This window comes from Clostridium sp. RTP31139st1_H3_RTP31139_211217 (assembly GCF_040227035.1).
GTDB lineage: Bacteria > Bacillota > Clostridia > Clostridiales > Clostridiaceae > Clostridium > Clostridium saudiense.
In genome coordinates this window covers 1-55,546 of the sequence record NZ_JBCOAB010000004.1, presented here as the reverse complement: position 1 = coordinate 55,546, position 55,546 = coordinate 1, and the positions used below count along the sequence as shown (strand labels likewise).

74 protein-coding genes, 1 other RNA gene and 2 pseudogenes (1 of these 77 cut by a window edge) are annotated in these 55,546 nt (G+C 27.9%); 58 read left to right on the top strand and 19 right to left on the bottom strand.

Translation table 11 applies throughout. From position 1 onward, the window contains the following. Window positions 1-378 carry the 5' portion of an NUDIX hydrolase gene (locus ABUA17_RS03180; RefSeq protein WP_042396131.1) on the bottom strand. 249 nt of this gene lie to the left of the window's left edge, so 378 of the gene's 627 nt are visible here — the first part of the coding sequence; its start codon is at window positions 376-378; the stop codon falls past the left edge of the window. Between the two features lie 117 nt (window positions 379-495). Here ABUA17_RS03180 and ABUA17_RS03175 point away from each other — a divergent pair, with 117 nt between their 5' ends. From ABUA17_RS03175 to ssrS, 4 genes are all read left to right on the top strand, one after another. Then, the gene (locus ABUA17_RS03175; protein WP_042396126.1) at window positions 496-1,008 is read left to right on the top strand and encodes a SprT-like domain-containing protein; all 513 of its coding nucleotides are present in this window, start codon (window positions 496-498) and stop codon (window positions 1,006-1,008) included. Between the two features lie 54 nt (window positions 1,009-1,062). Continuing rightward, entirely contained in the window at window positions 1,063-1,335 is a 273-nt protein-coding gene (locus ABUA17_RS03170) for a DUF1292 domain-containing protein (RefSeq protein WP_042396297.1), read from the top strand. Between the two features lie 20 nt (window positions 1,336-1,355). Next, a complete protein-coding gene (locus tag ABUA17_RS03165) occupies window positions 1,356-1,757 on the top strand; it encodes a hypothetical protein (protein ID WP_042396122.1) in 402 nt (133 codons plus the stop codon). Window positions 1,758-1,818: 61 nt separating this feature from the next. Next, window positions 1,819-1,998, top strand: a non-coding RNA gene (gene ssrS / locus ABUA17_RS03160) — 6S RNA. A 44-nt stretch (window positions 1,999-2,042) separates the two neighbouring features. On the opposite strand, the gene ABUA17_RS03155 is transcribed toward ssrS, so the two are convergent. After that, the gene (locus tag ABUA17_RS03155; RefSeq protein ID WP_042396119.1) at window positions 2,043-2,252 is read right to left on the bottom strand and encodes a hypothetical protein; all 210 of its coding nucleotides are present in this window, start codon (window positions 2,250-2,252) and stop codon (window positions 2,043-2,045) included. A gap of 300 nt (window positions 2,253-2,552) precedes the next feature. Between ABUA17_RS03155 and ABUA17_RS03150 the strand changes: the two genes are divergently transcribed. The 3 genes from ABUA17_RS03150 to ABUA17_RS03140 are packed head-to-tail and all read left to right on the top strand — an operon-like array spanning window position 2,553 to window position 5,078. After that, complete coding sequence (locus tag ABUA17_RS03150; RefSeq protein WP_042396116.1) at window positions 2,553-2,747, top strand: DUF896 domain-containing protein; 195 nt, start codon at window positions 2,553-2,555, stop codon at window positions 2,745-2,747. Between the two features lie 13 nt (window positions 2,748-2,760). After that, window positions 2,761-3,675, top strand: a complete 915-nt coding sequence (hprK, locus tag ABUA17_RS03145) for an HPr(Ser) kinase/phosphatase (RefSeq protein ID WP_042396113.1) — start codon at window positions 2,761-2,763, stop codon at window positions 3,673-3,675. 14 nt (window positions 3,676-3,689) lie between these two features. Continuing rightward, window positions 3,690-5,078 (top strand): aminopeptidase, encoded by a 1,389-nt coding sequence (locus tag ABUA17_RS03140; RefSeq protein ID WP_195951146.1) that lies wholly within the window; start codon window positions 3,690-3,692, stop codon window positions 5,076-5,078. A gap of 285 nt (window positions 5,079-5,363) precedes the next feature. Here the strand turns inward: ABUA17_RS03140 and ABUA17_RS03135 are convergent, their stop codons facing one another. Next, a complete protein-coding gene (locus ABUA17_RS03135; RefSeq protein WP_055276990.1) occupies window positions 5,364-6,197 on the bottom strand; it encodes a PHP domain-containing protein in 834 nt (277 codons plus the stop codon). A 197-nt stretch (window positions 6,198-6,394) separates the two neighbouring features. On the opposite strand from ABUA17_RS03135, the gene ABUA17_RS03130 reads away from it, so the two are divergent. The 7 genes from ABUA17_RS03130 to folK all read left to right on the top strand — a co-directional run bounded on the left by ABUA17_RS03130 (window position 6,395) and on the right by folK (window position 11,874). Then, on the top strand, window positions 6,395-7,003 hold the full coding sequence (locus tag ABUA17_RS03130) for an anthranilate synthase component II (RefSeq protein WP_042396105.1): 609 nt from the start codon (window positions 6,395-6,397) through the stop codon (window positions 7,001-7,003). A 10-nt stretch (window positions 7,004-7,013) separates the two neighbouring features. Beyond that, entirely contained in the window at window positions 7,014-8,354 is a 1,341-nt protein-coding gene (gene pabB / locus ABUA17_RS03125; RefSeq protein ID WP_042396101.1) for an aminodeoxychorismate synthase component I, read from the top strand. 13 nt (window positions 8,355-8,367) lie between these two features. Next, window positions 8,368-9,120 (top strand): aminotransferase class IV, encoded by a 753-nt coding sequence (locus ABUA17_RS03120; protein WP_154820708.1) that lies wholly within the window; start codon window positions 8,368-8,370, stop codon window positions 9,118-9,120. After that, complete coding sequence (gene folE / locus ABUA17_RS03115; RefSeq protein ID WP_042396095.1) at window positions 9,117-9,668, top strand: GTP cyclohydrolase I FolE; 552 nt, start codon at window positions 9,117-9,119, stop codon at window positions 9,666-9,668. The genes ABUA17_RS03120 and folE overlap by 4 nt, the downstream gene beginning before the upstream one ends. Window positions 9,669-9,759: 91 nt before the next feature. Further along, window positions 9,760-10,233, top strand: coding sequence for an HD domain-containing protein (locus ABUA17_RS03110; protein WP_195951145.1), 474 nt, complete (start codon window positions 9,760-9,762; stop codon window positions 10,231-10,233). A gap of 16 nt (window positions 10,234-10,249) precedes the next feature. Continuing rightward, window positions 10,250-11,059: a dihydropteroate synthase gene (gene folP / locus ABUA17_RS03105; RefSeq protein ID WP_154820707.1), complete on the top strand. Its 810-nt coding sequence runs from the start codon at window positions 10,250-10,252 to the stop codon at window positions 11,057-11,059. An 8-nt stretch (window positions 11,060-11,067) separates the two neighbouring features. Beyond that, the gene (folK, locus tag ABUA17_RS03100) at window positions 11,068-11,874 is read left to right on the top strand and encodes a 2-amino-4-hydroxy-6-hydroxymethyldihydropteridine diphosphokinase (protein WP_042396085.1); all 807 of its coding nucleotides are present in this window, start codon (window positions 11,068-11,070) and stop codon (window positions 11,872-11,874) included. Between the two features lie 78 nt (window positions 11,875-11,952). On the opposite strand, the gene ABUA17_RS03095 is transcribed toward folK, so the two are convergent. Continuing rightward, window positions 11,953-12,447: a DUF4883 family protein gene (locus tag ABUA17_RS03095; protein WP_042396082.1), complete on the bottom strand. Its 495-nt coding sequence runs from the start codon at window positions 12,445-12,447 to the stop codon at window positions 11,953-11,955. Between the two features lie 166 nt (window positions 12,448-12,613). Between ABUA17_RS03095 and ABUA17_RS03090 the strand changes: the two genes are divergently transcribed. The 5 genes from ABUA17_RS03090 (at window position 12,614) to ABUA17_RS03070 (ending at window position 17,326) form a co-directional block, all read left to right on the top strand. Next, on the top strand, window positions 12,614-13,633 hold the full coding sequence (locus ABUA17_RS03090; RefSeq protein WP_042396079.1) for a pyruvate kinase: 1,020 nt from the start codon (window positions 12,614-12,616) through the stop codon (window positions 13,631-13,633). A 77-nt stretch (window positions 13,634-13,710) separates the two neighbouring features. Further along, window positions 13,711-15,147 carry an amino acid permease gene (locus tag ABUA17_RS03085; protein WP_042396078.1) on the top strand — a complete coding sequence of 479 codons (1,437 nt, stop codon included), beginning with the start codon at window positions 13,711-13,713 and terminating at the stop codon, window positions 15,145-15,147. A 165-nt stretch (window positions 15,148-15,312) separates the two neighbouring features. Further along, window positions 15,313-15,588, top strand: a complete 276-nt coding sequence (locus ABUA17_RS03080) for a hypothetical protein (protein WP_042396075.1) — start codon at window positions 15,313-15,315, stop codon at window positions 15,586-15,588. A gap of 227 nt (window positions 15,589-15,815) precedes the next feature. Beyond that, entirely contained in the window at window positions 15,816-17,012 is a 1,197-nt protein-coding gene (locus tag ABUA17_RS03075; RefSeq protein ID WP_055277000.1) for an NADP-dependent isocitrate dehydrogenase, read from the top strand. Between the two features lie 137 nt (window positions 17,013-17,149). Then, on the top strand, window positions 17,150-17,326 hold the full coding sequence (locus ABUA17_RS03070) for a small, acid-soluble spore protein, alpha/beta type (protein ID WP_070098824.1): 177 nt from the start codon (window positions 17,150-17,152) through the stop codon (window positions 17,324-17,326). A 113-nt stretch (window positions 17,327-17,439) separates the two neighbouring features. On the opposite strand, the gene ABUA17_RS03065 is transcribed toward ABUA17_RS03070, so the two are convergent. Continuing rightward, complete coding sequence (locus ABUA17_RS03065) at window positions 17,440-18,669, bottom strand: aminopeptidase (protein ID WP_195951144.1); 1,230 nt, start codon at window positions 18,667-18,669, stop codon at window positions 17,440-17,442. A 505-nt stretch (window positions 18,670-19,174) separates the two neighbouring features. Here ABUA17_RS03065 and glsA point away from each other — a divergent pair. The 6 genes from glsA to ABUA17_RS03035 all read left to right on the top strand — a co-directional run bounded on the left by glsA (window position 19,175) and on the right by ABUA17_RS03035 (window position 24,930). Further along, the gene (gene glsA, locus ABUA17_RS03060) at window positions 19,175-20,095 is read left to right on the top strand and encodes a glutaminase A (protein WP_042396069.1); all 921 of its coding nucleotides are present in this window, start codon (window positions 19,175-19,177) and stop codon (window positions 20,093-20,095) included. Window positions 20,096-20,159: 64 nt separating this feature from the next. Further along, window positions 20,160-22,772, top strand: coding sequence for a DNA polymerase I (gene polA / locus ABUA17_RS03055; protein ID WP_042396068.1), 2,613 nt, complete (start codon window positions 20,160-20,162; stop codon window positions 22,770-22,772). A 9-nt stretch (window positions 22,773-22,781) separates the two neighbouring features. Next, the gene (gene coaE, locus ABUA17_RS03050; RefSeq protein WP_195951142.1) at window positions 22,782-23,378 is read left to right on the top strand and encodes a dephospho-CoA kinase; all 597 of its coding nucleotides are present in this window, start codon (window positions 22,782-22,784) and stop codon (window positions 23,376-23,378) included. A gap of 24 nt (window positions 23,379-23,402) precedes the next feature. Continuing rightward, complete coding sequence (locus ABUA17_RS03045) at window positions 23,403-23,945, top strand: lytic transglycosylase domain-containing protein (protein WP_042396063.1); 543 nt, start codon at window positions 23,403-23,405, stop codon at window positions 23,943-23,945. A 217-nt stretch (window positions 23,946-24,162) separates the two neighbouring features. Next, entirely contained in the window at window positions 24,163-24,297 is a 135-nt protein-coding gene (locus ABUA17_RS03040; protein WP_394805629.1) for a hypothetical protein, read from the top strand. Between the two features lie 30 nt (window positions 24,298-24,327). After that, complete coding sequence (locus ABUA17_RS03035) at window positions 24,328-24,930, top strand: flavin reductase family protein (protein ID WP_042396061.1); 603 nt, start codon at window positions 24,328-24,330, stop codon at window positions 24,928-24,930. A 75-nt stretch (window positions 24,931-25,005) separates the two neighbouring features. Here the strand turns inward: ABUA17_RS03035 and ABUA17_RS03030 are convergent, their stop codons facing one another. From ABUA17_RS03030 to ABUA17_RS03020, 3 genes are all read right to left on the bottom strand, one after another. Next, window positions 25,006-25,236: a hypothetical protein gene (locus ABUA17_RS03030; protein ID WP_195951141.1), complete on the bottom strand. Its 231-nt coding sequence runs from the start codon at window positions 25,234-25,236 to the stop codon at window positions 25,006-25,008. Window positions 25,237-25,322: 86 nt separating this feature from the next. Next, a complete protein-coding gene (locus ABUA17_RS03025) occupies window positions 25,323-25,553 on the bottom strand; it encodes a recombinase zinc beta ribbon domain-containing protein (RefSeq protein ID WP_082423865.1) in 231 nt (76 codons plus the stop codon). A 161-nt stretch (window positions 25,554-25,714) separates the two neighbouring features. Beyond that, window positions 25,715-25,957 (bottom strand): recombinase family protein, encoded by a 243-nt coding sequence (locus tag ABUA17_RS03020; protein ID WP_349817909.1) that lies wholly within the window; start codon window positions 25,955-25,957, stop codon window positions 25,715-25,717. A gap of 686 nt (window positions 25,958-26,643) precedes the next feature. On the opposite strand from ABUA17_RS03020, the gene ABUA17_RS03015 reads away from it, so the two are divergent. The 13 genes and pseudogenes from ABUA17_RS03015 to ABUA17_RS02955 all read left to right on the top strand — a co-directional run bounded on the left by ABUA17_RS03015 (window position 26,644) and on the right by ABUA17_RS02955 (window position 33,628). Further along, the gene (locus ABUA17_RS03015; RefSeq protein ID WP_055277013.1) at window positions 26,644-26,859 is read left to right on the top strand and encodes a hypothetical protein; all 216 of its coding nucleotides are present in this window, start codon (window positions 26,644-26,646) and stop codon (window positions 26,857-26,859) included. Between the two features lie 5 nt (window positions 26,860-26,864). Then, a complete protein-coding gene (locus ABUA17_RS03010) occupies window positions 26,865-27,164 on the top strand; it encodes a spore coat protein (RefSeq protein ID WP_042396055.1) in 300 nt (99 codons plus the stop codon). A 209-nt stretch (window positions 27,165-27,373) separates the two neighbouring features. Continuing rightward, a complete protein-coding gene (locus ABUA17_RS03005; protein WP_278336329.1) occupies window positions 27,374-27,505 on the top strand; it encodes a hypothetical protein in 132 nt (43 codons plus the stop codon). A 69-nt stretch (window positions 27,506-27,574) separates the two neighbouring features. Continuing rightward, on the top strand, window positions 27,575-27,796 hold the full coding sequence (locus ABUA17_RS03000) for a hypothetical protein (protein ID WP_042396052.1): 222 nt from the start codon (window positions 27,575-27,577) through the stop codon (window positions 27,794-27,796). 545 nt (window positions 27,797-28,341) lie between these two features. Then, entirely contained in the window at window positions 28,342-28,497 is a 156-nt protein-coding gene (locus ABUA17_RS02995) for a spore coat associated protein CotJA (protein WP_078061294.1), read from the top strand. A gap of 20 nt (window positions 28,498-28,517) precedes the next feature. After that, window positions 28,518-28,766 (top strand): spore coat protein CotJB, encoded by a 249-nt coding sequence (locus ABUA17_RS02990; protein WP_042396051.1) that lies wholly within the window; start codon window positions 28,518-28,520, stop codon window positions 28,764-28,766. A 14-nt stretch (window positions 28,767-28,780) separates the two neighbouring features. Beyond that, window positions 28,781-29,335, top strand: a pseudogene (locus tag ABUA17_RS02985) (manganese catalase family protein); the annotation flags it as partial. A gap of 295 nt (window positions 29,336-29,630) precedes the next feature. After that, window positions 29,631-30,302 (top strand): manganese catalase family protein, encoded by a 672-nt coding sequence (locus ABUA17_RS02980; protein WP_042396048.1) that lies wholly within the window; start codon window positions 29,631-29,633, stop codon window positions 30,300-30,302. Between the two features lie 134 nt (window positions 30,303-30,436). Further along, the gene (locus ABUA17_RS02975; protein ID WP_042396045.1) at window positions 30,437-30,622 is read left to right on the top strand and encodes a hypothetical protein; all 186 of its coding nucleotides are present in this window, start codon (window positions 30,437-30,439) and stop codon (window positions 30,620-30,622) included. A 12-nt stretch (window positions 30,623-30,634) separates the two neighbouring features. Then, a complete protein-coding gene (locus tag ABUA17_RS02970) occupies window positions 30,635-30,883 on the top strand; it encodes a spore coat protein (RefSeq protein ID WP_042396043.1) in 249 nt (82 codons plus the stop codon). A 273-nt stretch (window positions 30,884-31,156) separates the two neighbouring features. Next, window positions 31,157-31,895: pseudogene (locus ABUA17_RS02965) on the top strand (DNA adenine methylase). A gap of 162 nt (window positions 31,896-32,057) precedes the next feature. Beyond that, a complete protein-coding gene (locus ABUA17_RS02960; protein WP_055277017.1) occupies window positions 32,058-32,753 on the top strand; it encodes a flavin reductase family protein in 696 nt (231 codons plus the stop codon). 17 nt (window positions 32,754-32,770) lie between these two features. After that, on the top strand, window positions 32,771-33,628 hold the full coding sequence (locus ABUA17_RS02955) for a 50S ribosomal protein L11 methyltransferase (RefSeq protein WP_042396038.1): 858 nt from the start codon (window positions 32,771-32,773) through the stop codon (window positions 33,626-33,628). Window positions 33,629-33,777: 149 nt separating this feature from the next. Here ABUA17_RS02955 and ABUA17_RS02950 read toward each other — a convergent pair whose 3' ends face one another. The 3 genes from ABUA17_RS02950 to ABUA17_RS02940 are packed head-to-tail and all read right to left on the bottom strand — an operon-like array spanning window position 33,778 to window position 37,202. Beyond that, window positions 33,778-35,061, bottom strand: a complete 1,284-nt coding sequence (locus ABUA17_RS02950) for a D-alanyl-D-alanine carboxypeptidase family protein (RefSeq protein ID WP_042396036.1) — start codon at window positions 35,059-35,061, stop codon at window positions 33,778-33,780. 34 nt (window positions 35,062-35,095) lie between these two features. Then, entirely contained in the window at window positions 35,096-35,827 is a 732-nt protein-coding gene (locus ABUA17_RS02945; protein WP_042396033.1) for a type 1 glutamine amidotransferase, read from the bottom strand. A 16-nt stretch (window positions 35,828-35,843) separates the two neighbouring features. Further along, the gene (locus ABUA17_RS02940) at window positions 35,844-37,202 is read right to left on the bottom strand and encodes a Mur ligase family protein (RefSeq protein WP_195951139.1); all 1,359 of its coding nucleotides are present in this window, start codon (window positions 37,200-37,202) and stop codon (window positions 35,844-35,846) included. A gap of 418 nt (window positions 37,203-37,620) precedes the next feature. Here ABUA17_RS02940 and ABUA17_RS02935 point away from each other — a divergent pair, with 418 nt between their 5' ends. From ABUA17_RS02935 to ABUA17_RS02925, 3 genes are all read left to right on the top strand, one after another. Next, complete coding sequence (locus tag ABUA17_RS02935; RefSeq protein WP_042396026.1) at window positions 37,621-38,571, top strand: alpha/beta hydrolase; 951 nt, start codon at window positions 37,621-37,623, stop codon at window positions 38,569-38,571. Between the two features lie 68 nt (window positions 38,572-38,639). Further along, window positions 38,640-39,203, top strand: a complete 564-nt coding sequence (locus ABUA17_RS02930; RefSeq protein WP_052330612.1) for a TspO/MBR family protein — start codon at window positions 38,640-38,642, stop codon at window positions 39,201-39,203. 85 nt (window positions 39,204-39,288) lie between these two features. Further along, the gene (locus ABUA17_RS02925; protein WP_195951137.1) at window positions 39,289-41,472 is read left to right on the top strand and encodes a type IA DNA topoisomerase; all 2,184 of its coding nucleotides are present in this window, start codon (window positions 39,289-39,291) and stop codon (window positions 41,470-41,472) included. Between the two features lie 62 nt (window positions 41,473-41,534). Here ABUA17_RS02925 and ABUA17_RS02920 read toward each other — a convergent pair whose 3' ends face one another. Continuing rightward, window positions 41,535-42,239 (bottom strand): LrgB family protein, encoded by a 705-nt coding sequence (locus ABUA17_RS02920; RefSeq protein ID WP_042396020.1) that lies wholly within the window; start codon window positions 42,237-42,239, stop codon window positions 41,535-41,537. A 4-nt stretch (window positions 42,240-42,243) separates the two neighbouring features. Next, the gene (locus ABUA17_RS02915) at window positions 42,244-42,642 is read right to left on the bottom strand and encodes a CidA/LrgA family protein (protein ID WP_042396017.1); all 399 of its coding nucleotides are present in this window, start codon (window positions 42,640-42,642) and stop codon (window positions 42,244-42,246) included. A 229-nt stretch (window positions 42,643-42,871) separates the two neighbouring features. Here ABUA17_RS02915 and ABUA17_RS02910 point away from each other — a divergent pair, with 229 nt between their 5' ends. Further along, the gene (locus tag ABUA17_RS02910) at window positions 42,872-43,156 is read left to right on the top strand and encodes an ABC transporter substrate-binding protein (RefSeq protein WP_042396014.1); all 285 of its coding nucleotides are present in this window, start codon (window positions 42,872-42,874) and stop codon (window positions 43,154-43,156) included. A 39-nt stretch (window positions 43,157-43,195) separates the two neighbouring features. On the opposite strand, the gene ABUA17_RS02905 is transcribed toward ABUA17_RS02910, so the two are convergent. The 6 genes from ABUA17_RS02905 to ABUA17_RS02880 form a co-directional block, all read right to left on the bottom strand. Then, window positions 43,196-44,758 carry a recombinase family protein gene (locus ABUA17_RS02905; protein ID WP_349817908.1) on the bottom strand — a complete coding sequence of 521 codons (1,563 nt, stop codon included), beginning with the start codon at window positions 44,756-44,758 and terminating at the stop codon, window positions 43,196-43,198. A 27-nt stretch (window positions 44,759-44,785) separates the two neighbouring features. Next, on the bottom strand, window positions 44,786-45,244 hold the full coding sequence (locus tag ABUA17_RS02900) for a hypothetical protein (protein ID WP_195951135.1): 459 nt from the start codon (window positions 45,242-45,244) through the stop codon (window positions 44,786-44,788). 69 nt (window positions 45,245-45,313) lie between these two features. Next, entirely contained in the window at window positions 45,314-46,252 is a 939-nt protein-coding gene (locus ABUA17_RS02895; protein WP_349817907.1) for an exonuclease domain-containing protein, read from the bottom strand. A gap of 21 nt (window positions 46,253-46,273) precedes the next feature. After that, window positions 46,274-46,684 carry a hypothetical protein gene (locus ABUA17_RS02890; protein ID WP_195951133.1) on the bottom strand — a complete coding sequence of 137 codons (411 nt, stop codon included), beginning with the start codon at window positions 46,682-46,684 and terminating at the stop codon, window positions 46,274-46,276. Window positions 46,685-46,777: 93 nt separating this feature from the next. Then, entirely contained in the window at window positions 46,778-47,137 is a 360-nt protein-coding gene (locus ABUA17_RS02885; RefSeq protein WP_042396000.1) for a hypothetical protein, read from the bottom strand. A gap of 62 nt (window positions 47,138-47,199) precedes the next feature. Continuing rightward, window positions 47,200-47,553, bottom strand: coding sequence for a helix-turn-helix domain-containing protein (locus ABUA17_RS02880; protein WP_349817906.1), 354 nt, complete (start codon window positions 47,551-47,553; stop codon window positions 47,200-47,202). A gap of 166 nt (window positions 47,554-47,719) precedes the next feature. Between ABUA17_RS02880 and ABUA17_RS02875 the strand changes: the two genes are divergently transcribed. The 16 genes from ABUA17_RS02875 (at window position 47,720) to ABUA17_RS02800 (ending at window position 55,455) form a co-directional block, all read left to right on the top strand. Next, window positions 47,720-47,920: a helix-turn-helix transcriptional regulator gene (locus tag ABUA17_RS02875; protein WP_288161186.1), complete on the top strand. Its 201-nt coding sequence runs from the start codon at window positions 47,720-47,722 to the stop codon at window positions 47,918-47,920. A gap of 120 nt (window positions 47,921-48,040) precedes the next feature. Then, complete coding sequence (locus ABUA17_RS02870) at window positions 48,041-48,331, top strand: hypothetical protein (protein ID WP_349817905.1); 291 nt, start codon at window positions 48,041-48,043, stop codon at window positions 48,329-48,331. A gap of 42 nt (window positions 48,332-48,373) precedes the next feature. Then, on the top strand, window positions 48,374-48,655 hold the full coding sequence (locus tag ABUA17_RS02865) for a beta/alpha barrel domain-containing protein (protein ID WP_221697587.1): 282 nt from the start codon (window positions 48,374-48,376) through the stop codon (window positions 48,653-48,655). Between the two features lie 262 nt (window positions 48,656-48,917). Then, the gene (locus ABUA17_RS02860) at window positions 48,918-49,715 is read left to right on the top strand and encodes a BRO family protein (protein ID WP_349817904.1); all 798 of its coding nucleotides are present in this window, start codon (window positions 48,918-48,920) and stop codon (window positions 49,713-49,715) included. Window positions 49,716-49,859: 144 nt separating this feature from the next. Beyond that, the gene (locus ABUA17_RS02855; RefSeq protein WP_055277029.1) at window positions 49,860-50,114 is read left to right on the top strand and encodes an aspartyl-phosphate phosphatase Spo0E family protein; all 255 of its coding nucleotides are present in this window, start codon (window positions 49,860-49,862) and stop codon (window positions 50,112-50,114) included. 27 nt (window positions 50,115-50,141) lie between these two features. After that, complete coding sequence (locus tag ABUA17_RS02850) at window positions 50,142-50,648, top strand: host-nuclease inhibitor Gam family protein (protein ID WP_070102630.1); 507 nt, start codon at window positions 50,142-50,144, stop codon at window positions 50,646-50,648. Window positions 50,649-50,659: 11 nt separating this feature from the next. Next, entirely contained in the window at window positions 50,660-51,283 is a 624-nt protein-coding gene (locus ABUA17_RS02845) for an ERF family protein (RefSeq protein WP_349817903.1), read from the top strand. Then, window positions 51,276-51,566: a hypothetical protein gene (locus tag ABUA17_RS02840; RefSeq protein WP_055277034.1), complete on the top strand. Its 291-nt coding sequence runs from the start codon at window positions 51,276-51,278 to the stop codon at window positions 51,564-51,566. The genes ABUA17_RS02845 and ABUA17_RS02840 overlap by 8 nt, the downstream gene beginning before the upstream one ends. 11 nt (window positions 51,567-51,577) lie before the next feature. Beyond that, window positions 51,578-52,324 (top strand): hypothetical protein, encoded by a 747-nt coding sequence (locus ABUA17_RS02835; RefSeq protein ID WP_349817902.1) that lies wholly within the window; start codon window positions 51,578-51,580, stop codon window positions 52,322-52,324. A 1-nt stretch (window position 52,325) separates the two neighbouring features. Then, window positions 52,326-52,511 carry a hypothetical protein gene (locus tag ABUA17_RS02830; protein WP_316320609.1) on the top strand — a complete coding sequence of 62 codons (186 nt, stop codon included), beginning with the start codon at window positions 52,326-52,328 and terminating at the stop codon, window positions 52,509-52,511. An 11-nt stretch (window positions 52,512-52,522) separates the two neighbouring features. Next, a complete protein-coding gene (locus tag ABUA17_RS02825; RefSeq protein WP_082425276.1) occupies window positions 52,523-52,894 on the top strand; it encodes a hypothetical protein in 372 nt (123 codons plus the stop codon). Window positions 52,895-52,903: 9 nt separating this feature from the next. Then, the gene (locus ABUA17_RS02820) at window positions 52,904-53,209 is read left to right on the top strand and encodes a hypothetical protein (protein WP_055277041.1); all 306 of its coding nucleotides are present in this window, start codon (window positions 52,904-52,906) and stop codon (window positions 53,207-53,209) included. Between the two features lie 156 nt (window positions 53,210-53,365). Next, window positions 53,366-53,773: a RusA family crossover junction endodeoxyribonuclease gene (locus ABUA17_RS02815; protein WP_316320610.1), complete on the top strand. Its 408-nt coding sequence runs from the start codon at window positions 53,366-53,368 to the stop codon at window positions 53,771-53,773. Then, window positions 53,766-54,173 carry a single-stranded DNA-binding protein gene (locus ABUA17_RS02810; protein ID WP_316320611.1) on the top strand — a complete coding sequence of 136 codons (408 nt, stop codon included), beginning with the start codon at window positions 53,766-53,768 and terminating at the stop codon, window positions 54,171-54,173. The genes ABUA17_RS02815 and ABUA17_RS02810 overlap by 8 nt, the downstream gene beginning before the upstream one ends. Before the next feature lie 9 nt (window positions 54,174-54,182). Continuing rightward, window positions 54,183-55,226 carry a hypothetical protein gene (locus ABUA17_RS02805; protein ID WP_349817901.1) on the top strand — a complete coding sequence of 348 codons (1,044 nt, stop codon included), beginning with the start codon at window positions 54,183-54,185 and terminating at the stop codon, window positions 55,224-55,226. A gap of 103 nt (window positions 55,227-55,329) precedes the next feature. Next, window positions 55,330-55,455, top strand: coding sequence for a hypothetical protein (locus tag ABUA17_RS02800; protein ID WP_278244455.1), 126 nt, complete (start codon window positions 55,330-55,332; stop codon window positions 55,453-55,455). The last annotated feature ends 91 nt before the right edge of the window (window positions 55,456-55,546 follow it).

Genomic DNA, 55,546 nt, shown 5'->3' with positions numbered 1-55,546 from the left:
TTCAACTTCAGTAGAGTTAATGGATAAATTGTTTAAATTATTTATTGTTATTAAATAAGGATGAATTAGTATATCAAATGGAGAAATAAATAAATCTAAAGGAGATATAATATTTATATCATTTTCACAAAGCCCAATTTCTTCGCATGTTTCTCTTATTGCAGTATCTAATGGATGTTCATCTTTTTCTATTTTACCCCCAGGAAAGCAAATTTCACTTGGTTGGCTTCGAAGTGTTTTAGCCCTAATTTCAAATAAAATGTGGGGTTCATCATTGTAATTAACAATTGGAATTGTAACTGAGGCACGTTTGAAGTTTTCCCAACCATTAATATAAGGCTTGTAATTTGAAAAAATGTTGTTTATAGTATTACTCATAAAAATCACCTAATTATTTTTATTAAAAAAATATATATTATATTCAAATAAAATTATAAATTCATTACTAAAATAAAAGTATACTAAAAAATAGTATGCTATGTCTAGGAGTAATAAATGCACAAGATATGGACAGTAGATGATATAAAATTAGTTATTGATGAAATAGCTAGTAGATGGAATTATCCATGTAATATAAAAATTGAAATATCAAAAAGAGCTACAAAAAGAATGGGAGCATTTTTTTATAAACGTAATGGGAATAATATTATACCAATTAAGTTTGTTTTTGCTTATACATTAATAAATGGTAGTTACTCAAAAGAAGTGGTTAGAGAAGTAATAATTCATGAGTATTTACATTATTATTGCGATTTGAGCACAAATAAAAGCAATGGTCATAATAAATTTTTTAAGAAATGTTGCTTAGCTAGTGGTATCTCAGATAACACTACTTTTAAATATTTTAATGAAGAAAATAATAATAAAAAATATAAATATAAGATATATTGTAGTAAATGTAGAAAATTAGTTTGTGTACATGTAAGAAAAGATGCTACTATAAGGAAGGTTAGTTCTTATATATCCAAGTGTTGTAATGCTAGGCTTTACTGTGATAATCTTATGTAGTATATTAAAAGAGTTATAAAATAGAATAGTGTATAAATAAAGGAGAATCAATAAATGAGTGAAAATATAAAAAAGAGCGAAAATGAAGAAGTTAAAATCATGACTTTTTTAGATGAAAACGGAAATAAAGTTGAATTTGAAGCAGTTGCAAGAATTTTTTTAGGTGAACAGGAGTACTTACTGTTAGCACCAGTAGAAGAAAAAGATAGTGAAGATATTTACGTATTTAGAATTGACGAAGTAGATGGTAAGCAAGAATTGAATTTAGTTGAAGATGATAAAGAGTTCATAGCTGTTAAAAAAGAATATAATAAACTATTATACTAATAGTATGAGGAGAAAGAACTGTGCAAGAATTAGAAATTGTTAAGATTTTAAAAGAAAATGATTTATCAGATGTAGAAGTTTTAAAAAATACAGAAGAATATATTTTAGTGAATTTCTACTTTGATTTTGATAAAGATTTACAAGATGCCGCAAAAGCTTATGCAAATGAAGAAAGTAAAGAAGAGGAATTTAGTGCTAAATGGTATAGTGAATACTATTTCCCATATCTTTATGATTTTGCAAATGATGAAGTTTTAGAAGTAATTGAGGAAATAATCGAATCTCTTGATCTTGAAGGAGAAATGATGGCATTCCAAATGACTGAGAAAACAAGTGATTATGTTCAATTTATGGCATTATTTACAGAAGAAGAAAGTAATGTTGCTATTGAAGAAGTTGTAAGAGAATATTTGTCTAAATAAAAGAAAAAATAGGTTAATATTTACATTGCATTTTGATTAAAATTTGATATAATTAAATCATGAAATCCTGAGATGTGCGTTTAGCTTATGATGTTCAACCTACATTATATTTACGGGATTTGCAACACATTTGTGGATGTCGGGCTTCCGATTTAGTAGAAGATGGCTGAAGCAAGTTGAGCAGAACCCACCTGCGAGCTGCAGGTGTGAATATTTAAGCGACCGGCATGTTGGGAGATAGTTTTAAAATAAACACCTCATTTATATGAGGTGTTTTTTTTTATTCTAAGCAGCTTTTGACTTTTTGATAGCATATTTTCTTGAATGTTTCTTTTTATAATTTTTATATATGAGATGTTGATATCTCCATACGTGCTTGTCTAATATTTGAGATATGTATACAATAAGAGAATTTGTTGGGGATAAAAATTTTAAAAGAAAGTTTAAAGTTAATTTTTCTATAACAATTGTCCTTTTTAGTTGCTTTTTATTCATAAAAATACCTCCTTTGTAATTTTTTAACAGTATATGAATTATTATATCATATGAACAAAGGAAGTAAATTATTTAATATATACAAAAAAATACAAAAAGTGATTACATATACTTGTATGTATCTTAATTTTAAAATTGTAAAGACTAAAATATGTAATTATAAATGATATATGTAATTAATTTGGCGAAAAAAAGTTAAAAATTAAATATTAAATCTTTGAGTTGATATTAAAAAGAAATAAATGTAAAATAAGTATTAGTAAGATTTTAAATTGTTTATAAGGAGAAAGGAAGTAAAAAATGGATTATACAAAAGCAAAAATGGATGATGTAGTAGTTAGAATTAATGAATTATATAAGAAGAGTAAGGAAGAAGGATTAACAGAATTAGAAAAGGAAGAACAACAAATTCTAAGAAGAAGATATATAGATAGTTATAAGGCAAATCTTAGAGCGCAATTAGAGGGTGTTGAACTTAAGAATAAGAAAAAATAGAGGGTGATTAATATTGTCAGTTACTGTAGAGAAATTAATATCAGATTTTGATTTAGAAGTTTTAGTTGAAGGCGAAAAGGATGTAAAAATACCTGTTAACGATATAAATAGACCTGGTTTACAGTTAGCTGGTTTTTATAATTACTTTGCACCAGAAAGAATACAGGTTATTGGTAAAGCTGAATGGAGCTTTTTAGATGATATGGGAATTGAATTAATGAGAAAAAGGGTTAATAAATATTTTAGTTTCAATTCAAAATGTGTCATTATGACTAGAGGCTTAGAACCGCATAGTGAATTCTTAAAGGTAGCTAAAAAAAGCAAAACATGGCTTTTAAGGACAAACGTTGTTACGACAAAGTTTATAAGTAAGCTAACTATGTATTTAGCAGGAAAGCTTGCACCAGAAACAAGATTGCATGGTGTGTTGGTTGACGTATATGGTATAGGTATTTTAATTACTGGCGAAAGTGGAATTGGCAAAAGCGAGACTGCACTTGAGTTAATTAAGAGAGGACATAGATTAGTATCAGATGATGCTGTTGATATAAAAGAAATAGATGGGAGTCTTATTGGTACATCACCAAGAATAACAATAGGTATGTTAGAGGTAAGAGGAATAGGTATAATTGATATTTCTTCATTATATGGATTAAGCTCTATTTTGCCTTCAAAGGATATAAATCTTTTAATGCATTTTGAGCATTGGAAAGATGATGGTGATTATGATAGGTTAGGAATCGATAAAGAAACACAAGAAATATTAGGAGTAAAGGTTAGAAGGTTAAGAGTACCTGTAAGGCCAGGAAGAAATATTGCTGTTATTATAGAAGCAGCAGCAGGTAATTACAGGCATTCATTAATGTCAGATGTTACTCCGGTAGATATTATAGAGCAAAGAATGTGTGAAATTAACGAGGAAGAATAAGGAGGGCTAGTTATATGAGTAATGAAATAAAAAATAATGCATGGTTAAAATATAGTGGTGCAGAAAGAGAGAAAATTTTTGATTTCTGTGAAGGGTACAAGAATTATTTATCAGTGGGAAAGACTGAAAGAGAATGTATACATGAAGCTATTAGGCTTGCAGAAGAAAAGGGATATAGAAATTTAGCTGATATAATCAAAAACAATGAAGAGATAAAGGCAGAGGATAAAGTTTATGCTAATAATAAGGATAAAACTTTAGCTTTATACTTAATTGGAAATGATAGTATAGAAAATGGAATGAGAATAATAGGTTCTCATGTAGATTCACCAAGAATAGATTTAAAACAAAACCCATTATATGAGGATGGAAATTTAGCATTAATGGATACTCATTATTATGGTGGAGTTAAAAAATATCAATGGGTTACATTACCACTTGCATTACATGGGGTTGTAGTAAAAAAAGATGGAACAAAAATAAATGTAGTTATTGGAGAAGATGACAATGATCCAGTACTAGGAATTTCAGATCTTTTAGTTCACTTATCAGGAGAGCAATTACAAAAGAAAGCAAATGAAGTAATTGCTGGAGAAGATTTAAATGTTTTAGTTGGGAATATTCCACTAGAAGGAAAAGAAAAAGATGCTGTGAAGGAAAATATTTTAGTTCTTTTAAAGGATAAATATGACTTTGAAGAAGAAGATTTTATTTCTGCTGAATTTGAAGTTGTACCTGCTGGAAAGGCTAGAGATTTAGGATTAGACAAGAGTATGGTAATGGGATATGGGCAAGATGATAGAATTTGTGCATATACATCTTTAATGGCATTACTAGAAGTTGATTCTGTAGAAAAAACATCTGTAATTTTATTAGTAGATAAAGAAGAAGTTGGAAGCATTGGTGCAACAGGAATGCAATCTAGATTCTTTGAAAATTCTGTAGCAGAAGTTATGGATAGAATGGGAGAATATAGTGAATTAAAGCTTAAGAGAGCTCTTCAAAATTCATTGATGTTATCAGCTGATGTTACAGCTGCATATGATCCAAATTATCCAGGAGCATGCGAAAAGAAGAATACTGCTTACTTTGCAAAGGGGTTAGTATTTAGTAAATATACTGGTGCAAGAGGTAAGAGTGGTTGTAATGATGCAAATCCTGAATTTATTGCATGGTTAAGAAAAATAATGGATAAAAACAATGTATCTTATCAAACAGCTGAACTTGGTAAAGTTGATCAAGGAGGCGGAGGTACAATTGCCTATATTTTAGCTCAATATAATATGGAAGTAATAGATTGTGGTGTAGCATTACAAAATATGCATGCACCATGGGAAGTTTCTAGTAAAGTAGATATTTTTGAAACTAAGAATGGATATAAAGCATTTTTAGTAGAGGAATAATTAAAAGGTGTCGATATAATCGGCACCTAAATTTATTTGAAATGAAATAAGGTAGGATATATATAATTACAAAGATAGTTACATTAGATTCAATTCCTACTTGGAATGAAGTGATATAATAAAAATTATTATATTAATATTTGAAAGTAATAGTATTAGAGAATATATATGTTGATGAGGTATGAAGGTTTTGTTTTAAACAGCTTCTTCATACCTCATTTAAGTTTAAGATTAAATGTTATTTGTTATATGACATTGTCAATTGATAAACGTAAATATTAAAAATTAATTACAATTAAGTTTATCTAGGAATTTTTTTAAACGTTCTTCTTCAATAGACATAGAACCTAATATACCATGTTTTTTATCATCGCCTTCATAACCATGAGAATCTGATCCACATGAAGTTATTATATTCTTTTGATCTACTATCTTTAAGAAATTTTTAGTATCTTCAGGTGTATTAAGTCCGTAGATACCTTCAATACCATCAAAGTCTAAATGAAGAACATCTAAAACATTAAGCTTTTTTAATAAAACTGGATGAGCTAAGACTACAATAGCATTATAGCTTCTTAATAACTTAATACCTTCTTCTGCATCTAATTTGTTTGCTGGAACGTAAGCAGGACAATGATCTCCTATAAAGTTATCGAAAATATATTCTTTTGTATAATTATATCCTGCATCCATGATTGCTTTAGCTATATGTGGTCTAGCAATAGTATCTTTTCCATTTTTCAAAACATCATTAACATCTATTTCAATATCATTAAATTTTTTTAGTCTTCTCACAATTTCATGTGCACGTTCAATTCTTTTAGTTTTTAAGTCTTCTAAGAAATGATTTAAGTCTGGATTTTTATAATCATCACCTTTGAAATATCCGAGTATATGAACTGTTTCACCTTTATATGTAGTAGATAATTCTACTCCAGGAATGAAATGAATATCTAATTTTTCTGCTTCAGCATTAGCTTCCTCAATTCCAGATACTGTATCGTGATCTGTTAATGCTAAATATTTAACACCTCTTTCAAAGGCCTTTTTAACAACCTCACTAGGTGAATATCTACCATCAGAAGCAGTAGAATGTGTATGTAAATCGCATTTAATCATAATAAAATTAAGACTCCTTTCAAGTAAATGTTTTGTAGTATATAAAGCTATGATATAATTTATTCATTAATAATGCAATAATTAAGAAATAGATTAGTTGTAAATTAAATTTTAAGAAAAATCAACTATTATTAATTTATGTATTTATGAAAAAAAATATATAATAAGTATTAGATTAAAAATAGTAGGAGAAAAGTATGTTATTAATGATAGATAATTACGATTCATTTGTATATAACCTAGTTAGATATTTTGAAGAATTAGGTGAAGAAATAAAAGTATTTAGAAATGATAAAATTGAAATTGAAGATATAAAAAATATGAAGATTGATGGGATAGTAATTTCACCTGGTCCAAAATCGCCAAAGGAAGCTGGATTAAGTTTAGAAATAATAGATAATTTTAAAGGGAAGTTACCTATATTAGGTATATGCTTAGGACATCAATGTATAGGAGAGTATTTTAATGCTAATATTAAAAAGGGAAAAGAGCCTGTTCACGGTAAAATGTTTTACATAAATCATAATGAAGATGATTTATTTATAAATGTGAAAAATCCATTAAGAGTTACAAGATATCATTCATTAATAGTTGATAAAGCAGATTTGCCAGAGTGTTTAGAAATTACAAGTGAAACTGAAGATGAAGTTATCATGGGAATAAAACATAAGGATTATGATATTTATGGGGTTCAATTTCATCCTGAAGCAGAGATGACAGAAGAAGGACATAAGATACTGCAAAATTTTATAAATATAACTAAAAAATACAAAGAGAAAAATAGTGCTATAATGGAATGCAGTTAGGGGGACAAATGTGTTAAGGATAAGGGAGTTTAGTAGTGAACTAAATGCTTTTGAAGTTTACAATTTTTTTAAAAAAGATAAAAATTCAATATTATTAGATAGTTCAAAAGAAGATAAAAAATTATCAAAATATTCATTTATCGGATTAAATGATTTTATGATTTTTGAAGCTATAAACTCAAAATCATATATTGATGGAAAAGTAGTTCAAGGCGAACCATTTGAGGTTTTAGAAAGCCTAGTTGATAAATATAAATGCACTATAGATAATGATATTCCTTTTTTATTTGGAGCAATTGGATATATTTCATATGATGCAGGAAGAATGTTAGAAAAGTTACCAGATACATCTGAAGAGGATTTTATTATTCCAGATATTAGATTTGTTTTTTATAAGAATTTAATAATATTTGATTTAGAAAATAATAAAAAATATGTAACGGATATAGATGGTAACGATGAAAGAATACATAAAATCTTAAGAAAAATACATGAGTGTAACAAAATAGAAGAGGAAATAGTAAGTGAGAAAAGTGAGAATAAATTTTACTCCAATTTTATAAAAGAAGATTATAAAAACGCTATTTCAACATTGAAAGATTATATAAAATCTGGTGATGTATATATAGCAAATATGACTCAAAGATTTTGGTGTGAAAATGATGAAGAGTCTTTTTCTATTTATAAAAAGCTTAGAAGTATAAATAAAGCTCCATTTTCTGCATTTTTAAATTTTAAAGATTTTCAAATAATAAGTTCATCCCCAGAGAGATTTATACAAGTAAAGGATAATAAGGCTCATACAAGACCTATAAAGGGGACAAGACCTAGAGGGAATTCTTTTGAAGAAGATGAAAGAAATAAATTAGAGCTGATAAATAGTGAAAAAGATAAGGCTGAATTACTTATGGTTGTAGATTTAGAACGAAATGATTTTAGTAAGGTATGTAAGCCGCATAGTGTTAAAGTAACAGAAAATTTTAAGCTTGAAGAATATGCAACTGTATTTCACCTTGTATCAACAGTTGAGGGAGAATTAAAGGAGAATGTATCTGCAGTAAAATGTATTAAAGAGTGTTTTCCTGGGGGATCAATTACAGGTACACCTAAAATAAGAGCAATGGAAATAATAGAAGAGCTTGAGGGATTAAAGAGAAATATTTATACAGGTGTTATAGGATATTTTGATTTTAGAGGCAATTGTGATTTTAATATAGTGATTAGATCAATATTAAAAAAAGAAAATAAAGCTTATTTTGGTGTTGGTGGAGGAATTACTTATGACTCTATAGAAGAAGATGAGTATAATGAAACTTTAGACAAAGCAAAAGCATTAATGAGAGTGTTATAAAAGGTAGTTTGATATGAGAAAGATAACATATGGAAATGAAAGTATAAGAATTGATAATGGATTATTCTTTGGCAAAGGTGTCTTTGAAACAATACTAGTAAAAGAAGAGGCAATTTTTTTAGAAGAACATATTAAGAGGTTAAATAATTCAATTAACGAACTTAATATTGGTGAAGAAGTTGAAATTGACTATGTTAGTGACTTTATAAGAAGAAAAAATATAAAAAATAAAGCACTAAAAATAACAGTTACAGAAGAAAATTTGATATTTTCTGAGAGAGAAATAAAATATCAAAAAGAACATTATGAAAAGGGATTTATAGCTTATTTTACAAATGTTTTAAGAAATTCTACGTCAAGGATAGTTAATTTTAAAACTTTAAATTATTTAGAAAATATTATAGAATATGAAGTATGTCAAAAAAATGGATTTAATGAAGCTATTTTTATAAATGAAAAAGGTTATATATGTGAAGGCTGTACAAGCAATATCTTTATGATTAAGGATAAAATAATATATACTCCTGATATCAGAAATGGATTATTACCGGGAATAATCAGAAAATGGATAATTGATAACTTTGAAGTTATTGAAAAAAATATAACAAAGGAAGAGCTATTAAATAGTGATGAACTATTTTTTACAAATTCATTAGTTGGGGTTATAAAATGTGCAAAGATAGGAAATAAGAATTTTAATTGTAAAATAACACAAGAAATTAAAGAGCAATATGAAAAAGCAATAAATGGAGGCGCAGAAAGATGAATAAAGAAATGATAATGGAAGGTGTAAAGTTAATTTTAGAAGGAATTGGAGAAGATGTTAATAGAGAAGGATTAATTGAAACACCTGATAGAATAGCTCGTATGTATATGGAGATATTTGATGGAATAGGTAAAGATGCTAAGGATGTATTATCTAAAACATTTAGTGTAGAAAATAATGATTTAGTATTAGAAAAAGATATAACATTCTTTTCAATGTGCGAACATCATTTAGTACCTTTCTTCGGTAAGGCTCACATTGCATATATACCAAAAGGAAAGGTTGCAGGATTATCTAAGCTAGCAAGAACAGTTGAAGTTTATGCAAAAAAACCACAGTTACAAGAAAAGCTTACTACTGAAATTGCAGATGCAATAATGGAATATTTAGATGCTGAAGGGGCTATGGTTGTAATTGAAGCAGAACATACTTGTATGACTATGAGAGGTGTTAAAAAGCCAGGAGCAAAGACTGTAACTACTACATATAGAGGTGTATTTAGAGAAAATATAGATTTAAGAAGAGAAGTTATGAATTTTATAAAATAGTCTTTAGTAGTTAATAGTTAAGAGTTAATAGCTAAATAGGAGATTAGTTAATTTTAACTAGTAATTATTGACTTGGTAGAAAGGTATAGTAATGGAGAATATAGATAAGATACTTAATAATAAGCTGTATAAAGAATCTTTAGAAAAATTAAAGCTTTATGAAAAAGATAGGGAATTTTGCAATCATACTATAGAACACTTTATAGATGTTGCTAGAATTGCTTATATTATGGTGTTAGAAGAAAATATAGAGATTTCTAAGGAAGTTATTTATGCTATAGGATTATTGCATGATATAGGAAGAGTAAAGCAATATGAAGATGGAACAAATCATGATTTAGCAAGTGTTGAAATGAGTAAAGAAATATTAAGTGAAACTAAATTTGATAAAGAAGAAGTTAATATTATTCTTAATGGAATGGCAAATCATAGAAGCAAAAGCGATAATAAGCTAGAAGAAATAATTTATAGAGCAGATAAATTATCAAGACAATGTTTTAATTGTAAAGCTGAGAAAGAGTGTTACTGGAGTAAAGAAAAGAAAAACTTTAAAGTAGCATATTAATGAGGAGGATACGTGTTTGAGAATAGGAAATAAAGAATATAAATTAGGTGATAGAACATATATTATGGGAATATTAAATGTAACACCTGATTCATTTTCAGATGGTGGAAAGTTTAATGAAATAGAAGCAGCAGTAATACAAGCAAAGAAATTGGTGGAAGACGGTGCTGATATAATTGATGTTGGTGGAGAATCAACAAGACCGGGTGCAGAATATGTTTCAGAAGATGAAGAAATAAAAAGAGTAGTTCCTATAATTGAAGCTATAAAGAAGGAATTAGATATTACTATTTCAATTGATACATATAAAAGTAAAACAGCAGAAGCAGCAATTAAGGCTGGAGCAGATATAATTAATGATATTTGGGGAGCTAAATATGATAAAAATATTGCAAGTATTGCAGCAAAGTATGATACTCCTATAATATTAATGCACAATAGAGAAAATAAGCCTTATGAAAATTTAATGGAAGATGTAAAGAAAGACTTACAAGAAAGTATTGATATTGCATTAAATGCAGGTGTTAAAAAGGAAAATATAATATTGGATCCAGGTATAGGCTTTGCTAAAACTTATGAAGAAAATTTAATAGTAATGAATAATTGTGATATTGTAAAAGAAATGGGATATCCAGTTCTATTAGGTACATCAAGAAAGTCAATGATAGGATTAACTTTAAATTTACCTGTAAATGAAAGAGTAGAAGGTACACTAGCTACTACGGTTATTGGAATAATGAAAGGAATGGATTTCATAAGAGTTCATGATGTGTTGGAAAATAAGAGAGTAGCAGTTATGACTGATAAAATAATAAAAGCAAAGTAGGTATTAATATGGATAAAATATATTTAAAGGATATAGAGATTTTTGCAAATCATGGAGTTTTTCAAGAGGAAAAGACACTTGGACAAAAGTTCATTTTATCTTTAGAGTTATCATTAGATATTAAAGATGCAGCAACTACATGTGATTTAACTAAATCAGTTCATTATGGAGAGCTATGTCATCAAGTTATTCAAGTTTTCCAAGAGGAAAGTTTGGACTTAATTGAAAGTGTAGTAAATAAAGTTGCTAACTTTATATTAGATAATTATTCAATGGTAAATGGAGTTAAAGTTCTGTTAAAAAAGCCGTGGGCACCTATAGGAAGACATTTAGATTATGCTGCAGTTGAAATAAATAGAGAAAGACATATTGCTTATATATCAATGGGAAGCAATATGGGAAATAAAGAAGAAAATTTAAATAATGCAGTTAAAAAGCTTGAAGAGATTAATGGAGTTAAAGTATCAAAGGTTTCATCTTTTATTACAACTGAGCCTTGGGGAAATGAAAATCAAGATGAATTTTTAAATGGAGCATTAAAGATAGAAACTTATTTAACGCCTAAGGAGCTTATGACTGAGCTTTTAAGGATTGAAAGTGAACTTGGTAGGGTAAGAGAAATTAAATGGGGGCCAAGGGTAATAGATTTAGATATTATATTATTTGATGATATTGTAAGCAATGACGAATTTGTTATTATACCTCATCCATTAATGCATTTAAGAGATTTTGTTTTAACTCCGTTAAATGAAATTGCTCCATATGCATTACATCCATTAAAAAACAAAAGAATATTTGAACTTTTAGAGAGTTAAAAAGAAATTGCTACCGAAAATATTTCCATAATAGATTTATTTTCGGTAGCTTTATTTAATGAGAATTATTATGAACTTTTAGTTGTTTGAATTTGTTTTATTAATAATATATACGCAAAAAGAGTATATATTATCTCGAGCGGGAACATTATCCATGGTTATTATATCTTCTTGAAGATTACCATCCCATGGGAAAAGTGTTACAGTATTTTTATCATATACATTTATTACATATTTATCATTACTGTTATCATCAAATTGAATTATTAATTTATATTTTACCTTAGCGTCATCCAAATCTAATTCACTTACATAGTTATCATTATTTAAGGATTCTAAGAATGCAGGTAAAACATCTAAGTCTTCCTCTGATACATCATGATATTCATAAAAGTTTACATCAAAAACTTTAAGTGAATAACTTTCATTATTTTTAATCTTTTTATATATTTCATTTGAATAGTAATAAAGATTAGGTTTACTTTTAAAGTTTATGTACTTAGGGTCGTTAAAAACACAGCCAGATAAAAGAGTTACAAGTAATAATATAATTAATAATTTAATGTTTTTCATTTTATCCTCCTAAAAATAACTATATAAATAATTATTCTATAAATAATATTTTTAGAACATAATAATATGTAAATAAACTTTTAAATAATATTATGTGAAAAAAGTAATAATGTGTAAATTTTGGTAATAGTATAATTTGTAAGCAATAAATTAGGTAGGAAAGTTAATGAAAATAATTGCGACATTAGGACCAAGCACATCTAATAAAAAGGTTATTGGAGAGTTGATAAATTCAGGAGCTGATACTTTAAGACTAAATTTTTCTCATTTCTATGAAAAGCAATTTCAAGAAATGTTATCAATAGCACGAAATATAGATGAAAATATAAAAATAATGGCAGATTTACAAGGGAAAAAAATTAGAATTGATGAAAAATTAAAAGAGACATTTAAAATATATACTAATGAAATAGTATATTTTTGTGGAAATGATGCTTATAACTTATTTAGTGAAGGAAAAGATAAAATCAAGATTATTCCTTTAAATATTAATTCAGAAATCATAGAAGATAATGAAGTTAATAAAATTTCAATGAAAGATGGAACTATAAATTTTGAAGTAATAGATAAAAATAAGGGATTCATAAAAGTAAGAGTAAAAGATGATGGCGTGATAAGGGCAGGGAAGGGCTGTAATGTTCCAGGAATAAACTATAAGTATAGTGAATTAAGTAAAAAAGATAAGGAAAGCTTGAAATGGGCGATTAATAATAATATAAAAATAATATGTCAATCATTTGTAGAAAGTAAAAAAGAGATAAATGATATAAAGAAATATATAGAAGATAACAATGGAGATATAGAAGAAATAAAGATATTATCAAAAATTGAAACAAGCACTGGATTAGAAAATTATGAGGAGATAATGGAGTGTTGTAATGGTGTAATTATAGCGAGGGGAGACTTAATACCAGAGTGTGGCATGGTAACTTCAGTTGAAGAGGAATTTGAGTTATTAAAGAAATTAAAAAAGTATAAAAAAAGTAAAGAAATAATAATAGCTACACATATTTTAGATAATATGAAAAAAGGTACGTTGCCTACTATTAATGAATTAGAAAGCATATATACATTTATAAATATTGGAGCAACTGGCTTTTTATTAGCAGGAGAAACCTCCATTGGCAAGTATCCAATAAAAACTGTAAAATTATTAAGTGAATTAATGAATTTATATAAAAAATAATGTTTGTTAATGAATAGACAAATAGCCTTAAAGTGGGTATTATAGTAATGTAATTCATATACTAAGGAGGAATTTTAATGAGTGAACAAGAGAAAAATCTGCGTTGGTATAATTTAGCGATGATGGCTTTTGTATCAGTGTGGGGGTTTGGTAATGTTGTAAATAACTTTGCCAATCAAGGATTAACTGTTATCGTATCATGGGTATTAATAATAGCATTATATTTTGTACCTTATGCACTAATGGTTGGAGAATTAGGATCAGTTTTTAAAGAAAGCAAAGGTGGAGTAAGTTCATGGATAAGAGGAACTTTTGGAACAACGCTAGCTTACTTTGCAGGATGGACTTATTGGGTAGTTCATATACCATATTTAGCTCAAAAACCACAAGCTGCTTTAATAGCATTAGGATGGACAGTAAAGCAAGATGGTAACTTTATAAAAGATATGAGCCCTATGGTAGCTCAGTTATTAACTTTAGCCGTGTTCTTATTATTTTTATGGATAGCATCAAGAGGTATTACTTCTTTAAAATTAATAGGAACAATTGCAGGGACATCAGTATTTATTATGTCATTGCTATATGTTGCATTAATGCTTGCAGCACCATCTATAAGAGGAATACAACCTGCTACAGTTGATTTTAGTTTTAAAAATTTAATGCCTAATTTTAATTTCTCATATTTTACTACGTTGTCAATGTTAGTATTTGCGGTTGGAGGAGCTGAAAAAATATCTCCATATGTAAATAATATGAGAAAACCAAGTAAGGACTTCCCAAAGGGAATGATAGCATTAGCTATAATGGTTGCTGTTTCTGCATTGCTAGGATCAATAGCAATGTCTATGATGTTTGATGCAAATAATATTCCAGCAGATTTAAAAATGAATGGCCAATATTATGCATTCCAAATGTTAGGGGAATACTATGGAGTAGGAAAATTATTTATTGTTATTTATGCATTATCTAATTTATTAGCGCAAATTTCAGCACTAGTATTTTCTATAGATGCTCCACTTAAAGTTTTATTAGCGGATGGCGATAAGAGATTTATTCCAAAGGCATTAACAAAAACTAATAAGTATGGAGCACCTATAAATGGTTATATTATGACAGCTATTTTAGTTGGAATATTAATAATAGTACCAGCATTAGGTATTGGAGATATGAATTCATTATTTGATTGGTTATTACAATTAAACTCTGTAGTTATGCCTATGAGATATCTTTGGGTATTCTTAGCATTTATTGGGCTTAAAAAAGCTGCTGACAAATATAAGTCTGATTATAAGTTTGTTAAAAATGATAAGTTTGCAATGGCAATTGGAATATGGTGCTTTGCATTTACTGCATTTGCATGTATTATGGGTATGTTCCCAAGTGGAGTAGAAACTTTTAGTGGACAATGGTGGTTCCAAGTGATTTTAAATGTGGCAACACCTTTTGTACTAATTGGTTTAGGATTTATTTTACCTATTATAGCTAAAAAGACTAATAAAAAAGAATTAGCTTAACTAATTTCCTTTCTTAACAATTAATTAATAAATTATTTATAAAATGTATAAAGTATTAATAACCGCTTTAAAAAATATTTAATAACTTATGTTGCAAAGTTTAAAATTTAATAGTATAATGAGTACATAAATTTAAAGATTATTGTGTAAATGAGGTTGAGTTTAATGAATACTTTTAAATCGATATTATGGACAGTATTAGGAATAGTTGTTTTTATTGCTATAATAAAGTTTTTTATATTCCTTTTACCTTTTATTATTGTAATCGGAATAGTAGGATACATAGTATTTAAATGTAAAAAAGCTTTTAATAATAAAAAAAGAGAAAATGAATCATATAATTATTACAATAATAATCAAAATAGTTATGAAGAAAGTAATATTGATGATAGTGACAATGGTGAAATAATTGATGTTGATTATAAGGAAGTAGATAAATAAGAACAAAAGACTGCTCGATTAAGAGCAGTCTTTTTTGTATGATTTAAATGCAAGAATAAATATATATAATTCAAAAAATGTTATTATAATTGATGTAATACTTAAAAAATCTGTAAAAAATGCAAGATTATATATATAATCCATCATATGAGGTTGAAAAAGTAAAAATGTATGATATAATATTGTTATTAATGTAAAAAAATACAAAAAATAAGGGGGCTATATCTATGAAAAAAATAAAAATGACGACTCCATTAGTTGAAATGGATGGAGACGAAATGACAAGAGTTATTTGGGGCATGATAAAGGAGGAACTATTAAATCCTTTTATAGATTTAAAAACTGAATATTATGACTTGGGGATAGAAAAAAGAAATGAAACTAATGATAAAGTAACAGTAGAAGCTGCAGAAGCTATAAAAAAATATGGGGTAGGAGTTAAATGTGCAACGATAACTCCAAATGCAGATAGAATCAAAGAGTACAATCTAAAAGAAATGTGGAAAAGCCCTAATGGAACAATTAGAGCTATTTTAGATGGAACAGTATTTAGAGCACCAATTACAGTTAGCTCAATTAAACCACACGTAAAAAATTGGGAAAGACCAATTACAATAGCAAGACATGCGTATGGAGATATTTATAAAAATATTGAAATGAAAATAGAGGAAAAAGGAAAGGCAGAACTTGTTTTTACTGGTGAAGACGGAAAAGAGGTTAGAGAAACTATTCATAACTTTGAAGGTCCAGGAGTAATAATGGGAATGCATAATACTAATAAATCTATTGAAAGTTTCGCTAGAAGTTGTTTTAATTTTGCATTAGATACTAAACAAGATTTATGGTTTGCATCAAAAGATACTATTTCAAAAAAATATGATCATACATTTAAGGATATATTTAATGAAATTTTTAAAGCTGAATATAAAAATAAGTTTGAAGAAGCTAATATAGAGTATTTTTATACGTTAATAGATGATGCTGTTGCAAGAGTTATTAAATCTAATGGTGGATTTATTTGGGCATGTAAAAATTATGATGGAGATGTTATGAGTGATATGGTAGCAACTGCTTTTGGATCACTTGCAATGATGACATCAGTTTTAGTATCTCCAGATGGATATTATGAATATGAAGCAGCTCATGGAACAGTTCAAAGACATTATTATAAACACTTAAAGGGTGAAGAAACATCTACTAATTCAATGGCTACTATTTTTGCTTGGACTGGAGCTTTAAGAAAAAGAGGAGAATTAGATAATAATTTAGAACTTGTTTCTTTTGCAGACAAGCTAGAAAAGGCTTCATTACAAACAATAGAGGATGGAGTAATGACTAAGGATTTAGCTATGCTTACAGATTTAAAAGAAGTAAAAACCGTAAACACATATGAATTTATTAAGGAAATAAGAAGTAGATTATAAATTAAAAAAATAGACTGTGGTGCAATAAATATTTTTATTAGTCCCACAGTCTAAACCATATATTGGAGTTATATATGAGGCATAATTTATTATAGGAAACATAAAATAAGCTTGAAAGAAAAGGAGGTAATAAATAAATGTCTCATAAAAATAATAAAAATTCTAAAGACAATAAAAAATCTGGTCAAAAGACAAAGGCTGAATTACAAAAGATGAGAGTAGAAACAGCAAACGAGGTAGGTTATTCTAAAGAATCAAGAAAATTAGGTAAGGATCAACCTAGACCAGATAGTGCTCAAAAAATAGGGCAATAGTCACTACTAAAATTTAATAATAAAAACTTTAAAGATTAATAATATACATAATAAATGAATAATGTAAAAAAGAGTGTTTATAAACACTCTTTTTTATATGTGAAATAATAAAGTTAATTAACCCAGTTACCATCGGTAAAAATTTGAATAGTTTCACCGTTTTTATTAACTCCAGTTATTTCAAGATCTTTAGTTCCAATCATAAAATCAACATGAATAACTGAATTATTAACACCTATTTTTTCAAGTTCTTCTTCAGAATATTTATCTGCATCCTTTATACAAGATTCATAAGCTCTTCCAAATGCTAAGTGACAAGCTGCATTTTCATCAAACAAAGTATTAAAGAAAATTAACTTAGAATTAGAAATAGGTGAATCATAAGGCACAAAAGCAACTTCGCCTAAGTATTTAGCTCCTTCATCACTATCAAGCATTTGTTTTAATACATCATACCCAGTTTCTGCAGTAAAATCAACAACTTTACCATCTTTAAAAGTAATTGAGAAATTATCTATTAAATTTCCACCATAGCTTAAAGGTTTAGAGGAATAAACCACACCATTAACTCCTGTTTTCTTTGGAAGAGTAAATACTTCTTCAGTAGGCATATTTGCATTAAATGCTATTCCATTAACATCTCCTTCGGAGCCTCCAGCCCAAATATGACCTTCTGGAAGTTCAATATTTAAATCAGTTCCATTAGCAGATTTTAAATGTACGCTTTTAAAATTGTTGTCATTCATAAATTTAATTTTTTCTTCTAAGTAAGCATTATGTTTTTCCCAGGCCTTCACCGGATTTTCGGTATCAACTCTTACTGTTTTAAATATAACATCCCATAAAGATTTCATTGCTTCATCATCACTTGCGTTAGGGAATACCTTTTTAGCCCATGAAAGTGTTGGAACTGAAAGTACACACCAACGACATTTATTAGACATTGAATTATCATAGTATTCTTTTAGTGCTGAAGTTCTAGCTTTTTGAGAAGTACCTATTTTTTCAACAGGAATACCTTTTAATCCATCAGGATCACTTGCAGCGATTGAAATAAAGCAAGCTCCTTGTCTAGCATAATAATTATATCCTTCAGCCATCCAATCAGGGTAATCAGCGATAGTTTCTAAAGAGCTATTTTCTAGTTTTATTTTAGTTAGTTTTTGATCACCATAATGTACTATTACATCTTTAGCACCTGCTTTATATGCTTCTTCTGCAATTAGTCTTGCAAATTCTGCGGTTTCAATTGGTGATGAAATAACTAATATATTATCTTTTTGAATATTTACTCCCGTATTTACAGCTAGGGAAGCATATTTTTTTAATAAATCATTATTCATATATAGTTCTCCTTAAAATGTGAAATTATAATTTATAAATATATTATAACATTATAACAGAAAGTATAGGAATTTTATGTTTAAAAAAGCATATATGTTATAAATTATATGAAAATATATATCTGTATGTAGTTTTGTAATAAAACTGTTTTTTTGGTAAGTTTTTAAATATAATATAAAAGCATCTTTAACATTAAAATAAAGAAACTATTATTTATTATTTGTAGTATTATCAAGAGTTATTTATATAACAAAAAAGTAATATAGTAGTAAGTGAAGTAGCAGAGTAAATCTCTGCTACTTCATTTTTATAGATTTAATTATATAATAACTTGTAAGAAGTTAATAATATTACTATAATTATTACTGCAAAAATAAAATTATATTGGCAATTTTGTATTTAACGAAGTTTATGCTGTACAATTATTAATATATAATTTTAAATGTTAAGTAACAGCTAAATTTATTATTAAAAAATTTTTATTTAAAGAAAAGGATAAAACAAATGAAAAATTTATTAGTTAACTTAGTAGAAAAAAATAAAAAATATACACAAGATGGTAAACTTGCATCATATATACCAGCTCTTTTAAAAGCAAATAGCGACCATTTAGGACTATGTGTATATGATATAAAAAATAATGAGGAATATTGGGCTGGAGAAAGTGATATTAAATTTACAATACAAAGTATTTCAAAGGTTGTTAGTTTAATCATTGCACTTAATGATAATGGAAGAGAAAATGTATTTAAAAAAGTAAACGTTGAGCCAACAGGAATGGGATTTAATAGTATAGTAAATCTTGAGATTAGAAATCAAGATAGACCATATAATCCTATGATTAATGCAGGAGCAATAGTAACAACTTCACTTATATTTGGAGAAAATGAAGAACATAAAATTCAAAGAATATTAAATTTCTTAAGAAGAGCTACAAATAATCCCAATATCTCAATAAACAATGAAATTTATGAAAGTGAAAAAGCTACTGGAGATAGAAATAGATCATTGGCTTACTTTATGAAAAGCTCTAATATTTTAGAAGGAAATGTTGAAGATATATTAGATCTTTATTTTAAGCAATGTTCAATAGAAGCTACTGCAAAGGATTTAGCAAGATTTTCAGCTGTAATTGCAAATGATGGTATTGCACCTTGGAATGATGAAGTTTTAATTTCAAGAGAGATATGTAGAATAGTGAAGACTATTATGGTTACTTGTGGAATGTATGATGCTTCAGGAGAATTTGCAGTTCATGTTGGTGTTCCAGCAAAATCAGGAGTTGGTGGAGGAATAATAGCTACAGTTCCTAGAAGATTTGGAGTAGGTATATATGGACCTGCATTAGATTCTAAAGGAAACAGTATTGGTGGAATACATATATTAAAAGATTTATCTGAAGAATTAGAACTTAGTATATTTTAATACAAATATGTTATAATTACTAAATAATAGTTAAAAATATAAAAGTAAAATACTGGAGGAAAGAATGGAAAGATTACTGATTTTAGATTCAAACAGTTTATTAAATAGAGCATTTTACGCAATACCACCATTAACAAATAGTGAAGGAATTCATACAAATGCTGTGTACGGCTTTACAAATATGTTATTTAAAATGAAGGAAGAAATTAAACCTGATTACATAGTTGCGGCTTTTGATAGAAAGGCACCAACATTTAGACATAAAGAATATGAAGATTATAAAGCTGGTAGAAAAAAAATGCCTCCAGAATTAGGAGAACAATTCCCTCTTGTAAAAGAAGTGCTTAATTTATTAGCAGTTAATATATATGAGATAGATGGTTTTGAAGCAGATGATATAATTGGTACTTTAGCTCAATTTGCAGAAAAGAATGGAATTGAAGTATTTATAGTTACAGGAGACAGAGATGCTCTTCAACTTGCAAGTGATAATATTAAAGTTGTTATTACAAAAAAGGGAGTAACAGAGACTGCTGTTTATAATAAAGAGGCATTTATTGAGGAGTTTGGGGTTACACCAACTCAATATATTGATGTAAAAGGCCTTATGGGGGATAAGTCAGATAATATTCCAGGTGTACCAGGGGTAGGAGAAAAGACAGCATTTAAGCTTATTTCTACTTATGGTTCAATGGAAGGAGTACTTTCACACATAGATGAAATTAGTGGTAAAAAGCTTAAAGAAAATTTAGAAACTTATAGTGAGCAAGCGATTTTTAGTAAAAAGCTAGCTACTATTATGACAGAAGTTCCAATAGAATTTGATTTAGAAGATATTAAAAGTCAAGAAAATTACAATAAAGAAGAGCTTAAGAAATTATTCTTTAAGCTTGGAATGAAGTCTTTATTAGCAAAGCTTCCAGGTGATGATTTAGAAGGTGAAGAAGAAGTAGCCAAAATAGAAATAAATGAAGTAACTACAATAGAAGGATTTAAAGAAGTATTATCAGTAAAAGAGGGAATAGCTTTTATTTCTTATAGTACTTGTAATGCAAATCTTTATTCTAAAATAGAATTAGATAAACTATATATAAACTATGGTGATAAAGTTAGTTTAATAGATTTTAAATTGATAAATATGGAAAATTCTAATGAAGCAATTAATCTACTTAAAGCTTTTATGGAAGATGAAAAAATAGAAAAAGTAATTCAAGATGGTAAAAATTTAGTTACAATATTAACAAAGCACAATATTGAAGTAAAGAAATTCATATTTGATACAGTAGTTGCAGCTTATCTTATAGATTCAGCTAAATCAAACTATCCTTTAGAAGTATTAATAAATGAATATTTAATGAAGGAAGTAAAAGGTGAAGGCGATGAATTAATTTGTAATGCTATGGCGAGTATGAAAGAGCTTTACGAATATTTAAAGGACAGGATAGATAAAGAAGGAATGGATGAGCTTTATTATGAAGTGGAACATCCTTTAATATCAATTTTATCAAGCATGGAAGCTATAGGATTTAATGTAAATAGAGAAAAGCTTGATGAACTTGCAGTTAAGTTTAAAGAAGAAATATCTAGAACGGAAAAAGAAATATATGAGCTTTGTGAAGAAGAATTTAATATAAGTTCACCAAAGCAATTAGGTAAGATTCTTTTTGAAAAATTAGACTTACCAGTAATTAAAAAGACTAAAACTGGATATTCAACTAATGCAGAAGTATTAGAAAAATTAATGGATAAGCATCCGGTGGTAGAAAAGATTATTTACTATAGACAAATAACTAAACTAAATTCTACTTATGTTGAAGGTCTAAAGAATGTTATAGATGAAGATGGAGCTATTCATTCAAGCTTTAATCAAACTGTTACAACAACAGGAAGATTATCAAGTACAGAGCCGAATCTTCAAAATATACCTGTTAAGTATGAAATGGGAAGAGAAATAAGAAAAGTATTTATACCACAAGAATCAACTGATGTGTTATTATCTTGTGACTATTCTCAAATTGAACTTAGAGTTCTTGCTCATATGTCAGATGATAAAAATATGATAGATGCATTCAATCATCATAGTGATATTCATACTAAAACAGCCTCTGAGGTATTTAAAGTACCAGTAGAAGAGGTTACACCTCTTATGAGAAGTAGAGCTAAAGCTGTTAATTTTGGTATAGTTTATGGAATAAGTGATTTTAGTCTTTCTCAAGATTTAAAAATAACTAGAAAAGAAGCTGCTGAATATATGGAAATTTATTTTGATAGGTATCCAAAAATAAAAGGATATTTAGAAAGTGTTAAGGAAGAAGCTAAGGAAAAAGGTTATGTTTTAACAGTATTAAATAGGAGAAGATTTATTCCAGAAATAAAATCATCAAATAAAATAGTAAAAGCTCTTGGTGAAAGATTAGCGATGAATGCTCCAATTCAAGGAAGTGCTGCAGATATTATTAAACTTGCTATGGTTAAAGTTTATAATAGAATAAAAAAGGAAAACTTAGAAAGTCAAATGATTCTTCAAGTACACGATGAACTTATTTTAAATGTCAAAGAAAATGAGTTAGAAATTGTTAAGGCATTAGTAAAAGAAGAAATGGAAAATGTACTAAAGATGTCAGTAACATTAGAGGTAGACACAAATATAGGAAATACATGGTATGATGCAAAATAGGGGGTAAAAATGATAAAGATAGGATTGACTGGAGGAATAGGGTCTGGTAAAAGTACGGTTTCATTCATGCTAAAGGAAGCAGGTTTTGAAATAGTTGATGCAGATATAATTGCTAAGGAAGTACTAGTAAAATACCCTGAGATTTTAGAAAAGGTTAAAGTTGAGTTTGGTGCAGGATTCTTTGATTGGAGAGGAGAATTTCGTAGAAAAGAATTCGGTAATCATATTTTTAGATTTCCAAAACAAAGAAAGAAATATGAGGAAATAATCCTTCCATATATAAAGAATGAAATTAATGATAAACTTGAAGAATTAGAAAATAAAAAAACAAGTATTGTAATCTTGGATGCACCAACTTTAATAGAGAATGATTTGCATAAAGAAATGGATTATGTTATCTTAGTTTGGGTAGATAATAATACACAAATTCAAAGAGTAAGATCAAGGGATTCATTGATGAGAGAAGATGCAATTAATAGAATTAACTCTCAAATGCCTTTAGATATAAAAAAGGATTTTGCTAATATAGTTATAGAAAATAATGATACATTAGCAAAAACGAAAGAGCAAGTTGATTTGCTAATTGAATTTTTAAGGTCTATTTAATCTATTTCAAAGTAGGGAGAGGGAATGAAATTTAAAAAAATTATTATTTGGTTAATTGTTTTTTTTGTACTTTTAGCTGGAGGAAGGTATATTATAAAAGAATATATTTATCCCTATAAATACAGCAACATAATAAATGAGTATAGTGCCAAATATGAATTAGATCCATATTTAGTATTAGCTGTAATTAAAACTGAAAGTAACTTTAATGAAAATGCGGAATCTAGCAAAGGAGCAAAGGGATTAATGCAAATAATGGATTCTACAGGAGAGTGGATTGCAGATAAACTTGAAGTTGAGAATTTTGAAACTAAAATGTTATTTGACCCAGAAATAAATATTGAGTTTGGATGTTGGTATTTAAATAATCTTCTGTCAGAATTTGATGATTTAAGCTTAGCATTAGCTGCATATAACGGTGGAAGTGGTAATGTAACTAAATGGCTTAATGATCCCGAATACTCTAGTGATGGTGAAAATTTAACATATATTCCTTTTAAGGAAACTAAAAAATATGTTGATAAAGTAAGTACGAGATATAACGTATATAAATTTTTATATGAATAAAAGGAAGCCGTAAGGCTTCTTTTTTTAGTTAATAGTTAGGAGTTAATAGTTAATAGTGAAGGAATAAATTCAGTTAAGCTGAATTTTAAAATATATTATTTAAGAAATTCCACTGGGGGTTTCTTCCTTAACTCTTAACTAAATATAAATTTCTTCGCAATTTATCCAAACTATGTTATAATCGTTTAGATAATTTTTAAAAAAGGTGTGAAATGATATGAAAGAAAAGGTAGAGTTTAAAGGTAGTGTTATTTTAAACCCAGTACCAGTTGTTTTAATAACATCTAAAAATAAAGAGGGTAAAGAAAATGTTTTTACTGTAACATGGACAGGAACTTCACACCTTATATAAATACAGTATTTTTAGGAAAGGATGTAGTATATGAATAAAATTAATTTTAAAGGCAGTGTTATGTTAAATCCTACACCTGTAGTATTATTAACAAGCATTAATAAAGAGGGTAAAACTAATGTATTCACTATAGGATGGGTAAGTACTGTTTGTACCAAACCGCCTGTAATAGCTGTAGGAATAAGACCAGAAAGATTATCATATGAGTACATAAAAGAAAGTGAAGAGTGTGTGATTAATCTTACAACTAGAGACATGGTTAATATAACTGATTACTGTGGGGTTGTAAGTGGTAAAAGAGAGGATAAGATATCTAAATTAGGATTAAAACTAAATTCTGGTGTTGCTATAAATACACCATCTTTAGAAATTTCTCCAGTTGCATTAGAGTGTAAATTAAAATCTATAACTCCTCTAGGAACTCATGATATGTTTTTATTGGATGTAATGAATGTGAAGGTTAATGAGAATTTATTAGATGAGAAAGGGAAAATACATTTTGAAAGGGCTAATTTAATTGCATATTCACATGGAGAATATTTTGGACTTGATTCAAAGCCACTTGGATCATTTGGGTATTCGATACGTAAGAAGGCAGATAATAAAAAAAGAAAAAGAAGAGTTAAAAAGTAATTAAAAATTAAAGATATAGGGTTATCAGTAGAGTTATTACTTTATCCTATATCTTTTTTATTGGGTAAAATTAATTTATTTAATAGTAGTTTTTAGATAATTATTATGCCCATTCCATTTAATTTTTTCTATAATATCTGAAAGAATTTGTCTCTTGGTTTCGTGGTCAGAAACTAAAAGAAGCTCTATAGCACCATTGTAATCTTTTTGTGAAAATTCTTTATTAGAATTTGATAAGGTGATTATTTTAGACTTTATATCTTGTTTTTCTTCAGATAATGATTTTAGCTTTTTATTAATAACCATAGCTATATCATGGTTAGCTTCCGTTAGATTATCAACAATATTTTCTATCTTTTTTTCATTCCTTTTTAATTGAGCTTTTAAATTTTCTATAGAGGCTTCGCTATTATTTTTTTATCAACAGTTGGAATTTTAAAGTTTATAAGATGATTTAATAATATTTTATAAAGCACATGATTGTTCTTATTGCTATTATTACAATATGAAACTCCATATTTTATCTTTCCAGTACAAATATAATAGTAATTTCTTGTACCATATTTATTTGTATTATTATAATTTATAGTTACAGGACTTCCACATAAAGCACATCTGAATATTCATGTAAAATAACTTACTTTTGAAGATTTAGGTATAGGTTATCGTGTTGTTTGCAACTGAATAAGTTGAGTCTTTAACCATAAGTCAGAAGTTATTGGAGCAAAATGCTTACTAACAGCCATGAATGTATCAGAAGAATTCCACTCTCGCTTTCCTTTTTTTATGGACGTGAATTATAAGTAATGAAGCCGCAGCCATTAGGCTCACCATATACAGGGATATTTTTTGAATTTAAATAATTAATTACATTCTCATCGCTTCTACAGTATATAGGATTGCCAAATATATGTTTAACTGTAGATAATGACCATTTAATATTATGTTTATTTAGCAAATATTTTTGTATTTGATGGAGACTTTTATAAATCATATAGGTATTAAAAATTTCTTTTACTAAAGGAATATCATTATTTTTTTTTAATAAGAAATAGTTTTCCTATTTTCAATAACTTTAACTATATCATAACCAAAAGGAGCAATACTACCACCCTATTTGTCAAGTTTAGCGTTCTCTATTTTATTATCGTTTAAAATTTCATGCAGATAGAGCTATATATAGTGTAAATGATGTAGATGATTTACGGGAATATGATGATCAAGATAAAGCTTATATATTAAGCACAAGAAGCTTAAAGAATGGTGCCACGAGCAGTACAAAGCTTTAGAATTATATTATATAAATAAGGTATCTTATGAATAGATACAAGAAGAATTAAATTGCAGCAAAAAAATACACCAAGCAGATGTATAAATTCAGCCATTAGGGATTTAAGTATATTATTATTTGGTGTTGATAGCATAAAATTAGAAGATGTGGGGTAAATAAAGGGAAAAGATGGGAGTTTAATAGGGTTATTTAAATTATATAATGTTATTGTATCAAGTTATATGTTATTGGTCATATAACCTCTCATAAATTCTCAATATCCTTTTATAAAAAGCACTTAACAAGAAAAAGTTAGGTGCTTTTTGTTATATTTAAATGAAAAAGTGATTAAAAGTATATAAATTAGGTAAAATTTAACGCGGGTATTTTTTATATTAAATCAATAATATAAAGTGAAAATATATTATAGGTGGTGATTATAAATGAGAGCACTTTCAGAAGTAGAAAATCTATCTTTAGCAGCAATTTTGAAAATGGAATCTGATGGATTAGTTATGCAAAGAGCAATAAGTTCTTTAATATCAGATGAAGATTTAAAAAGACAGTCAGAAGCAAGTATATTAGCAACTGAAGGAAGAATTAAAGGAATCCAACAATTTATAGTTGAAAATAAAGTACCAGTTGTTAAGGAAGGATAGATATTATGAGAAATATGATAGGAAATTTAATAAAGAGTAATACAGATATAGATGATAAAAAAATAGCTTTAAGTATGCTTTCATCTGCAAAAGAAGCTGCAGATATGTATCTTAATTCTGCGTTAACAAGTAGTACACCAGAATTAAGAGCTATATATTCAGCATCTTTAACACAAATGGTTGAAGGACATACTGCGCTTACTGAATTAAGTTTAAATAAGGGATGGATTAATCCATATGATACACCTATTAAACAGTTAACATGTTCTTATAATGAATCAATAAATACTATCAATGAAAAATAGTTAAATAATTTGATAAAAAGAACTCTAATAATAGGGTTCTTTTTGTTTTACATAAAAAAGTAAGTATTAAGAAATAAACCCTTAAGAAAATTTAGTAGGAGAAGTGATAAAATATATGATATTAAAGAGTTATAAGTATTGTGGAAGAAGACATAAAAAAGATATAAGTACAAAACAAGTGAAGCAGATAAGTTTAGATGGACAAAAGCATGGCAAAGAAAAAGACAAGAGGTAAATTTCTATTTCAGATATGTATAAGGAAGTTATATAACACAATAAAGAAGTATAACTATAATGACTTAGAAGTTCATCACATAGTACCTATTAAAGAAGATTATTAACTAAGATTAGAGGATAGCAACTTAATAACTGTATGTGAATATCATCATAAATTAGCAGAGAAAGGAACTATGCCAAAGGATGAATTATTGGATATCGTACAAGCACAAGAAGAGGAGAAAATACTTAGATATACTCCGAGTATTTTGACACTTTCAGAAGGGGCATTAGGACACCACGTGTTCATATCTAGAGATAAAATATTCCCACATCAGATTTTAAAATTTATTTTTAGGAAGGAGGCGAGTTATTTATTAGTAAAGCGACAGAAGACGATGAAGAAGAACTTATAATTACAAAGCTAAATAATCTATATAAAATAATAGATTATGAAAAATTTTGTTTATTTTCTGATACATTCATGAGTGAAATCGAAGAGTATAAATTAAATAAACAAGAACTTAACAGTAGTAATTTACTTAGATTATTATAATTATCAATAAATAAGTTTGTAATTTTAGATTATAAACATATATAAAGATAAAACTGCAAGATATATATAGTATTAACTCTAGATACTATAGAAAAAGGTAATCACTCTGTCTACATTTAGTGATTGCTTTTTTTATTTTCTTACGTTTCAAAAATATTTGTTAGGATAAAAGTAAATTAAAGTTGGATATATTACTTAAAATTAAATATATACAAATATTTACATAATAGGATTAGTATTATTTAGTTTTGAGAAATATACTTATAATTCATAAAGAATTGTTTTTAAATATGAAAAGTTAGAATTATTCAAAATATGTACAAAAATAGCATTGTTATGTAACTTATTTATTAATTTCTACATATTATATAATTAAGTAGATATTAAAGGGAGGATTGAGAAAGTTTGAATACTAAAGAGGAATTAAAAAGAAATACTAAATATGCTAAGGCATATATAATACTGCAAAGATATGAAAATTTATTTCAGCCTAATACTGCTTTAAGGATAGGCACAATTTTTAAAGATCTTTATAGACCTTATGTAGAAAATGAAAAATAAATTATTATAGAGGTGATATAATGAATGAAAATGAATTGCTATTTAAAATTATGAAATATATTTTTTATGCAGTAGAGCTTAATTTATATTTAGATAACTTTCCAACAAATCAAAAAGCTACAGATGATTATAATGAAGTTTCTAGAAAGTTAGATTTTCTAGTTTGTAAATATGAAAAATCATATGAACCATTGACTAACTTTGGCTCTGCTTCAATTGAAGCTCCTGAAAAGTGGACATCTAATCCTTGGCCTTGGGACAATAAATAAGGAGGGATGACTTAATGTGGTATTATGTTAAAACACTAGAATATCCAATAAATTTAAAATCTAAAGACTTAAAAATGGCAAAGTTTTTAATGTCTCAATATGGGGGACCAGATGGTGAATTAAGTGCAGCACTTAGATATCAAAATCAACGTTATACAATGCCAACAGGAAAATCAAAAGCATTATTAACAGATATTGCTACAGAAGAGATGGCTCATGTTGAGATGATTGCTACTATGATATATCAATTAATGTCTAATGCTACAAAAGAAGAATTAGTTGCAGCTGATTTGGGCGGACATTATACAGATCACGGTAGAGCTTTATATTACAGTGATGCACAAGGTAATCCATGGACTGCAACTTACATTCAAGCAAAAGGTGATGTGGTTGCTGATATTCATGAAGATATGGCTGCTGAACAAAAAGCAAGAGCAACTTATGAATGGTTGATTAATCTTACTGATGATGAAGAAATAAAAGAGATTTTACGATTTTTAAGGCAAAGAGAAATTGTTCACTTTCAAAGGTTTGGAGAAGCATTAATGGATGTGCAAGATAATTTTAGTACCGTTCCAGGTAAAATTTATCATGAAGAGTGTTTAGTAACTCCTCATCCGAATAAAGTCTACTATGATAGTTATTCAATTAGATAATTAACAATAAAAATAGTAATATTAAGTATTATATACCTTCTATTTATTAAGTAAAAATATGATAAATAGAAGGTGTTTTTTATTATTTTATTAATATAAGGATAGAGTTTATTTATATTCTAAAGTTTAATAATATGTATTGAATATTAATTATTAAAAATTCAAATAATAAATTTGATAAAAATATATTGTTTGGAGGTAAGATAAAATGTTTGAACACAAAAAACAACTATTACATGAAGTAAAGGTTGAAAGACCTAACCCACAATATGCAGTATTAATGCAAGAACAATTAGGTGGTGGAAATGGTGAACTTAAAGCAGCAATGCAATATATTTCTCAAAGTTTTAGAATAAAAGACCCCGAAATTAAGGATTTATTTTTAGATATTGGAGCAGAAGAGTTAAGTCATATGGAGATGGTTTCACAAACTATTAATCTATTAAATGGACATGATGTTAATAATAATGAAGTTTGTAATGGAGAAATTCAAACTCATGTACAATGTGGATTATCACCAGTACTTATTAACTCATCAGGTGCACCTTGGACTGCTGATTATGTTACTGTTACTGGTGATTTAGTTGCAGATTTATTATCAAATATAGCATCTGAACAAAGAGCGAAGGTTGTATATGAATATCTTTATAGGCAAATAGAAGATAAGGAAGTAAGAGCAACAATAGATTTTTTACTTAATAGAGAAGAAGCTCATAATGCATTATTTAGGGAGGCTTTAAATAAGGTGCAAAAGAGTGGTTCAAATAAAGACTTTGGAGTTACAGAAGATTCAAAGTTATACTTTGACTTATCAACACCAGGACCTTCACATGAAGCTCCAAATCCAACACCACCTTCATTTGAAAACCCTAGAAGATAGTATTTAGTGTAGAAAGTATATTAACTTAGTATAAACTAAATTTTAAAGGTATTATATTTAATAATTTATAGTGAATAAATAAGTTAATATTAGAAAATATTAATTAATGAATTTATAATACTGGAGGAATAGTAATGGCAAATTTAAATCAACTAGAATTACAAAATTTGCGTCATTTAATTGGTGCTCATTGTACTATTGAGAAAAAACTAGATTTTTATTCTAAACAATGTACAGATACAACATTAAAAAACATGTTGGCAAAGGATGCACAAGATGCAAAGGCTAACAAAGAAAAGCTAATGTTCTTTTTAGAGTAGGAGGAAAATATTATGCAAGAAAAGGAAATGATAAGTGATTATTTAGCAGGATTAAATGCAAGTTTATCAGGATATGGCAGTATAATTTCTCAGTGTGAAAATGAAGAACTACGTTCTACAATACAACTTATGAGAGATCAAGATGAGATTCGTCAATATGCTCTTTTCAAAATTGCTAAGGAAAAGGGATATTACATACCTGCACAAAAAGCAACAGATACTGAAATTGCTACAGTTAAGCAACAGCTTTCACAAGGATAATGCTTTTTATATAATAAAATACTATATTAGTAACTAAAAAGTATATTATAATTAAATGAGAATAACGTATTATTAAAAAGTTAATATGTGGTGTTTTTTAGTGCGCAATTCAAAAAAATACAGAATAAAATTACAGGTAACTAGATATATAGAAATAATATATCTAGTTCTATTTTGTACAAAAAAACAAGAACGTATGTTTGCGATAAGAACAAATGCTTGGAATAAATAGTACAAATTATGAAATAATGTTATATTTTATAAAAATAACCTATTTGTAGGGTTGGAGAAAAATATAAACTAAGAAAAGATATTATAGATTTGATTCCAGGGCATACATGTTATATAGAACTGTTTTTGGAGCGGTATGGGTTTATTTTGGAAAAGAACCAAGTACGATAGAAGTTATAAATGATATAGATAAAGAATTAATAAATCTATTTAAAATGATAAAATATCATTCTCCAGAGATTGAAAGATTATTAGGGTATGAGTTTTCTAGAAGAGATATTTTTGAAGAGTATAAAAACTATAATATAAATTATTTAACTGAAATACATAGAGCTATTAGGTTCTTATATTTAATAACTCAAAGTTTTGTTGGTAAGGGGAAGACATATGGATATGGAACTACAACTAAACCAAGTCAAAAAGTATTTTATAAGAATATGTTAAGTGACATAAGAGAAAGACTAAGCAACACATATGTAGAGAATTTAAGTTTTGAAAAAATTATTGATAAATATGATAGAGATATAGCTTTTTCTTTTGTGATCCTCCGTATTTTGAAACTGCAGGATATGATAATAAGTTTGGAGAAAAAGAACATATCATTTTAAGGGACAAGCTTAAAATTTTAAAAGGTAAATTTTTGTTAACTATTAATGACCATGAAAAAGTAAGAGAATGGTACGAAGAATTCAATATAAAAGAAGTTGAAGTTAATTATTCGGTTTCGAGAGCTGCAGAAGGAAGAGGTAAATACAGGGAGTTAATAATAACTAATTATTAAGACTAATATGATTAATTAGGGAAAACTGAATGAAGTAAGGGGGAAGTAGAGTGAAGATAAAAATAAAAAATGGTAAATTAATAATAAAGGTAAAAAAGAAAAATACAAGATAGTAAATTAATAAAAATACTTCTACATACATTATTTATTTGATATAATTTTATAGTTGCTAAAGCTAATGCTATATTAAAAAATTACTGTATTTATGTATGGAGTGGAACAGTATGTACTAAGCCTCCAATGTTATCAATATCTGTGAGACCAGAAAGACTATCTTATGAATATATAAAAGAAACAATGGAATTCACAGTTAACCTTCCAAGTAGTGATATGACAAGAGCTGTTGACTACTGTGGAGTTAGACCGGGACGTAAGTTTGATAAAATAAAAGAAATGAATTTTACAATGGTAGAGGGGACAAATGTAGATGTTCCATATATAAATGAATGTCCTATATCGATTGAATGTAAAGTTAAAAGTATAATTCCTCTTGGTACACATGATTTATTTATTGCAGAGGTAGTAGGCTCATATGTAGATAAAGATTTAATGGATGAAAAGGGGAAAATTCATCTTGAAGAAGCTGATTTAATTACATATTATCATGGAGAATACTTCAAAATGGATACAGAAGCCTTAGGTAAGTTTGGATATTCAGTAGCAAAAAAGCCAATACATAAAAAAGAAGTCAAAGCAAAATTAGATGATACTAAAGTAAAAGAAGTAAAGCAAAGCTCTATATTAAAAAAGAATTCTAAGAAAAAATCTGTAAAAAACAATAAGAATAATAAAAATAAAGGTAAAAAGAATTTTATTACAACAAAAAATACAAAGAAATTAAAAAATAAAGTTAAATAAAGAAATGAGGATGAAAAATGTTTATAATATCATATAGACTTCCATATGAAAAATTAGATTCAACTATAGAAGAATTAGCTATAAATGACATTTATAATGTTTTCTATGAAAATCCATTAGAGATTACTACTGACGATTACGGATATGGATATATAGAAAGAGATGATGAAGAAATAATATTAAAGGTTGCCTATGAAGAACAAGAAGGTCTAGAAGAGTTTAAAGAAAAGTTAAAAGAGATTTTAAAAATGGATTATATAGATGTTGAGGAAAACAATAATGATTATACTACATTTGATTTTCCTGCTATTCATTTAGATGATAAATATGTTATAGCTGGACCAGAAGAGGAGTTTGAGGGAAAAACAAAAATTAACTTTATATCTCAGGGGGCTTTTGGAACAGGGCTTCACGAAACGACTCAAGATATATTAAAGCTAATTTTAAATGAGTTAGATTTAAAAGATAAAACTGTTTTAGATATTGGAACAGGATCAGGTATACTTTCGATTGCTGCATCTATTGCAGGAGCAAAAAGTATTGTAGCAGTTGATATAAGAGATGTTGAAGATGAGGTAATGTTAAATGCTTCATTGAATAATTTAACTAATATAGAAGCTGTAGTAGGAAATATATTAGATGATACTGAATTAGTTAAGGAAAGTTTTGATTGGATATTCATAAATATTGGTGGAGAAGAAACTAAGATGTTTATGGAATATATAAAGTCTCATTTAAAAGAAGGTGGAAATTTATTAGTTTCTGGACTTGTAGAATGGAGCTTTGATGAAGTTAAGAATAATGTTGAAAGCTATGGCTTTAAACTTATAAGCAAACATCAAACGAATGAATGGGTAACTGCAGTATTTAGATAGTAACAAAGATAAAATTCTATAAGGGTAGTGGCTTATAAGTTTTAAGTGACAAGTTTCAAGTTGAGGAATAAATTTAGCATAGGCTGAATTTCTAAATAAAAAAGAAACTCCAGAAGGAGTTTCTTTTTTATTTGTTTTTTGTCACTATTTTAGTATCTAGAATATCTTCCTCTTCTATTTCTTCTACGTCTCTTAGAGTTCATCATTAATTTTATTGTTACAAATAATAATACAATTATTAAAATTATTATTAATAAAGAAAGAGCGTAAATTCCTATATTAGCTTTTAATATTTGACCAGTACTTAAAGTGATAGATCCCTTAACAGTTTGAGTATAATCACCACTAGTATAAACTAAATCAACATTGTTATTAGAAGCAACCTTCCAAGCATTTAGTTCATTACTTGGTACTTCTAAATTAGAATGAGTATCATTAAAGCTATTTTGATAATATTCAATATCTTGATCTAAAACAACAGGAGCTGTAATAGTTTTTGTTGGACCAAAGAATCTAAATAGTTTATAGTTTAATTCAACAGTAGATATTTCGTCTCCAGCAGATTTATAAGTAGTTTTTTGTGCATCATAGCTATAATCAGCAATTGATTGAGTGTCATTAAATACATTCATTCCATCTGCTCCATATAGAGAACCTAAAACTACAGTAATTAAATTTCTTCCGTTTCTGTTATAGTATCCTACAAAGCAATGACCAGCTTTAGTTTCATTACCAGTTTTACCACCAATATTACCATCAACGCCAAGTAATTTATCTCTAGTTTCGATATAAATTGTCTTACCATCTAAAATAACAGACGTTTTATCTATTCCCATAGATTCTCTTACCCAATCATTTTCATAAGCAGCTTTAGCAATTAAAGCTAAATCGTAAGCTGTAGTAACATTATGATTGTTAGCATCAATTTCTAAACCGTTAGGATTAACAAAGTTAGTGTTTACCGCGCCAAGTTCTTTAGCTCTTTGGTTCATTAATTCTGTAAATTTTTCTACAGAACCAGAAACAGATTCAGCCATCATAACAGCAGCATCATTTGCTGAATAAACCATAACAGCATCCATTACTTCATTAGCAGTTAGTGTATCACCAGGTTGTGCAGTATTACCAATAAAATTATTTAATGTTGTTTCTCTTAGTGAAACTGAATTTTCAGTGTAAGGAATTAAATCATCCTTATTTTTGTTTTCAGCAAATAGTAGAGAAGTTAATAATTTAGTTGTACTTGCAGGTGAACGTTGTTCATCAGCATTTTTTGAATAAATAATTTCGCCTGTATCTAAATCCATAGTAATAGCAGATTGCCCCATTATTTGAGGCTCAGTTGCAGCAAATACATTAATAGTATTAAAGAAAGGTACTACTAATGATAAGCATAGTGTTAGAACAAAAGCTCTAAAAAATTTCTTTGACATATAATCTCCCCGTCCTTCTTATAAGTAAATATTATTATTTTTGTTTATTGTTTAACCTGTTAATCATTACTTCTTTAGCTTTTATTTCTAAAGAATCGTCTAGTCTTTCTAAAGCAACTTCTGAGTACTTCATTTCTAAAGCTGTTTTAATAAATCTATCTGCTAGTTCAGGATTTTTTGCAAGTAATGATCCATGGAAGTATGTACAATAAGTATTCTTATATATACAGCCTTCATAGCCATCAGATCCATTATTACCATAACCATGAACACATTTTCCAAGTGGCTTTAATCCATTAACATAAGTTCTACCAGAGTGATTTTCAAATCCAACATAAGTTTCATTGAAATCTTCATTGTAAATAACAGTATCTCCAATAAATCTAGTATCTCCAGCTTCAGTATAAATATCTAATATGCCTAAGCCTTCAATTCTTTCACCATTAGGAGCAGTATAGTATTTACCTAATAATTGATATCCACCACAGATAGCTATTAGAACTTTACCATTATTAATGTATCTTGATAACTCTTCTTTTTTATTATTCATCAAGTCAGAAGATACTATCGATTGTTCAAAATCTTGGCCACCGCCAAAAAATACTATATCGTAATCATCTGCATTAAATTCATCATTGATTGAAATGTTAAGTATATTAACTTTAATTCCACGATTTTCAGCTCTGTGTTTTAAAATTAATATATTTCCAACATCACCATATACGTTTAATAAATCAGGATAAAGGTGACAAATATTTAATTCCATAATAGCCTCCTAAACACTACCAAAGTTTTTTTATATAACCCTTAGAATGTAAATACTTTCTGTAATTTATCATTGCTGTATAAGTTGCAAGGATATATATTTTTTTGTTTTTACCATTTTTGATTTGTTCAGTTAATTTTTCATATTCTTCTTCAATAACAAACTTAGATGGAGAAATACCAGCAGTTTTTAGCCTTACTGCCATATCAAAAGTTCTAAGACCTGATACATAAACTTCATCTAAAGGTGTATTATTTAAATTTTCAAAATTAACATCCCAAATCCAAGAAACATCTCTACCATCAGCATAATTATCATTTAATAAAAATGCACAAGAGAAGGAATCTTTATTTAAGCAAAGGGTGTCTAAAGCTTGATTATATCCAGCTGGATTTTTAACTAAAATAATTTTTGCTTCTTTGTCATCTATATTTATTATTTCTTGTCTTCCAAAACTAGAACTTTGATTTTCTAAAGATTTTTTTATACAAGCATCATCAATATTAAGTTCTTTTGCTATTGAATAAGCACAAAGAGCATTATAGATGTTATATACACCAGATTGACCTAAGAAGATTTCAGTGTTTCCAAATTTAACAGTAGAGCTTTCTGCTGTTAATTCTACAATTTCGTCTACACCATACTTAATAGCAGGATGAGTATAACCACAGCCTGTACAGTAATAATCTCCTAAATGATTATATGTAACAAAGTTATAACTATAAGGAGTTTTGCAGAACTTACAGAACTTTGAATCTGCATTAACATCAATAGTTTTATTTTCGTTTATTGGTGTTTTAAATCCATAAAATACTAATGGATTCTTCACATCAAGCTTTCCAAGTAATGATTCATCACCATTTAAAACTAGCTTACTTTCAGGTACAAGAGTTATACCCTCTAAAATTTTAGTTAATGTTGTATAAACTTCTCCATATCTATCAAGTTGATCCCTAAATAAATTTGTTACAGTAATTATTTCAGGATTAATATACTTTGTTATAAATTTTAAATTAGCTTCATCTACCTCTATAATTGCATATTTATTTTCATCTTTATTGAAGAATTTATAGTTTTCAACGAAAGTAGTAACTATACCTGGGAAAAGATTAGCCCCTGTGTTATTAGTTATTACTGGGTAACCTTTTTCTTTAATGATGTTATAAATCATGCTTGTAGTAGTAGTTTTACCATTAGTTCCTGTAACTAATACTACTTTATATCCCTTAGATACAGTTGCTAAAATGTTATTATCTAATTTTAATGCAACTCTACCAGGAAAAGTAGTACCACCTTTTAAAATGGTTTTAGTAAGAAATAATGTGAATTTTGTTGCTAATATACTGAGAATTGACTTAATATTAATTTTCTTCACCACCTACAATAGTTTATTTACATTATTAACAATAATATTGAACTATAATCATTTAATAATAATATTACAGGATATTTCCAAACCTATTGATTTAATAATTGCAAAATTTGCAATTAGGGTTAATAAAACTAACAAGAAAATATAGTTCGTTGCTTAAATAATATATTTAGGTTGTTAATTAAGATTTAGAATTCCGATTATAAGTTAAATTATAATATTCTTTTAAAGATTATATCAATACTAAAATAGTATATCATAAACTTAGATTTTAACAAATGCATCTTAACAGGATATTTAAATTAAATTAAAAAAAAATAGAATAAATTATATAAATATGAATAATTATTTAACATTTCCCTATACAATATTGACAGTCAATTTGCATGAGAAGATAATATATTAAAAAACTAAATAGGAGATGATAGTTTTGAAGAAGTTTTCGTTTGTCGATAAAGAAGGTAAAGAAATTAAATGTTATAAATGGGAAGTTAAAGGTGAAGCAAAGGGAATAATACAGATTTCACATGGAATGACTGAGTATGCTTGTAGATATGATTATTTTGCAAATAAACTTACAGAACATGGCTTCATAGTATATGCACATGATCATAGAGGGCATGGAGAAACTTCTAAGGAAGATGAAGAAAGAGGTTACATAGCCGATAATGAAGGTTTTGATATGCTTGTTGAAAATGTTAAAGAACTTACAGATATAATAAAGAAAGAAAATGAAGGTTTACCTTTAATATTATTTGGGCATAGCATGGGTTCTTTTGTAAGTCAAAGATATATTGAGTTATATGGTAAAGAATTAGATGGAGTAATATTATCGGGAACAAATGGAAGACCTGAATACATAACAAAATTAGGAATATTAATTTCAAAAGTTGAAATGATGATAAGAGGAAGAAAAGCTAAAAGTAAGATAATGGACAAGTTATCATTTGGAAACTTCAATAGAAGTTTCAAACCTAATAGAACAAATTATGATTGGCTATGCTCTGTTGATGAGGAGGTGGACAAGTATATAGAAAGCGATTACTGTGGATTTATTTGTACAACATCATATTATTATGATTTAATAAGAGGATTATGGAAGATTAATAAAAAAGAAAACTTAGAATTAATCCCTAAAGATTTACCAGTATTAATTTTTGCCGGTGATAAAGATCCAGTTGGAGATTTTGGTAAAGGTATAAAAAGATTATATGAATGCTATAAAGAATTAGGAATACATGACTTGAAATATAAATTATATAAGAATGGTAGACATGAAATGCTAAATGAAAGTAATAAAGATGAAGTTATTTTAGATATATTAAATTGGACGAATAGAATTGTAAAGGTTAATGAAAAAGTAACAAACTAAAAATATATTACTCATAAACATTATTTACTGTTAAGTAACATATATTTTATTAGTAAATAAAAGGGGTGATGTTTGTGAGAAAAAAGAAGAAACCTAAAGTTAAAAAGTCGATTAATAGAAGAAAGAATATATTTAAAGAGATATTTTGCGTTAATGGAAAGTTTGAATTTATAGGTTTATTAAAAAATATTATGATGCCTGTTATTGGGAGTTTGATAGTAGGCTTTGTTACTAAAAATTCAATGAGTATATATGATGTATTAAAAAAAAGTATTCTTACACCGCCTAATTTAGTTTTTAGGATAGTATGGATTGCTTTATATATTTTAATGGGTATTGCTGCTTATAGAATATATATGAATAACAAGCAAGGGAAAAATGATCATGGAGGATATTTTAATTATTTAGTACAACTTTTAATAAGTTTTCTATGGGCAATTATATTTTTTAATTTAAGATTATATGGTATTTCATTTATATTAATATGTATTTTGCTTTTACTAATAGTAATAACTACAGTTAAATTTTTTAAGGATGACAAAATAGCTGGAGCATTGATGATTCCTTATATTTTATGGGTTGTATTTGCAACATATTTATCACTTTATATTTGGATATTTAATGAAATGTAATTAATAAAATTTGAATTATAAAAATAAATAGGATAAAATATAAATCTGGTAATGATGTAAATACGGATTTAAGGAGAAGAGTATTTTGAAGAAAGTAATAATAGCAGAAAAACCATCAGTTGCTAAAAATATAGCGGATGCATATAAGATAAAAACTAGAAGAGATGGGTTTTATGAAGGCGACGATTATTTAGTTACTTGGGCTTTTGGTCATTTACTTCAATTGTATGATGCAAAGGATTATGATGAAAATATGAAGGGATGGAGAATGGATAAATTCCCTTTTATTCCTGAAGGTTTTAAGTATAAAATAAAATGTGATAGTAGTAATAGAGAAGTTGTTGATAAAGGTGCAGAAAAACAAATAAATATTATTAAAGGATTAATTGACAGAGATGATGTTGATGGAGTAATTTCTGCAACAGACTTTGATAGAGAAGGTCAGGTTATCTCAGATGAATTATTTATCCATTATGATATAAAAAAGCCTATTTATAGACTTCTTCTTAATGAATGGACAGAAGATGAAGTAAAGAAGGGAATGGCAAATTTAAAGACTAATAGTGAAATGAAACCACTTCAAGATGCTGGAATAGGAAGACAGTTGGCAGATTGGACAATAGGTATTAATTTGACATCTGTTGCAACATTAAGATATGGTGCTAGTGAAAAAAAGACAATTAACATAGGTAGAGTTTTATTGCCTACTTTAAAGATAATTTATGATAGGGATAAAGAAATTGAAAATTTTAAGGAGTCTTCATATTATAAGTTATTAATTAATTTAAAATCAAAAGATAATATAGAGTTTGAAAGTCTTTATTATGAAAATGCTTCTGAAAAGTTTGAGAAAAAAGAGTATTTAGACAATTTAAGTAAATTATTAAAAGAAAAGCAAGCAGTAGTTGTAGACAAAGAAATTGAAAAGAAGAGGGAATATCCACAAAGTCTTTTTAATCTTTCTAATTTACAAGGATATATAACTAGTAAATATAAAGGATGGACTTCAGATAAGGTATTAAAGGTTGCACAGGGGTTATATGAAAAAAAACTTATAACATATCCTAGAACTGCAAGTAGTGTATTAGAAGAAAGTTTAGTTGATAAAGCAAAAAAAGTGCTTGAAACCCATAAAAAAGGTTTACCTTATGAAGATCAAATAAAATTCGTTCAATCTAAAAGAGTTTTTGATAATTCTAAGGTTGAGAGCCATAGTGCTATTACTCCTACATATGTAATACCAAAAGGATTAACTACAGATGAACAACATGTTTATAATGCTATAAAAAATAGATTTATAATGCAATTTATGCCTGTTGCCCAATTTGAGGAAACGAAAATAACATTAAAAGTTAACGACGAACAGTTAAAAGGCGAGTTTATTTCTAAGGGAAAAGTAGAAATAGTTAAAGGATGGAGAGTAGTTGAGAAAATAGAATCAAAAGATACAATCCTACCTTTAGTTGAAAAGGGTGAAAATTTAGATATAGTAGATAGTAAGGTTAATAAAGTGACAAAGAAACCACCGAAGTATCATACAGAAAAAACTCTTTTAAGAGTTATGGAGACTTGTGGAAAGTCTTTTAAGGATGATAAAGATGATAGTTCAGATGATGAGAGCAATTCAGAAGAAATGATGAAAGCTATATTAAGTGGTTTTAGTATAGGAACTCCAGCCACTAGAGCTGAAACTATAAAAAAGCTAAAAGATATTGGATATATTAAAACTAAAGGAAAGAGTTTAACTACAACTGAGCTTGGAAGAACAATAGTAGAAATTTTTCCAGCTAAAGAACTTTTAGATTTAGAATATACAGGAAGACTTGAAAAAACATTATCTGATATTGAAAAAGGGAAATTTAAAAAAGAGGATTTCTTAAATTTAATTTATGACTTTACAAGAAGTTCGGTAGAAAAGATTAAAAATGATAGTTCTATGCTTCATAAGTTTAAAGTTGAAAAGCCAGAAGGGGTAGAGGAAATTGGTAAATGTCCGGTTTGTGGTAATTCGATTATAGAAGGTGAAAAAGGATATGGATGTGTCAATTGGAAAAATGGTTGCAAATATACTATTTGGAAAAATGATAAATTTATTGAATCCCTAGGTAAAAAGGTAACTAAGGAAATGGTTCAATTACTTCTTAAGAATGGTAAAGTTGGATTTAGAAATCTAAAGAGTAAAAAAGGTACTTTATTTTCTGCATATTTAAGATATGAAAAAGATGAAAAGACAGGATATTATAATTGGAAATTTGAATTTATAAATTAAAAAAGCTTTGGCAGTATTTTGCTGCTAAAGCTTTTTTTAATAATTTATTTTTATTAGTGAATTTATTTAATTAATACTGAAAGCAAAGAATAACATAAAGGAGCTAAAAATACTGTTATTATACCAGCAACACCGATAGATAATGAACTCATTGCCCCTTCTTGTTCACCAATTTCTAATGCTTTTGAAGTTCCTACAGCGTGAGAAGCAGTTCCTAGTGAAATCCCTCTAGCAATTGGACTATTAATTCTTAATATTTTAAAAACTGTAGGTCCTACAATTGCCCCTATTATTCCAGATAATATAATAGCTAAGACAGTAATTGAAGTAACACCACCAAGTGTATTTGTAATTTCAATTCCTATTGGGGTTGTTACACTTTTAGATAATAATGAAACTGTTAGAGTATTATCTAATCCTAAGAAAAATGAAATTGAAATAACTGATAATACACTAACTAGAGTACCTACGAATATCCCAGAAATAATAGGAAGAAAATTCTTCTTGAGTAAATTAAGATTTTTATATAAAGGAACAGCTAGAACTATTGTTGCAGGGCCAAGAAAAATATTTATAAATTGACCGCCTTGATTGTAAGTATCAAAATCTATATTAAATATTTTTAAAAAGCCTATTACAATTATTGTGGCAATTAAAAGTGGATTAAAAAGTGGGAATTTTGTTTTTTTATAAATAAATAAACCTATTTCAAATGCTACAAGAGATATGAATATTCCAAAAAACATGTTATTTGTAAATATATCCATTTATTTATGCCTCCTTTTTATTAAATTTATCCTCATTGTCATTATTATTTTCTAATTTTGATTTTTTCTTGCAAATAAATTCTACAGTTAGTGCTGTAGCAGATAATACGATTATTGTAGTTAATATACATAATATAACTATTTTTAATATACTACCCTTTAAAGCACCAAATGAAGTCATTAACCCTACAGAAGCAGGAATGAAGAAAAAGGCTAAATGATCTAAAAAGAAGTTAGAAAGTGTTTCAATTTTTTCAACTTTTAATATTTTAGAATTTAGTAATAAAAATAACAATATCATTCCAATAATATTTCCTGGTACAGGAAGATTTAATAGTTTGGAAATAATTTCACCTGCAAAATAAATTGAAAGAATCAAAATAGATTCTCTAAAAAATTTCATGAGTAAGCCTCCTTATAAATTTAAGTAGATAATTTTAAAAGCCTATTATTATAATATAATACAAAATAATATTATGTCTATATGGAAAGAAGGATGTTTTATCATAAAGAAATCTATGAATTTATGAAAAATAAATGGATGAAACGATTGCAAAAATTAACAAAAAATAATCATGTATCATAATATAAATCATAATAATATAAGCAATTTTATCTAAAAAGGAGTATGTATGAATAAAACTTTTAAGCGTTTTGCAGCTATATTAAGTGTGGTTGCCCTAGTAGGTGCAATATTTATAGGCTGCGGTAAATCAGAAGCTAAAAAAGATAGTACATCAAAGGGAACTACAAGTACTGATGAAGCAAATTTACAAACTGTTAGATTAAATGAAGTTGTAAGATCTGTATTTTATGCTCCAATGTATGTTGCAATAAATGAAGGCTTTTTTGAAGAAGAAGGACTTAATATTGATTTATCTACAGGACAAGGTGCCGATACAACACAATCTAAATAACAACATATGTCCATAATAAATGAAAGGCTGTAGAGCTACCTACAACCTTAGTTTATATCCAACTTCATTTGTTTCGCTGTCATAGGTAAAATACTCAATAAAGTTCATTATTAAATTTCTTTTAGCTTCAACATCTTCAATTAAATCAATTGTATTTATAAAAAGTTTATGACTTTCTAAAAGTAGTTGTTTTTTATTTTCTTCATCTTCAACATCAAACATAGAAATATTAATTTCATTTATTCTTTTATTAATATTATCATTTTCAGTTTTTATTTTTTTTATTTCTGTTTGGATCATGGACAGAACATCAATATCATCTATTAATGCTAATTTTTTAATAAGGCCTTGAAGCAATTTATCATTTTCATTAAGATTTTTATTTAATGATGTTAGTTCTCTTTTTAATGAAGCATTATTATTTTTTGTTCTTTTAATATTAATAATATCTTCAATATTAATATTTTTACATAAATCTATGACAAATTGTTCAAGCTCATCAGCATTGACCATTTTTGAGTCACATCTATTAGAAGATCTATTTTTTAATTCACACCTATAACTTCTATAATAGATACCTTTAGATGTTCTACTCCAAGAGCACATACTAGAACCACATCTTGAACATTTTAACATTCCACTTAATAAAAATTTATTGCCAGTAGCTTTTCTTGGTGATGTTTTACTTGAAATTTCTGATAAAATATTTTGACACTCTACCCATTCAGCTCCAGGAATAATACCAGGATGTTTACCAGTAGCAATAATCCATTCTTCAATAGGATTTTCCTTCTTTCCACCTTTTCTTTTATTATAGACCATTAGACCATATTTATTATTTTCACTACAATTAAGAGTTGAACCTTTAGATTCGAAATATTTTATAGCTTCACTATCACTACAACAGTAAACAGGATTCTTTAATATTTGCAGTACTGTATTTCTGCTAAAATCGCCCCCATTTTTTCCTTTTATATAATTAGAGACTAAATACCTTGCTATGGGAACAGTGCTCTTATATTCGGGATATAGCTTATATATGAGCCTTACTATTTCAATTTCTTCCTCAACAACTTCTAATTTATACATTCTCTTATTATTTTCTGTTATTTGAACTGATTTAAAACCCAGAGGAGGAGTACCACCTAACCATCTACCAGTACGAGATAGCTCAAGCATATTATCCTTTATACGTTCAGCTATAGTCTCCCTTTCAATTTGTGCAAATGTAGCACTAATATTAATCATAGCTCTACCCATTATAGTGCTGGTGTCAAACTGCTCTGTTATACTTATAAAAGCTATATTACTTTCTTCTAATATTTTATAAGTAGAAGAAAAGTCAGCTACATTACGAGCAATTCTATCTAATCTATAGCATATAAGAGCAGAGAATCTTTTTAATTTCGCATCATTCATAAGTTTAGTAAATTGTGGCCTATTAATATTTCCACCAGACCAGCCTTCATCTTCATAGATAAGAAAATTAACATCTTCATTTGTTGTATTCAGAAAATATTTTTTACAAAGTTCTATTTGATTAGAAATAGATTCACCTTTTTTAGTGGCTTTTGATTTTCTTGCATAGATAGCAACATTCATTTATATCACCTCGCTGTATATTATTGACTAAAAAAATTCCATTATTCCAAAATTAGGAGAGAAGTATATTAAATAGTTATCAATTTTATAGCATGTCCCATACTTACTCTTATAATATTCGATAGCATCAAGTAAAAACCATTCTGGAATTTCTAAAAATTCTGCAAGTTCATATCTTCCTCTAACACCAGCTTTATGAGCATTAATTAAATCAACTATTCCAACAAGTCTTTCATATGCCCAGGCACGTGCTCTAAGCTCTTGTTTAACGTTTCTTATATCGCTTTGGTCAATTATATCTCCATAACTAGTAAAATGATGTCCAAGCTCTTCAGCAAGTATACAAGTCTTTTCCTTATTTGTTTCTATATTAGAATCTATTATTATTTTTTTATTTTTATATAAACCTTTAAACCCATACTTTAAAGGCTTTTCTTTAATTTTTACATGTTTATCATATTTAATCATAAGTTTTTCATATTCCATTGTGATTTCCCTTTCTTGTATAGAATATATGTTCGGATGAGGAGTAAAATAAAAAGGCTGATAGCCTTTTTAAATAAGTTTTAAAAATTCTTCTTCTGTTAATATTTTAATATGATGTCCATTTTCTATATATTCTAAAGCAGTTCGCTCTTTCGTGCTTTTACCATCTGGACCTACAATGCTAAGATCTTGAACACCAACTATTAAAAAGTCTACTTTCTTAGAAATCCCACTTTTAAGTTGACCCCCTAAATCTACAACATTTTGCATAGCAGTATGTAAAGATATTTTTTGAAGAGTTCCAGTGAAAAGAACATTTTTATTATAAAATATATGTGTAGTATCAAATTCGGTTTTTGTAGTAGTAATATCTTTTATATTAATCTTTTTAGATATAGTTCTTTTAGTAATTGTTTTCTTTTCTTTTGATGGTTTGAGCTCGTTTAGAAATTTAGTATCTAAGTGGCTATATATAATTATCCTTTGATCCATACGAAGTGAATTTAAATGTTCATTTGCTTTTATAAATACATTTGCACATGCAATAGCATCATAAGAAGCGTTATGATGATTTATTAAATCAACTCCAAAATATTCACAGCTTTCTTCTAAAGAAACATTTTTTGAAATATTAATTAACTGTGTACAGAGTTGCATTGAGCAGACATACTTTAACATAGGTATATCAAGATTGTATTTATACAAGCAATTGTATAAAACATGCATATCATATGAAGCATTAAATGCAACTAATAATTCATCATCAAAGTAATGAGATATTTGCGGCCATAATTCTGCAAAAGTAGGAGAAGAAACTACAGTATCTGCAGTTATTCCATGTACATCAACAGAGTAAGGATTAAAGTCTAGTGTTGGTGGCTTAATCAAAGAGTAGAACTCATCTACAATAACATTATTTTTAACTGCAGCTATTCCAATAGAGCAGGCACTATTAAAATTATTATTTGCAGTTTCAAAATCAATAGCAATAAAATCATATTTTCCCATTTTTACATCCCCCAAGTTATATTAAATACAAATTCCATGGAATTTGTATAGTTTTTCTAAGGTAATATTAATTAATTCAATTCTAAAGTTTTCAAGAAACTCTTCTATATCTTTTATTTCACTTTTATACTTTGCTTCCATCTTTTTGTTAAGCAGCGTGGTATTGTATCTATTATAGATACTATTTATTGATTCTTTAGTAAACCAGTCATATATCCAAAACATATTTTCTTTTAATTTACTTTCTCTTTCATCAGTAATAGTATCATTCTTAATGTTAAGTAAAAGTGTTAAAGTTGAGTTTCTGCTAGAGCAAATCATTCTAAAACATTCAGATGTTTTATCCATATCTATATTAGTACGTAGTTTTTCATTCTTTCTCCAACGGTTATTTAGGCTGTTAATAATTTGTTGTTCCATTGCTTCAATCATTTTATCCCATCCCCTTTATATAAAGTATTTTAGATTTATCAAAACTATTCATCATCAAAATCATTAAATAAAGTATCTATATAGAACGTATATTTAAGAATTTTCAGATTTAACTCTATTATAGATTTCATTATATATTTTAGCTTCGCCATCTATATACCAATAAGTAACTATGTATTGATCTAATAAACTTTTATCAGCTTTAGTTGAAATATTCATTACTTGACATCTATGACATACTATACTGTTTATAAATTGTGTTGCTTCAGCAGTGGTTTTACCAACTTGTACAAAATGACCTTCACCAGTACGAGCAACGTTTATTTTTGTTGGATATGTACCAGGTGTTTTTGCTTCTTCTAATATCTTTGGTAACATTTCTTTTTTAAACTCTTCCCAAGCAATAGCTCTTAGTTCCTTTTCACTAACTTTTTTTTTCTTAGTTCCAAACATTTTATCCCATCCCTTTAATTAATTATTTTATCTAAAGTATTTTAGATTTATTTAAATTTTATCTATTCATCATCAAAATCATCAAATAAAGTATCTATATAACTTTTTAGTAATTTCATTTTCTTTGGTGTAATATCTTTACCTTCTAAGTGAGCTGCTATTGTTTCTACTTCTGGAGATAGTTTAGGTTCCTTTTTTATATTATTCTCAGTTGAAGTATCTCTTCCTAATAAGTAATCAGTGGATACATCATAGAAATCTGCTAATAAAGTTAACATCTCACCTTTGGGCTCTCTATCATTTTTTTCATATCTACTTATACTAACCTTTGTTGTCCCCACCTTTTGGGCTACATATTCTAAAGTAAGCTCTTTTTCCTCACGTAATCTTTTTAATCTATCGCCTAAAGTATCCATTTGTTCACCTCTTTCATATTTATTATAGAATTTGTAACCAAATAAAACTTAAAAGTAACCAAAAATTAAAAAAAATATTTCTAAAAGTGTTGACAAGTAACCAAAAAGGTAATATTATAGTGTCATAGGTTGGTTACCTAAATGGTTACGGGAAGGTGGTGAGCATATGGGTGAAGTAAAAAAAACTCTTAAAATTCTTAGGGTTAAACTTGGGTTAACTCAGGAAGAGTTTGCAAAATATATTGACATACCTATTTCCACATATAGGAAGAAGGAAAACTGTGAAAGCAAATTTACTTTAGAGGAAGCTTATCGTATATCAAAAATTGCAGATAAAAGTATAGAAGAAATTTTTTTTGCAAACTAAGTTACCAATTTGGTTACTAAAGCGTTTATATAATATCTAAAGTTATTTTAACCAATGCAAAATCAATTATTAATTGAAGAATATGTAAAAATGAATCAATAAAAGAGTGGAGAGGTGTATATGTCATTTGAAGAAAAATTAAATAGAATGATTGCAACAAGGGATAAGCAAGTATTAAAGCTAGAGGAAGAGCTAGAAGAAAAAAATAGAATTATAGAAGAGCTTACGAAGATAAATGAGAAATCAATATTAGCTATAGGAAGAGATGAAATTAAAGAAGAGATAGTTAATAGAGTTACAGGAATTTATCCTGAAGCAACAGTTGACTTTGTTTCTGAACTTTTAGAGGAAATTAAAAGGGATTTGATTAAAGTTTCAACAAAAAAGTTTTTGGTAATTAACAGAAATTAAAGTTTTGAATAAAATAATATAAAAAATTTAAGAGGTAAAAATATGGGGTTAGGGACAGAAGTATTTACAATGCCAGGAAGCAAATTTAAGGCTGTTTGTTTAAACCCAGTTGAAGATCCAGAAAAAATAAAAGAAATTTCACAAAGATATTATCAAGGATTAGTTAATGCTTTGGAAATTACTTTCGGAGAAGCATGGGCAACAGAGATTTTTAAGATAAGGGGTTGGACAGAAGAAGATTTTATAAAAGTAGGAGGAAAGTATGAATTTAGAGGAAAGAAAGCAATTGAAGAAGGAGATAGTAGAAAAAATATTGGAAGCTAATCCAGAAGCAACACCAAATTATTGCATAGTACTTTTAGATGAAATTAAAGAAAGTGTAATAAGTGCTGCAATGAATAGCATTTTAACAAAATGAAATTTAAACATAAGACAAGCAAGGCTGAAAAGCCTTTTTAAATGGTCGAATGTGCGAAAAATGCTGTAGAAAAAGTAAATATAAAGACTAGATAAGGCGATAAGCTTTTTAAAAATAACATAATGGCGAAAAATACCGTTGAATATAAAGAAAATGGAGGATAAAAAGATGGAAAATGTAAAACATCAAAGAAAAGAAGGAGTTCAATTATTCATTAATAAAGAGTTAGAACTTGAAGTAAGAGCAGTTGAAATTAATGGAGAAGGTTGGTTAGTTGGTAAAGATGTTGCAGAAATTTTAGGGTATAAAAATACAAGAAAAGCTCTTTTAGATCATGTAGATGAAGAAGATAAGGGAGTAACGAAATGTGACACCCTTGGTGGAAGTCAAGAAATGATAGTAATAAATGAAAGTGGTTTATATTCTCTAGTTCTTAGAAGTAAGTTATCAGGAGCTAAAAAGTTTAGAAGATGGGTTACATCAGAAGTATTACCACAGATAAGAAAAACTGGAGGATATGTTCCGATAAGCGAAGAAGATGATGAAGCTTCAATTATGGCAAAAGCTTTAGAAATAGCACATAGAACACTTAATAAGAAAGATGAATTGTTGAAAGCTAAGGATAAAGAGATAAGGGATTTATCAGAAGACTTAAATCAAAAGAATAGATTTATTAATCAGTTAGCAGCAAGTGAAAATACTTTATTAGTTAGAGAAGTTGCAAAGGTTGCATCTAAAGCTGATGTAGTAATTGGGGAAAAGAGATTATGGGCCAAGCTTAGAGAATGGGGATTGATTTTTAAGAACTCAACAGAACCAAAGCAATGTGGAATTGATAAAGGGTATTTTGAAGTTAATGAAGGTACCAAAGAAGCTAAAGGCAAGGTGTTTACTTATAGAACTACAAGGGTTACTGGAAAAGGACAAGCTTATATCATAGAAAGATTGCTTAAGGAGATTAAATAGTGAATTTATGGAGAGCTTAAATATATGGGGCATATGCACATTTGTAATGCCATTAATATTAATAATAATTATTGGGTTAATAATGATAATTACATCTATTTTAGATGTAGTAAACAAGCTAATAAAGAGAATTAGGAGGTAAGAATGAAAGAGTTAAGAGAAAAGCTACATAAAACTATTGATGAATACGGAAGGACAGATGAAAGAACTGTTGCTATTAGCCAAGAATTAGACAAGCTAGTTTGTGAAGCACAGAAGTTAATTATAAAAAAGGGATTAAGCTATATAGAAGCTATAGAAAAAGCAAAAGAATTGATAGGATCTGAAAGAGTTGGCGCTCATGTAAATTCAGATTCAATCAATTCAAAAGAAATCAAGGATAGTATAACAGAAAATTAAAATAATTTAAACAGGAGGATTTAAATAATGAATATGTTATTACAAAATGATTTACAAGAAGTAAAAGAGGAATTTAAAGTAATTGACTTGCAAAGTGCTACATGGGTATTAAGAAAGTTAAGAGCAGTAAATGAAAAGATGAATGAAATTAATACTATAGCAGTTGAAGAAATATCAAGAATTAATGAGTGGGCAGAAAAAGAAGTTAAGTCATTAAATGACGATAAGGAATATTTTGAGGGGTTATTAAGTGCTTATTACATAGAGGAGAGAGCTAAAGATAAAAAGTTTAAATTATCAACTCCATATGGAAAAGTAACATCAAGAAAAACATCTAAATATATCTATGAAGATGAACAAGCAATTATGGATTATTGCAATATGAATGAAATAGATGTAATCAGAGTTAAAGAAGAGTTAGATAAGACTTCATTTAAGAAGCTTTGTAAAGATGGTGTAAATCAAGAAACAGGTGAAGTTGTTCCTGGAGTAAGAGTAGAAACTGTAGAGAGTATTAGTGTAAAAACTGAATAGGAGGACTTTAGATGAACTTATATGAAAAGTTAGTTGAGATTAGAAAAGAGGTTATAAACTTTTCTAAAGATACAGAAGGATATGGATATAAATATGTAAGTGGTAGTCAAGCTATAGCAAAGATAAGAGATAAGATGGATGAGTTAGGAATAATATTAGTTCCAGGAGTAGGAGATACAATTACATCTACTTACGATTATATAAACTCTAAAGGTAAAGAGTGTACAGATCATGTAGTATCTGGAGATATGTCTTATACATGGATTAATGCAGAAGAGCCGAGTGAAACATTAATAGTTCCATGGAAGTTATATGGAGCACAAGATGATATATCAAAAGCATTTGGTAGTGGTTTAACATATTCAGAAAGATACTTTATATTAAAGTTTTTCCAAGCACCTACTGATGATGCTGATCCAGATAATAGAGATACATCTAATAGAGGAACTGGAGCTAAAAAAGGATTAAGTGAAGCGCAAGTAAAGAGATTATATGCAATTGCTAATACAGTAGGATATGATAAAAAAACAATTCAACAAATGGTAACTACTAGATATAACAAGGCAGTAGAGCAGTTAACTAAAGCAGAATATGACCATGTTTGTAACGGATTGGAGGATAAGAAAAATGGCTAATTCAATTAAATTAGATTGGAGAAATCAAGAGATATTTTATGTACCTGCTACAGATGTTGAATTTATGATAGAGGACAGAACGGAAAAGATTAAATTAACAAATGAGCAGTTTGAATATTTGTTTGACCAATACAGAGAAAGCGTTGGAGAAAAGACAGTTAGTGAGTTAGAGGATAAAATCTTAGAATTAGAGGTTGCATTAGAGAATGCACATGAAATTATAGAGGAGAAGGAAAGACTAGAGGATGTTAGAAGAGAAAGATATTTTAGTCCTTCTTACTAGAGGTAGTTAGTATGGCAGAAGGGTGGATAAAACTTCACAGGTGTTTATTTAATAAGGCTATATGGCAAAATTCCACTCCCGAACAAAAGGTAATATTTATTACCCTTCTAGGAATGGCAAATCATAAGGGAAAAGAATGGGAGTGGAAAGGCAAACAATTTAAAGCTGAACCAGGTATGTTAGTAACTTCACTTGATAGCATTTGTACAAGGTGTGGTAAAGGAATTTCAGTTCAAAATGTCAGAAGTGCATTGAATAAATTTGAAAAATACGAATTTCTAACACAAGAGGTAACAAAGACAGGAAGGCTCATAAACATAGTAAATTGGGGTATTTACCAAGGTGGATTTGAAGAAGGTAACAAAGATACTAACAAAGAGGTAACAAACGACCAACAAAGCACTAACAAAGAGGTAACAAAGAACCAACAAACAGGTAACAAAGAGGTAACAACTAACAAGAATGATAAGAATATTAATAATGATAATAATGTTAGAGAAAGAGAAGAATGGGAAGAAGTAGAAGAAGAAAAATCTCCTCCGCTTCCACCTCTTTCATTCCCAACCCAAACACATAAAAAGTTTTATGAGCAATGGGGAGAAGTTGCATATAGAACATGGTTTTATGATGCAGTAGTAGTTGAAGGTGAAATTATTAATATATCATCACCAGATGGCTTTAAAAATGAAATTTTAAGAAGTAAATATAAAGATTATTTAGAAAGAATAACGGGCAAGGAAGTAGAGATAGGTGGTTAATTTGAAATCATGGGAAGAGATGACTAATGCTGAAAGAGCAGAGCAAACTTTTAGAGATTTAAGGTTAAGGCAAGAGAGAAGAAGAGCAGGAGTAAGGGAAGCAAATAACTTTATGTTTAATAATATTCTTAAAGCTAAAAGGAATAGGGACAAGATTACTGCTAAGAAGTATAGGCAAAGGTGGTAAAGGAGGATTAAATGACTAGATATTGCAAAGTGTGTGGAAATCCTTATACAGAATTACATCACATAATGTTTAGAAGTGAAGTTAAAGCACTAGAGCATTGTAAATTAAATTTAGTAAATCTATGTGTAGAACATCATAAAGGAACATATGGAGTACATGGAAGTAAGGGAGCAAGTCTTAATAGAAAACTTAAATTAGAATTTCAAAATACTTTAGAAGAGTTATGGGACAAGCAGTATTTAACTAGAGAAGAAATAAAGGAAGTATTGCAGATTAACGATAAGTCACTTAATAGACTTTTAAAGAGATTATCTTTGCAAGATGATAAATATATCAAGGAAGATGTAATAAGAGCCGTAATGGGTGGGAAATTGATTATATAGAGGTGTAATTTGGAGGAATTAAAAAATCAATATCCGGATGATTGTATTATCTTAGGAAACATAATTAAAAGAAAAAATAATCTAAAAGAAGATGATATAGCAGGAGCATTTAGCTTAATGCAGGATAGCTTACAAGCGTATTTTAGATGGAGCGTAATAAGATGTGAAATAAGAAGTAATTTAAAGCGTGGAGAAAGAGCGGAGCTTAAAGATTTACTAGAGAATATAGTTAAGTATCTAGATGAAGTACATAGAGATACAAGGGTACTATATAAGCTTGGTAGAGAAGATTTAAGAAATAATAGAGAGGAGTAAAAAGATGAACGAGTATAAAGCTAAAAAGGTCATGGAGATTTTAGAAAAAGATTTAGAAGAATATAAAAATTAAATATATAGAGAATAGGAGTAAATTCAGCTAATGTTATATGCTTCTATTCTCATAAGAAAATCAATTTCAACAGAGGTGATTAAGTGATTGTAGTTGAAGGAAAGATAAAAGGAAAAGCTAGACCAAGATTCAATACTAAAACAGGAAGAGCATTTACTCCAGGGGATACTATTACATATGAAAACTGGATTAAATGTTGTTACCAGGAGCAAGATGGAAAGTTTATAGATGGGCCAGTAAGTGCAAGGATAGAGGTTTACTATAAAATACCTAAGAGTTATACGAAGAAACGTGTACAAGCTATAAGAGATGGGGTAGAAATGCCATTAAAGAAACCAGACTCGGATAATATAGCAAAAATAGTATTGGATAGTTTAAATAAAATTGCATTTGATGATGATGCGCAAGTAGTAGAGTTAACAGTTATAAAGAAATGGACAGAAGAACAAGAAAGAATTGAATTTGAAGTGGAGGAAGTAAGGAGTGAATAAAGTTATTCTTATTGGAAGGTTAACCAAGGATCCAGAGTTAAGATATGCAGCAGGAAGTGGAACAGCAGTTTGTAGATTTACATTAGCAGTATCAAGACAGTTTAAAAAGGACGAAACAGATTTTATAAATTGTATAGCATTTAATAAAACTGGAGAAGCAATTGCACAATATGTTACTAAGGGTAGGCAGTTAGCAGTTGTAGGGAATATAAGAACTGGTAGTTATGATGGGAAAGATGGAACTAAGAGGTATACGACGGATGTAGTTGTAGAAAGCTTTGAATTTATAAGTAATAGTAATTCAAATAATAATCAAGGTAATGCAGAAACATGGAATCCGCAAGAGGATATGGGATTTGGTGAGGAAGTACCAACAGATTATGGAGATATGCCTTTCTAGGGGGAAATTATGAATAGAGCAGAAAGAAGAGCTAGAGAAAAAGAAAAGAAGAAAGATAGTAATAAGAAAGTTGAGGCTATGGCATGGTTTAGGTCATTGCCTGCTGCTAAACAAACATTGATAGATAGCTTAGTAAAAATTGAAGCAAGGAAAGAGAATGATAGCTTATTAAAAGCAATTGATAGATGTTTTAGTGCAGCAGTTTTTGAAGAACTTGAAAACTTAGAGTGGGAAGATGTTAAAAGAATTATAGATAAAAGCGCAGAGTTGATGCTAGATGATGCACATAAAATGAAAAATTTAAAAGAAAGTTTAGGAGGAAGTTACGATATGGCGATAAAGAAAATAAATGAAGAAATGGCACCAGAGGTTGAAAAGAGGGTAAGGGAGTTAATCAAAGATGGATATAATCAAAAAGTTAGTGTAAAGATGCTAATAGAAGAGTTTAACACTCTTAGTACAGCTATGTTAACTAATGCTTATAAAAGGACTAAGGCTATAGTTTCAGAAGAAGAAAAGTTAAAGAAGATAGCAGAGCAAGAAGAAAAAGAAAAAGATGTATCTAATAGAATAAAAGAAGTTTTAGGAGAACCAGATAAAGAATTAGAAGATGCATTAGAGTATATTTTTAAAGATGAATTAAAAGAAGATGTTAAGGAAAGTGTTAAGAGTGAAAATAAGGCTCATACAGAAGAAAAAGAAGATAAAGGTATAAATATACCTAAAGAAGTAGAAAAAACTAATACAGAAGAGAATAATAAGGTGAAAACAACGGTTAAGAACAAGAATAGCAAATTAAAAGTTATTAAAGAAGTTACTAAAGTTATAGAAAGAGAAGTCCAAGGAGAATATGGTTTATATAACATAAAAGGATCAGTAGTAACAGTAGATGAAGAATTTGCATTCAGCAATGTAGAAGATGTTAACTGCTGGGCAAGTGCTGAAAGAGAAGATTTACTAAAACAAATGGAAGAGATTAAAGGGAAAATTAATCATATAAATTCATGTGAGCAGGAAGCTATAGAAGTTATAGAAACGTTTATGAATATTTAAGGTTTAAATAGGTAGTGTAGCACCTATTGGTACAAGCAGACTACACATTGCACCATGACTTGTACCAAATAAAAATGAAATTATTTTTAGAAAGGATTTAAGAATGGATAGAATAGATTATCAAAATAAAATATTAGACACAATAGATAATGCTTTAAATAATTTAAGTTCAGATGAATTTGATATTTTAATGCAAAGAATACAAGAATATATTGATGATTTAAATTAACGAATAATTTGAAATTATTGCGAGTTAGTAAAAGGAGAAATAAAAATGAGAAAATTTATAGTTAAGGTTACAACCACAAAAGAGTTTGAAA

Bases quoted from the DNA above. Each gene is read 5' to 3' on its own strand.
- ABUA17_RS03175 (WP_042396126.1), top strand. From the start codon at position 496: ATGCACAAGATATGGACAGTAGATGATATAAAATTAGTTATTGATGAA.
- ABUA17_RS03170 (WP_042396297.1), top strand. From the start codon at position 1,063: ATGAGTGAAAATATAAAAAAGAGCGAAAATGAAGAAGTTAAAATCATG.
- ABUA17_RS03155 (WP_042396119.1), bottom strand. From the start codon at position 2,252: ATGAATAAAAAGCAACTAAAAAGGACAATTGTTATAGAAAAATTAACT.
- ABUA17_RS03150 (WP_042396116.1), top strand. From the start codon at position 2,553: ATGGATTATACAAAAGCAAAAATGGATGATGTAGTAGTTAGAATTAAT.
- ABUA17_RS03140 (WP_195951146.1), top strand. From the start codon at position 3,690: ATGAGTAATGAAATAAAAAATAATGCATGGTTAAAATATAGTGGTGCA.
- ABUA17_RS03135 (WP_055276990.1), bottom strand. From the start codon at position 6,197: ATGATTAAATGCGATTTACATACACATTCTACTGCTTCTGATGGTAGA.
- ABUA17_RS03130 (WP_042396105.1), top strand. From the start codon at position 6,395: ATGTTATTAATGATAGATAATTACGATTCATTTGTATATAACCTAGTT.
- ABUA17_RS03120 (WP_154820708.1), top strand. From the start codon at position 8,368: ATGAGAAAGATAACATATGGAAATGAAAGTATAAGAATTGATAATGGA.
- folE (WP_042396095.1), top strand. From the start codon at position 9,117: ATGAATAAAGAAATGATAATGGAAGGTGTAAAGTTAATTTTAGAAGGA.
- ABUA17_RS03110 (WP_195951145.1), top strand. From the start codon at position 9,760: ATGGAGAATATAGATAAGATACTTAATAATAAGCTGTATAAAGAATCT.
- folK (WP_042396085.1), top strand. From the start codon at position 11,068: ATGGATAAAATATATTTAAAGGATATAGAGATTTTTGCAAATCATGGA.
- ABUA17_RS03095 (WP_042396082.1), bottom strand. From the start codon at position 12,447: ATGAAAAACATTAAATTATTAATTATATTATTACTTGTAACTCTTTTA.
- ABUA17_RS03090 (WP_042396079.1), top strand. From the start codon at position 12,614: ATGAAAATAATTGCGACATTAGGACCAAGCACATCTAATAAAAAGGTT.
- ABUA17_RS03085 (WP_042396078.1), top strand. From the start codon at position 13,711: ATGAGTGAACAAGAGAAAAATCTGCGTTGGTATAATTTAGCGATGATG.
- ABUA17_RS03080 (WP_042396075.1), top strand. From the start codon at position 15,313: ATGAATACTTTTAAATCGATATTATGGACAGTATTAGGAATAGTTGTT.
- ABUA17_RS03075 (WP_055277000.1), top strand. From the start codon at position 15,816: ATGAAAAAAATAAAAATGACGACTCCATTAGTTGAAATGGATGGAGAC.
- ABUA17_RS03070 (WP_070098824.1), top strand. From the start codon at position 17,150: ATGTCTCATAAAAATAATAAAAATTCTAAAGACAATAAAAAATCTGGT.
- ABUA17_RS03065 (WP_195951144.1), bottom strand. From the start codon at position 18,669: ATGAATAATGATTTATTAAAAAAATATGCTTCCCTAGCTGTAAATACG.
- glsA (WP_042396069.1), top strand. From the start codon at position 19,175: ATGAAAAATTTATTAGTTAACTTAGTAGAAAAAAATAAAAAATATACA.
- polA (WP_042396068.1), top strand. From the start codon at position 20,160: ATGGAAAGATTACTGATTTTAGATTCAAACAGTTTATTAAATAGAGCA.
- coaE (WP_195951142.1), top strand. From the start codon at position 22,782: ATGATAAAGATAGGATTGACTGGAGGAATAGGGTCTGGTAAAAGTACG.
- ABUA17_RS03045 (WP_042396063.1), top strand. From the start codon at position 23,403: ATGAAATTTAAAAAAATTATTATTTGGTTAATTGTTTTTTTTGTACTT.
- ABUA17_RS03040 (WP_394805629.1), top strand. From the start codon at position 24,163: ATGAAAGAAAAGGTAGAGTTTAAAGGTAGTGTTATTTTAAACCCAGTA.
- ABUA17_RS03035 (WP_042396061.1), top strand. From the start codon at position 24,328: ATGAATAAAATTAATTTTAAAGGCAGTGTTATGTTAAATCCTACACCT.
- ABUA17_RS03030 (WP_195951141.1), bottom strand. From the start codon at position 25,236: ATGGTTATTAATAAAAAGCTAAAATCATTATCTGAAGAAAAACAAGAT.
- ABUA17_RS03015 (WP_055277013.1), top strand. From the start codon at position 26,644: ATGAGAGCACTTTCAGAAGTAGAAAATCTATCTTTAGCAGCAATTTTG.
- ABUA17_RS03010 (WP_042396055.1), top strand. From the start codon at position 26,865: ATGAGAAATATGATAGGAAATTTAATAAAGAGTAATACAGATATAGAT.
- ABUA17_RS03005 (WP_278336329.1), top strand. From the start codon at position 27,374: ATGGCAAAGAAAAAGACAAGAGGTAAATTTCTATTTCAGATATGTATA.
- ABUA17_RS03000 (WP_042396052.1), top strand. From the start codon at position 27,575: ATGCCAAAGGATGAATTATTGGATATCGTACAAGCACAAGAAGAGGAG.
- ABUA17_RS02990 (WP_042396051.1), top strand. From the start codon at position 28,518: ATGAATGAAAATGAATTGCTATTTAAAATTATGAAATATATTTTTTAT.
- ABUA17_RS02980 (WP_042396048.1), top strand. From the start codon at position 29,631: ATGTTTGAACACAAAAAACAACTATTACATGAAGTAAAGGTTGAAAGA.
- ABUA17_RS02975 (WP_042396045.1), top strand. From the start codon at position 30,437: ATGGCAAATTTAAATCAACTAGAATTACAAAATTTGCGTCATTTAATT.
- ABUA17_RS02970 (WP_042396043.1), top strand. From the start codon at position 30,635: ATGCAAGAAAAGGAAATGATAAGTGATTATTTAGCAGGATTAAATGCA.
- ABUA17_RS02955 (WP_042396038.1), top strand. From the start codon at position 32,771: ATGTTTATAATATCATATAGACTTCCATATGAAAAATTAGATTCAACT.
- ABUA17_RS02950 (WP_042396036.1), bottom strand. From the start codon at position 35,061: ATGTCAAAGAAATTTTTTAGAGCTTTTGTTCTAACACTATGCTTATCA.
- ABUA17_RS02945 (WP_042396033.1), bottom strand. From the start codon at position 35,827: ATGGAATTAAATATTTGTCACCTTTATCCTGATTTATTAAACGTATAT.
- ABUA17_RS02935 (WP_042396026.1), top strand. From the start codon at position 37,621: ATGATAGTTTTGAAGAAGTTTTCGTTTGTCGATAAAGAAGGTAAAGAA.
- ABUA17_RS02930 (WP_052330612.1), top strand. From the start codon at position 38,640: ATGTTTGTGAGAAAAAAGAAGAAACCTAAAGTTAAAAAGTCGATTAAT.
- ABUA17_RS02920 (WP_042396020.1), bottom strand. From the start codon at position 42,239: ATGGATATATTTACAAATAACATGTTTTTTGGAATATTCATATCTCTT.
- ABUA17_RS02915 (WP_042396017.1), bottom strand. From the start codon at position 42,642: ATGAAATTTTTTAGAGAATCTATTTTGATTCTTTCAATTTATTTTGCA.
- ABUA17_RS02910 (WP_042396014.1), top strand. From the start codon at position 42,872: ATGAATAAAACTTTTAAGCGTTTTGCAGCTATATTAAGTGTGGTTGCC.
- ABUA17_RS02905 (WP_349817908.1), bottom strand. From the start codon at position 44,758: ATGAATGTTGCTATCTATGCAAGAAAATCAAAAGCCACTAAAAAAGGT.
- ABUA17_RS02900 (WP_195951135.1), bottom strand. From the start codon at position 45,244: ATGGAATATGAAAAACTTATGATTAAATATGATAAACATGTAAAAATT.
- ABUA17_RS02895 (WP_349817907.1), bottom strand. From the start codon at position 46,252: ATGGGAAAATATGATTTTATTGCTATTGATTTTGAAACTGCAAATAAT.
- ABUA17_RS02890 (WP_195951133.1), bottom strand. From the start codon at position 46,684: ATGATTGAAGCAATGGAACAACAAATTATTAACAGCCTAAATAACCGT.
- ABUA17_RS02885 (WP_042396000.1), bottom strand. From the start codon at position 47,137: ATGTTTGGAACTAAGAAAAAAAAAGTTAGTGAAAAGGAACTAAGAGCT.
- ABUA17_RS02880 (WP_349817906.1), bottom strand. From the start codon at position 47,553: ATGGATACTTTAGGCGATAGATTAAAAAGATTACGTGAGGAAAAAGAG.
- ABUA17_RS02875 (WP_288161186.1), top strand. From the start codon at position 47,720: ATGGGTGAAGTAAAAAAAACTCTTAAAATTCTTAGGGTTAAACTTGGG.
- ABUA17_RS02870 (WP_349817905.1), top strand. From the start codon at position 48,041: ATGTCATTTGAAGAAAAATTAAATAGAATGATTGCAACAAGGGATAAG.
- ABUA17_RS02865 (WP_221697587.1), top strand. From the start codon at position 48,374: ATGGGGTTAGGGACAGAAGTATTTACAATGCCAGGAAGCAAATTTAAG.
- ABUA17_RS02860 (WP_349817904.1), top strand. From the start codon at position 48,918: ATGGAAAATGTAAAACATCAAAGAAAAGAAGGAGTTCAATTATTCATT.
- ABUA17_RS02855 (WP_055277029.1), top strand. From the start codon at position 49,860: ATGAAAGAGTTAAGAGAAAAGCTACATAAAACTATTGATGAATACGGA.
- ABUA17_RS02850 (WP_070102630.1), top strand. From the start codon at position 50,142: ATGAATATGTTATTACAAAATGATTTACAAGAAGTAAAAGAGGAATTT.
- ABUA17_RS02845 (WP_349817903.1), top strand. From the start codon at position 50,660: ATGAACTTATATGAAAAGTTAGTTGAGATTAGAAAAGAGGTTATAAAC.
- ABUA17_RS02840 (WP_055277034.1), top strand. From the start codon at position 51,276: ATGGCTAATTCAATTAAATTAGATTGGAGAAATCAAGAGATATTTTAT.
- ABUA17_RS02835 (WP_349817902.1), top strand. From the start codon at position 51,578: ATGGCAGAAGGGTGGATAAAACTTCACAGGTGTTTATTTAATAAGGCT.
- ABUA17_RS02825 (WP_082425276.1), top strand. From the start codon at position 52,523: ATGACTAGATATTGCAAAGTGTGTGGAAATCCTTATACAGAATTACAT.
- ABUA17_RS02805 (WP_349817901.1), top strand. From the start codon at position 54,183: ATGAATAGAGCAGAAAGAAGAGCTAGAGAAAAAGAAAAGAAGAAAGAT.
- ABUA17_RS02800 (WP_278244455.1), top strand. From the start codon at position 55,330: ATGGATAGAATAGATTATCAAAATAAAATATTAGACACAATAGATAAT.